General features: G+C 64.9%; 43 protein-coding genes and 1 pseudogene (1 of these 44 only partly in view). 31 read left to right on the forward strand and 13 right to left on the reverse strand.

Features of this window, described 5'->3' with window-relative positions:
- From mnmE to rpmH, 4 genes are all read right to left on the reverse strand, one after another.
- Positions 1-871 carry the 5' portion of a tRNA uridine-5-carboxymethylaminomethyl(34) synthesis GTPase MnmE gene (mnmE, locus tag RZA67_RS00225; protein WP_317210514.1) on the reverse strand. Its footprint begins 476 nt before the window's first position, so 871 of the gene's 1,347 nt are visible here — the first part of the coding sequence; it begins with the start codon at positions 869-871; the stop codon falls past the left edge of the window.
- Positions 872-962: 91 nt separating this feature from the next.
- Complete coding sequence (yidC, locus tag RZA67_RS00230; RefSeq protein WP_317210515.1) at positions 963-2,672, reverse strand: membrane protein insertase YidC; 1,710 nt, start codon at positions 2,670-2,672, stop codon at positions 963-965.
- Positions 2,672-3,166 carry a ribonuclease P protein component gene (gene rnpA / locus RZA67_RS00235; protein ID WP_317210516.1) on the reverse strand — a complete coding sequence of 165 codons (495 nt, stop codon included), beginning with the start codon at positions 3,164-3,166 and terminating at the stop codon, positions 2,672-2,674. Before rnpA ends, yidC begins: the two co-directional genes overlap by 1 nt.
- A 5-nt stretch (positions 3,167-3,171) precedes the next feature.
- Positions 3,172-3,312: a 50S ribosomal protein L34 gene (rpmH, locus tag RZA67_RS00240; protein WP_006404565.1), complete on the reverse strand. Its 141-nt coding sequence runs from the start codon at positions 3,310-3,312 to the stop codon at positions 3,172-3,174.
- A 254-nt stretch (positions 3,313-3,566) separates the two neighbouring features.
- On the opposite strand from rpmH, the gene dnaA reads away from it, so the two are divergent.
- From dnaA to RZA67_RS00335, 19 genes are all read left to right on the forward strand, one after another.
- Entirely contained in the window at positions 3,567-4,898 is a 1,332-nt protein-coding gene (dnaA, locus tag RZA67_RS00245) for a chromosomal replication initiator protein DnaA (RefSeq protein WP_317210517.1), read from the forward strand.
- A gap of 275 nt (positions 4,899-5,173) precedes the next feature.
- The gene (gene dnaN / locus RZA67_RS00250; protein ID WP_317210518.1) at positions 5,174-6,274 is read left to right on the forward strand and encodes a DNA polymerase III subunit beta; all 1,101 of its coding nucleotides are present in this window, start codon (positions 5,174-5,176) and stop codon (positions 6,272-6,274) included.
- A gap of 829 nt (positions 6,275-7,103) precedes the next feature.
- Positions 7,104-8,198 (forward strand): DNA replication/repair protein RecF, encoded by a 1,095-nt coding sequence (recF, locus tag RZA67_RS00255; protein ID WP_317210519.1) that lies wholly within the window; start codon positions 7,104-7,106, stop codon positions 8,196-8,198.
- A 105-nt stretch (positions 8,199-8,303) separates the two neighbouring features.
- Positions 8,304-10,763, forward strand: a complete 2,460-nt coding sequence (gene gyrB, locus RZA67_RS00260) for a DNA topoisomerase (ATP-hydrolyzing) subunit B (RefSeq protein WP_317210520.1) — start codon at positions 8,304-8,306, stop codon at positions 10,761-10,763.
- A gap of 65 nt (positions 10,764-10,828) precedes the next feature.
- Positions 10,829-11,671, forward strand: coding sequence for a type II CAAX endopeptidase family protein (locus tag RZA67_RS00265; protein ID WP_317210521.1), 843 nt, complete (start codon positions 10,829-10,831; stop codon positions 11,669-11,671).
- An 81-nt stretch (positions 11,672-11,752) separates the two neighbouring features.
- A complete protein-coding gene (locus tag RZA67_RS00270) occupies positions 11,753-12,559 on the forward strand; it encodes a M48 family metallopeptidase (protein ID WP_317210522.1) in 807 nt (268 codons plus the stop codon).
- 132 nt (positions 12,560-12,691) lie between these two features.
- On the forward strand, positions 12,692-13,897 hold the full coding sequence (locus RZA67_RS00275) for a tetratricopeptide repeat protein (protein WP_317210523.1): 1,206 nt from the start codon (positions 12,692-12,694) through the stop codon (positions 13,895-13,897).
- Positions 13,898-14,041: 144 nt separating this feature from the next.
- On the forward strand, positions 14,042-14,710 hold the full coding sequence (locus RZA67_RS00280; RefSeq protein ID WP_317210524.1) for an energy transducer TonB: 669 nt from the start codon (positions 14,042-14,044) through the stop codon (positions 14,708-14,710).
- A 90-nt stretch (positions 14,711-14,800) separates the two neighbouring features.
- Positions 14,801-15,559: a TonB-system energizer ExbB gene (exbB, locus tag RZA67_RS00285; RefSeq protein ID WP_317210525.1), complete on the forward strand. Its 759-nt coding sequence runs from the start codon at positions 14,801-14,803 to the stop codon at positions 15,557-15,559.
- Positions 15,560-15,616: 57 nt separating this feature from the next.
- A complete protein-coding gene (locus RZA67_RS00290) occupies positions 15,617-16,042 on the forward strand; it encodes a biopolymer transporter ExbD (RefSeq protein ID WP_317210526.1) in 426 nt (141 codons plus the stop codon).
- 3 nt (positions 16,043-16,045) lie between these two features.
- Positions 16,046-16,459, forward strand: a complete 414-nt coding sequence (locus tag RZA67_RS00295; RefSeq protein ID WP_317210527.1) for a biopolymer transporter ExbD — start codon at positions 16,046-16,048, stop codon at positions 16,457-16,459.
- Positions 16,460-16,731: 272 nt separating this feature from the next.
- Entirely contained in the window at positions 16,732-22,092 is a 5,361-nt protein-coding gene (locus RZA67_RS00300; RefSeq protein WP_317210528.1) for an IPT/TIG domain-containing protein, read from the forward strand.
- 99 nt (positions 22,093-22,191) lie between these two features.
- The gene (gene cls, locus RZA67_RS00305) at positions 22,192-23,652 is read left to right on the forward strand and encodes a cardiolipin synthase (RefSeq protein WP_317210529.1); all 1,461 of its coding nucleotides are present in this window, start codon (positions 22,192-22,194) and stop codon (positions 23,650-23,652) included.
- A gap of 44 nt (positions 23,653-23,696) precedes the next feature.
- A complete protein-coding gene (locus RZA67_RS00310; RefSeq protein WP_317210530.1) occupies positions 23,697-24,464 on the forward strand; it encodes a pyridoxine 5'-phosphate synthase in 768 nt (255 codons plus the stop codon).
- 81 nt (positions 24,465-24,545) lie between these two features.
- Entirely contained in the window at positions 24,546-24,758 is a 213-nt protein-coding gene (locus RZA67_RS00315; RefSeq protein ID WP_317210531.1) for a ParD-like family protein, read from the forward strand.
- Between the two features lie 10 nt (positions 24,759-24,768).
- Complete coding sequence (gene map / locus RZA67_RS00320) at positions 24,769-25,557, forward strand: type I methionyl aminopeptidase (RefSeq protein ID WP_317210532.1); 789 nt, start codon at positions 24,769-24,771, stop codon at positions 25,555-25,557.
- A gap of 161 nt (positions 25,558-25,718) precedes the next feature.
- Positions 25,719-26,810, forward strand: a complete 1,092-nt coding sequence (locus tag RZA67_RS00325) for a PA0069 family radical SAM protein (protein WP_317210533.1) — start codon at positions 25,719-25,721, stop codon at positions 26,808-26,810.
- A 458-nt stretch (positions 26,811-27,268) separates the two neighbouring features.
- Positions 27,269-27,622, forward strand: a complete 354-nt coding sequence (locus RZA67_RS00330; RefSeq protein ID WP_317210534.1) for a hypothetical protein — start codon at positions 27,269-27,271, stop codon at positions 27,620-27,622.
- A gap of 168 nt (positions 27,623-27,790) precedes the next feature.
- A complete protein-coding gene (locus RZA67_RS00335; protein ID WP_317210535.1) occupies positions 27,791-28,156 on the forward strand; it encodes a hypothetical protein in 366 nt (121 codons plus the stop codon).
- Between the two features lie 70 nt (positions 28,157-28,226).
- Here RZA67_RS00335 and RZA67_RS00340 read toward each other — a convergent pair whose 3' ends face one another.
- The 3 genes from RZA67_RS00340 to RZA67_RS00350 all read right to left on the reverse strand — a co-directional run bounded on the left by RZA67_RS00340 (position 28,227) and on the right by RZA67_RS00350 (position 31,393).
- A complete protein-coding gene (locus tag RZA67_RS00340; RefSeq protein ID WP_317210536.1) occupies positions 28,227-28,934 on the reverse strand; it encodes a 2OG-Fe(II) oxygenase in 708 nt (235 codons plus the stop codon).
- Positions 28,935-29,011: 77 nt separating this feature from the next.
- On the reverse strand, positions 29,012-30,028 hold the full coding sequence (locus RZA67_RS00345; RefSeq protein ID WP_317210537.1) for a class 1 fructose-bisphosphatase: 1,017 nt from the start codon (positions 30,026-30,028) through the stop codon (positions 29,012-29,014).
- A 162-nt stretch (positions 30,029-30,190) separates the two neighbouring features.
- Complete coding sequence (locus RZA67_RS00350; protein ID WP_317210538.1) at positions 30,191-31,393, reverse strand: amino acid aminotransferase; 1,203 nt, start codon at positions 31,391-31,393, stop codon at positions 30,191-30,193.
- Positions 31,394-31,563: 170 nt separating this feature from the next.
- On the opposite strand from RZA67_RS00350, the gene RZA67_RS00355 reads away from it, so the two are divergent.
- The 4 genes from RZA67_RS00355 to RZA67_RS00370 all read left to right on the forward strand — a co-directional run bounded on the left by RZA67_RS00355 (position 31,564) and on the right by RZA67_RS00370 (position 38,348).
- Positions 31,564-33,678 carry a TonB-dependent receptor gene (locus tag RZA67_RS00355; RefSeq protein WP_317210539.1) on the forward strand — a complete coding sequence of 705 codons (2,115 nt, stop codon included), beginning with the start codon at positions 31,564-31,566 and terminating at the stop codon, positions 33,676-33,678.
- A gap of 167 nt (positions 33,679-33,845) precedes the next feature.
- Entirely contained in the window at positions 33,846-36,146 is a 2,301-nt protein-coding gene (locus RZA67_RS00360) for a TonB-dependent siderophore receptor (RefSeq protein WP_317210540.1), read from the forward strand.
- Positions 36,147-36,226: 80 nt separating this feature from the next.
- Complete coding sequence (locus RZA67_RS00365; protein WP_317210541.1) at positions 36,227-36,970, forward strand: response regulator transcription factor; 744 nt, start codon at positions 36,227-36,229, stop codon at positions 36,968-36,970.
- Positions 36,963-38,348 carry an ATP-binding protein gene (locus RZA67_RS00370; RefSeq protein ID WP_317210542.1) on the forward strand — a complete coding sequence of 462 codons (1,386 nt, stop codon included), beginning with the start codon at positions 36,963-36,965 and terminating at the stop codon, positions 38,346-38,348. Before RZA67_RS00365 ends, RZA67_RS00370 begins: the two co-directional genes overlap by 8 nt.
- A 71-nt stretch (positions 38,349-38,419) precedes the next feature.
- Here RZA67_RS00370 and RZA67_RS00375 read toward each other — a convergent pair whose 3' ends face one another.
- Complete coding sequence (locus RZA67_RS00375; protein WP_317210543.1) at positions 38,420-38,749, reverse strand: hypothetical protein; 330 nt, start codon at positions 38,747-38,749, stop codon at positions 38,420-38,422.
- Positions 38,750-38,969: 220 nt separating this feature from the next.
- Between RZA67_RS00375 and RZA67_RS00380 the strand changes: the two genes are divergently transcribed.
- Entirely contained in the window at positions 38,970-39,686 is a 717-nt protein-coding gene (locus RZA67_RS00380) for a hypothetical protein (RefSeq protein ID WP_317210544.1), read from the forward strand.
- Positions 39,683-40,489 carry a hypothetical protein gene (locus tag RZA67_RS00385; RefSeq protein ID WP_317210545.1) on the forward strand — a complete coding sequence of 269 codons (807 nt, stop codon included), beginning with the start codon at positions 39,683-39,685 and terminating at the stop codon, positions 40,487-40,489. The genes RZA67_RS00380 and RZA67_RS00385 overlap by 4 nt, the downstream gene beginning before the upstream one ends.
- 665 nt (positions 40,490-41,154) lie before the next feature.
- Here the strand turns inward: RZA67_RS00385 and RZA67_RS00390 are convergent.
- On the reverse strand, positions 41,155-41,538 hold the full coding sequence (locus tag RZA67_RS00390) for a hypothetical protein (RefSeq protein WP_317210546.1): 384 nt from the start codon (positions 41,536-41,538) through the stop codon (positions 41,155-41,157).
- 471 nt (positions 41,539-42,009) lie between these two features.
- On the opposite strand from RZA67_RS00390, the gene RZA67_RS00395 reads away from it, so the two are divergent.
- The 5 genes and pseudogenes from RZA67_RS00395 to RZA67_RS00415 all read left to right on the forward strand — a co-directional run bounded on the left by RZA67_RS00395 (position 42,010) and on the right by RZA67_RS00415 (position 49,847).
- The gene (locus RZA67_RS00395; protein WP_317210547.1) at positions 42,010-46,506 is read left to right on the forward strand and encodes an RHS repeat-associated core domain-containing protein; all 4,497 of its coding nucleotides are present in this window, start codon (positions 42,010-42,012) and stop codon (positions 46,504-46,506) included.
- A gap of 407 nt (positions 46,507-46,913) precedes the next feature.
- Positions 46,914-47,327 (forward strand): hypothetical protein, encoded by a 414-nt coding sequence (locus RZA67_RS00400; RefSeq protein WP_317210548.1) that lies wholly within the window; start codon positions 46,914-46,916, stop codon positions 47,325-47,327.
- 63 nt (positions 47,328-47,390) lie between these two features.
- Positions 47,391-48,728 (forward strand): annotated as a pseudogene (locus RZA67_RS00405) (RHS repeat-associated core domain-containing protein); the annotation flags it as partial.
- Positions 48,713-49,144, forward strand: a complete 432-nt coding sequence (locus RZA67_RS00410) for a hypothetical protein (protein ID WP_317210549.1) — start codon at positions 48,713-48,715, stop codon at positions 49,142-49,144. The pseudogene RZA67_RS00405 and the gene RZA67_RS00410, both read left to right, overlap by 16 nt.
- Positions 49,145-49,214: 70 nt before the next feature.
- On the forward strand, positions 49,215-49,847 hold the full coding sequence (locus RZA67_RS00415; RefSeq protein ID WP_317210550.1) for an RHS repeat-associated core domain-containing protein: 633 nt from the start codon (positions 49,215-49,217) through the stop codon (positions 49,845-49,847).
- 1,025 nt (positions 49,848-50,872) lie between these two features.
- On the opposite strand, the gene adhP is transcribed toward RZA67_RS00415, so the two are convergent.
- From adhP to RZA67_RS00435, 4 genes are all read right to left on the reverse strand, one after another.
- Positions 50,873-51,901 carry an alcohol dehydrogenase AdhP gene (adhP, locus tag RZA67_RS00420; protein WP_317210551.1) on the reverse strand — a complete coding sequence of 343 codons (1,029 nt, stop codon included), beginning with the start codon at positions 51,899-51,901 and terminating at the stop codon, positions 50,873-50,875.
- A gap of 316 nt (positions 51,902-52,217) precedes the next feature.
- Positions 52,218-52,706, reverse strand: a complete 489-nt coding sequence (locus tag RZA67_RS00425; RefSeq protein WP_317210552.1) for a DUF4437 domain-containing protein — start codon at positions 52,704-52,706, stop codon at positions 52,218-52,220.
- A gap of 128 nt (positions 52,707-52,834) precedes the next feature.
- Positions 52,835-53,473: a bifunctional 4-hydroxy-2-oxoglutarate aldolase/2-dehydro-3-deoxy-phosphogluconate aldolase gene (gene eda, locus RZA67_RS00430; protein ID WP_317210553.1), complete on the reverse strand. Its 639-nt coding sequence runs from the start codon at positions 53,471-53,473 to the stop codon at positions 52,835-52,837.
- Positions 53,460-54,479: a sugar kinase gene (locus tag RZA67_RS00435; RefSeq protein ID WP_317210554.1), complete on the reverse strand. Its 1,020-nt coding sequence runs from the start codon at positions 54,477-54,479 to the stop codon at positions 53,460-53,462. The genes eda and RZA67_RS00435 overlap by 14 nt, the downstream gene beginning before the upstream one ends.
- Positions 54,480-54,764: 285 nt before the next feature.
- Here RZA67_RS00435 and RZA67_RS00440 point away from each other — a divergent pair, with 285 nt between their 5' ends.
- A complete protein-coding gene (locus RZA67_RS00440) occupies positions 54,765-57,542 on the forward strand; it encodes a TonB-dependent receptor (RefSeq protein WP_317210555.1) in 2,778 nt (925 codons plus the stop codon).
- Positions 57,543-57,671: the final 129 nt, after the last annotated feature.

Genomic DNA, 57,671 nt, shown 5'->3' on the forward strand with positions numbered 1-57,671 from the left:
GCGCTCGGCGCATGCCTTCGCGTTCGATGGCATCGCCGCCATCGCGCAGCCCGGCGGTATCGACCAGGGTCAGCTCCAGCCCGTCGATGCGGATGGTTTCGCGCAGGGTGTCGCGGGTGGTGCCGGCGATGTCGGTGACGATCGCGCGCTCGCTGCCAGCCAGTGCATTGAGCAGGGAGCTCTTGCCCGCGTTCGGTGGGCCGATCAGCACGGCATGCAGGCCGTCGCGCAGCCGACGCCCGCGCTCGGCATCGCGGCGCAGCAGGTCGAGGTTGCCACGCGCCTGCTGCAGACCAAGACGCACCTGCTCGCCGCCGAGCGTGTCCAGCGGCTCGTCGGCAAAGTCGATGGCCGCTTCCACGTGCACGCGCAGCAGCACCAGCTGCTCGATGATCTCCTCGATGCGGCGTGAGAACACGCCGTCCAGCGAACGGCGGGCGGCACGCGCGGCGCGGTTGTCACCGGCAGCGATCAGGTCGGCGATGGCTTCGGCCTGGGCCAGGTCGAGCTTGCCGTTGAGGAAGGCGCGCTCGCTGAACTCGCCGGGCCGCGCCTGACGCGCACCGAGTGCAATGCAGCGCGCCACCAGCTGCTGCAGCACCACCGGGCTGCCGTGCCCCTGCAGTTCCACCACCTCTTCGCCGGTGAAGCTGTTGGGCGCCGGGAACCACAGCACGATGCCGTCGTCGATCACTTCATCATGGGCGTCGCGCAGACGGGCGTAATGCGCGTGGCGCGGACGCAGCACCGGTGCGCCCAGCAGGTGGGCAATGGCGGCGGCACGCGGGCCGGACAGGCGCAGCATGCCCACGCCGCCCGCGCCGGCGGCGGTAGCGATGGCAACGATGGTGTCGGTGGCAGTGGTATCCATGGCGGGCATTGTGCGGGCGACGGCCAGAACGAACAAACCCGCCATCAGGCGGGTCTGTTCGCAAACGCGCGACGCGGGGGCGCGGCGTCGGTTACTTCTTCGCGGCGGGGGTGGCCACGACCGGCTCACCGCCGTGACGCTTGGTCATCCACCACTGCTGCAGCAGACCCAGACCACCGTTGACCACCCAGTACAGCACCAGGCCGGACGGCATGAAGGCCATCATGACGCCGAACACCAGGGGCATCAGCTGCATCATCTTCTGCTGCATCGGGTCCATGCCCGGCGCCGGGGTCAGCTTCTGCGTGGCCCACATCACGGCGACGTTGATCACCGGCAGAATGAAGTACGGGTCACGCGCGGTCAGGTCCTGGATCCAGCCCAGCCACGGCGCCTGGCGCAGTTCCACCGACTCCACCAGCACCCAGTACAGGGCGAAGAAGATCGGCATCTGGATCAGGATCGGCAGGCAGCCGCCCATCGGGTTGATCTTTTCCTTCTTGTACAGCTCCATCATCGCGGTCTGGAACTTCTGGCGGTCATCGCCATAGCGTTCCTTCAACTGCGCGATGCGCGGCTGGAAGCGGCGCATCTTGGCGCCACTCTTGTACTGCACGGCCGACAGCGGGTACAGCACCAGCTTCAGCAGCACCACCAGGCCGACAATGGCCCAGCCCCAGTTGTTGACGACCTTGTGGACCTGGTTGAGCACCCAGAACAGGCCCTGGCCGATGATGGCCATGATCGAGAAGCGGCTGTAGTCGACCACACGGTCCAGACCCTTCACGTCTTCCTTGGCGATCTGGTTGACCAGCTTCGGGCCGACCCACAGGCGGGCTTCGCTGCTGACCGACTGGCCGGGTGCCACGTTGAAGGCCGGGCCGCGGGCCTCGATCTTGTCACGGCCGCTTTCCTGCGAAAGCACGTAGTGCGCGACCTGGTCGGCCTGCGGAATCCAGGCGGTGAAGAAGTGGTGCTGCAGCATCGCCAGCCAGCCGCCGGTGATGTTTCGGTTCAGCGCGCCATCGTCCAGGTAATCGGCGAACGCGCGGCGCTCATAGCCGTTTTCCGGGCTGAACCAGGTGGCGCCGTTGAAGCTGAAGGAATCCGGATTGGTCATGCTGCGCGACAGGATCGTCGGATGACGGTCCAGGGTGCGGTACACATAGCCGTTCCAGGCCGCAGCGCCGTTGTTGCGTACCACGTCCTGCACGCGGATGGCGTACTGGTTGCGCGAGAGCACCAGGGTGCGTTCGATCACCACGCCGTTGGGACCATTCCACACGAACGGGATCTTCAGCTCGTTCTGGCCGTCGGCCAGTTCGAACTGGCGCTGGTCACCGACCAGCTTGAAGCCATCGGCACCCGGCACCGGCACCGCCTTGTCTTCGCTGGCCCAGCCGCTGATGGCGCTGTACGGCGCCGCCGGATCTTCAGTCAGCAGACGCACCGGCGGGCTGCCGTCGTCCTTGGTCTGCGGGAACTGCAGCAGTTCGGCGTCGAGCACTCGGCCACCGTCGAGCACCAGACGCAGCACGTCGGTGGTCACGGTGACGCGCTGGGCGGCCGGGGTGGCGCTGGCCTGTACGGTGGCGGCGGCCGGGTCGACGGCCGCGCCCGGCACCGGGGCGCCGGGGACGCCACCCGGGGTGCTGCCCGGAACACTCTGCTGGGCTGCCGGAGCCGAGCTGGCGGTGGCGGCAGCCGGGGCGGCAGGCGCCTTTTCACGGCCCCACTCCATCCACAGCAATACGGCCACCATCAGCCAGGCAAAAATCAAAAATACGCGGGTCTGGTTCATCAGCAGGCAGGCTCAGCGGGGCCGGCAGGTGATGCCGGCTCGGTCAAAGTGGGAGTTGCGATGGCAACAGGCGGCGGCATTGTGCCGTCCGCAGCGGGCGCGGGCAATGCGCGCAGGCGCCGCAGCAGGCGCAGGAAGGCCTGGCGGACATCATCGTTGCTGGCCTGACGGGCAGCACTACGGACCACGACGACATAGTCGCCTGGTACAAGGTCGGCGCGGCAGTGACGCAGGGCATCGCGCAGCACGCGCTTGATCCGGTTACGCCCGACGGCGTGCGGATCGACCTTGCGGGAGACGGCCAGACCAAGCCTGGCCGGCCGTTCAACGGCCAGCCAGTGCAAGGTCATCAGCGGTTCGGACACACGGCGGGCGCCGTTGAAGACCGTAGAATATTCGGCACGCGTGCGAACCCGCGCAGAGCGAGGAAATCGCTTGCGCGGGTCGGCAGTACTCACTGTCAGATGGATTGCGTCTGCCGCGGGAAGCGGCATGGCAATCAGGCGCTCAGGACTTTGCGGCCCTTGGCGCGGCGACGCGACAGGATCTTGCGGCCGTCTGCGGTCTTCATACGGGCACGGAAGCCGTGGTCGCGCTTACGCTTGAGGTTGCTGGGCTGGAAGGTGCGCTTGGTGGCCATGTTGGGCCTCTCGTATGAGGTGGACGGAAAGAACCGGAAATTCTAGAGAGGTTGCCCCCCTCCCGTCAAGCCCTGCCTGCTACGCGATTTCATTCGGCTGTGCAACAGCTGTGGATGATTTTGTGAATAACTCCGGGACAAGCATTCCTCAGACCGCCGCTCGGTGGTAGTCTGAGCCATCCTTTTTCTCCCTTCCGGCCTGTCGGGACGGCGCTTGGCTGCGCCTGCCGCCGGGTCCAGGACATATTTTGCCGATGGATGCTTGGTCCCGTTGTCTTGAACGCCTTGAGGCGGAGTTCCCGCCCGAAGATGTTCACACCTGGTTGAAGCCACTGCAGGCCGATCTGCGCGCCGATGCGCTGATCCTGTATGCCCCGAATGCCTTCATTGTCGACCAGGTGCGCTCCCTGTACCTGCCGCGGATCCGCGAGCTGCTGACCCACTTCGCCGGTTTCGGCGACGTTTTTCTTGAAATCGGCTCGCGCCCGCGCCCGGTGGAGGCGCAGATCGCGCCACTTCTGCCGCCCGTCGCCACTGTGGCCGCAGAGCCACTGGTGCCGTTTGCCGGCAATCTGGACAACCACTACACCTTCGCCAACTTCGTTGAAGGCCGCAGCAACCAGCTGGGTCTGGCGGCCGCGTTCCAGGCGGCGCAGAAACCCGGTGACCGCGCGCACAACCCGCTGCTGCTGTACGGAGGCACCGGCCTGGGCAAGACCCACCTGATGTTCGCTGCCGGTAATGCGATGCGTCAGGCCAATCCGGCGGCGAAAGTGCTCTACCTGCGGTCGGAACAGTTCTTCAGTGCCATGATCCGGGCCCTGCAGGAAAAGACCATGGACCAGTTCAAGCGTCAGTTCCAGCAGGTGGATGCGCTGCTGATCGACGACATCCAGTTCTTTGCCGGCAAGGACCGTACCCAGGAAGAGTTCTTCCACACCTTCAACGCGCTGTTCGACGGCAAGCAGCAGATCATCCTGACCTGCGACCGGTACCCCCGCGAAGTGGAAGGCCTGGAAGCCCGGCTCAAGTCGCGTCTGGCCTGGGGCCTGTCGGTGGCGATCGAGCCGCCGGACTTCGAGACGCGCGCCGCGATCGTGCTGGCCAAGGCACGCGAACGGGGTGCCGAGATTCCTGATGATGTTGCGTTCCTGATCGCCAAGAAGATGCGCTCCAATGTGCGCGACCTCGAGGGCGCGCTGAATACCTTGACCGCCCGCGCCAACTTCACCGGCCGCGCGATCACCACCGAGTTCGCGCAGGAAACCCTGCGTGACCTGCTGCGCGCCCAGCAGCAGGCGATCAGCATTCCCAACATCCAGAAAACCGTGGCCGACTACTACGGGCTGCAGATCAAGGATCTGCTGTCCAAGCGCCGGACCCGTTCCCTGGCCCGCCCGCGCCAGGTCGCGATGGCCCTCACCAAGGAACTGACCGAACACAGCCTGCCGGAAATCGGCGATGCGTTCGCCGGCCGTGACCACACCACCGTGCTGCATGCCTGCCGTCAGATCCGGACGCTGATGGAAACCGACGGCAAGTTGCGGGAAGACTGGGACAAGCTCATCCGCAAGTTGAGCGAATGATGCACGCACGCCGTTGAGGCGTCATCGTATAAAACGGTGCAGAATCCTGGGGCAAGCGCGGGATTCTCTGTGGATAAAAATTCCATCTGCCTCGCAGAGAAATTTATCCACAGGTTTCCCCACCTGCTGAAGGGTAGTAACCCAGAGGGTTTCGATGGTAATAACCCTATTTATTTCAATAAGTTAGGGTTGTTTTCCAGCGATTCTGCCGCTACCAGCACCACCAAGCTTTTGATTTATTCCACATCTTTTAAAGCATAGGGGCACGAAACCAGATGCGTTTCACACTGCAGCGCGAAGCCTTTCTCAAACCCTTGGCACAAGTCGTCAATGTGGTCGAACGCCGCCAGACCCTGCCGGTTCTGGCCAACTTCCTCGTCCAGGTGCAGAACGGCCAGCTTTCGCTGACCGGTACCGACCTGGAAGTGGAAATGGTGTCGCGGATCGCAGTCGAAGATGCCCAGGATGGCGAAACCACGATCCCGGCACGCAAGCTGTTCGAGATCATCCGTGCCCTGCCGGACGGCAGCCGCATCACCGTTTCGCAGACCGGCGAGAAGATCACGGTGCAGGCTGGGCGCAGTCGTTTCACGCTGGCTACCCTGCCCGCCAATGACTTCCCGTCGGTCGACGAAGTCGAAGCCACCGAGCGCGTGGTCATCGGCGAAGCCACGCTGAAGGAGCTGATCGAACGCACAGCGTTCGCGATGGCCCAGCAGGACGTGCGCTATTACCTCAACGGTCTGCTGTTTGACCTTCGTGGCGATGCCCTGCGTACCGTGGCAACCGACGGCCATCGGCTTGGCCTGTGCGAGACCGAGCTGGAGAAGCCGAGCGGTTCCAAGCGCCAGATCATCGTGCCCCGTAAGGGCGTGACCGAGCTGCAGCGCCTGCTGGAGAGCGGCGATCGCGAGATCGAGCTGGAAGTTGGCCGCAGCCACGTGCGGGTCAAGCGCGATGATGTGACCTTCACTTCCAAGTTGATCGATGGCCGTTTCCCCGATTACGAAGCGGTGATTCCGATTGGTGCCGATCGCGAGGTGAAGGTGGATCGCGAGGCGCTGCGCGCGTCCCTGCAGCGCGCAGCCATCCTGTCCAACGAGAAGTACCGCGGCATCCGCGTGGAAGTCTCGCCGGGCAACCTGAAGATCAGCGCCCACAATCCTGAGCAGGAAGAAGCGCAGGAAGAAATCGAAGCGGACACCGAGGTCAACGACCTGGCCATCGGCTTCAACGTGAACTATCTGCTTGATGCACTCTCGGCGCTGCGCGATGAGCACGTCATCATCCAGCTGCGTGATTCGAACTCTTCGGCCCTGGTACGCGAAGCCAGCAACGAGAAGTCGCGCCACGTAGTGATGCCGCTGCGTCTGTGACATCAGGTTCCACGTGGAACAGAAAAACGCCCGGATGCCCGGGCGTTTTTTTTTGTTTGTTCCACGTGGAGCACGCATCGACGGGAAGCGAAGTCGCCGGGGTACACCCGACGTACGTTGCAGGCGTCCGGATGCTTGAGGGTTGCGCGCGTATATCCAGGCCGGAGGACGTGAGTCGTCTGCGGTATCGCGTGATTTCTGCCGGTAGAGGTACCTGCGGTTTGACGACTATCCACATGTCTTCCGCGCGACGTTTTGAAGGCTTCCAAGCTTTTAAATCTGTATATAAATCTAAAGCTTGGTGGTGATGGTAGAGCCAGATTTCGTGGAAAACGGGATCAAGTCATTGAAATGTATAGGGTTTATAGCCTCGAAACCCCCTTCGTAAGTGGGCCTCAGCTTGGGGGGAATCCTGTGGATAGAATTCCATCTGCAAAAAACGATGAAATTTATCCACAGATTGCCCAGTGCTTGTGTATAAGTAATACAGTCGATCTGTGCATAGATGCACCCGCGCTTGCGAATTCCTTTAAATCTGAAAGCACGCCAAGTGCACGGCTCGCCAGATTGGAAGGAAATGCAGCCTATCGCCCGCTCTTTTACGGGCAGCAGCGTGTGAGGGGCGAGGAGGTTCCACGTTTTTTTGTGGATTCTGCTGGCTGTATGGTGTGGCTGCGCACCAGATTTGAAGAAAAACGCTGCCTTTTGCCGGCGCATGGAACCGAGGCCACCTCGCCAAGTTGTCGACCGCGACGAGATCCTGCAGAGGGAGTTGATCAATGCGCTAAGCTGATCGGCTCTGTCCCCTGCTCGACCAGGCTTCTACCGCATGCAGATCTGCCGACTCACGCTTCACCAGTTGCGTCGCTTCGATGCGGTCGAACTGTTGCCGCAGGCCGGCGTGAATCTGTTGACGGGTGACAACGGCGCGGGCAAGACCACCGTGCTGGAAGCGCTGCACGTCATGGCCTACGGGCGCAGCTTTCGCGGACGCGTTCGCGATGGGCTGATCCGGCAAGGCCAGGAAGCGCTGGAGATCTTTGTCGAATGGGACCAGAAGCGCGAGGGGCTGGATGACCAGCGGCGTCGCGCCGGCCTGCGCCACTCGGGTCAGGCGTGGAACGGCCGTCTCGACGGTGAAGATGTCACCCAGCTGGGTAACCTGTGCGCTGCACTGGCGGTGGTGACATTCGAGCCGGGCAGCCATGCCCTGGTCAGCGGCGGTGGCGAACCACGTCGACGCTTTCTGGATTGGGGATTGTTCCACGTGGAACCCGACTTCCTCGGTCTGTGGCGGCGCTACTCACGCGCGCTGAAGCAGCGCAACGCCCTGCTCAAACAGGGGGGACCGCCGCGGATGCTCGATACCTGGGACCACGAACTGGCAGAATCGGGCGAACCGCTGACACGGCGCCGGATGGCATACCTCGAACGCCTGCAGGAGCGGACCATCACGCTCGCGGCAGAACTGGCACCTCAGTTGGGCATCCACAGCATGGTGCTTTCGCCCGGTTGGCGTAGGCACGATGTTTCACTGGCGGACGCGCTGCTGCTGGCGCGCGAGCGTGATCGGCAGGCCGGCTACACCTCGGTGGGCCCGCACCGTGCGGACTGGAGCGTTGGCTTTGATGCCATTCCGGGTCGAGAGGCGCTCTCCCGCGGCCAAGCCAAGCTCACTGCGCTGGCCTGCCTGCTCGCCCAGGCCGAGGACTATGCAATGCAACGGCAGCAATGGCCCGTCATTGCCTTGGACGACCTGTCCTCCGAGCTGGACCGCACTCACCAGGCGCGGGTGCTTGAACGCCTTCTCGCAGGCCCGGCACAGATTTTCATCACCGCTACCGAAACGCCGGCAGCGTTGGCGGGCCGCACCGATATCAACCGGTTCCACGTGGAACATGCACAGGTCGTGGCTGTGCCATAGTGCTGACGAGGGCCCAGCGGTCCCGGCTGGTATAATTCAGTCTGCAACCCCTTTTACTCGGCGCACCCACGTGGTGCCCGACCTGCGGAGCCTACGGCAAGCGCAATGACCGACGAACTGAACACCCCGGCAAACAACGGCAACTACGACGCCAACAGCATTACGGCACTGGAAGGCCTGGAGGCGGTCCGCAAGCGCCCCGGTATGTACATCGGCGACGTCCACGACGGCACCGGTCTGCACCACATGGTGTTCGAGGTGGTCGACAACTCGATCGACGAGGCTCTCGCCGGTCACGCGGACAAGGTCACCGTGACGATCCACGCTGACGGCTCGGTGTCGGTCTCCGATAACGGTCGTGGCATCCCGGTGGGCAAGCACGCGCAGATGAGCGCGAAGCTGGGCCGCGAGGTATCCGCTGCCGAAGTGGTCATGACGGTGCTGCATGCCGGTGGCAAGTTCGACGACAACAGCTACAAGGTGTCCGGCGGCCTGCATGGCGTGGGTGTCAGCGTGGTCAACGCGCTCTCCGGCAAGCTGCTGCTGGATATCTACCAGGGCGGTTTCCACTATCAGCAGGAGTACGGCGACGGTGCGGCCAAGGGCCCGCTGGCGCAGCTGGGCGAATCCAGCAAGCGCGGCACCACACTGCGCTTCTGGCCTTCGGAAACGGCGTTCCACGGAAACGTCGAGTTCCACTACGACATCCTTGCCCGTCGCCTGCGTGAGCTTTCCTTCCTCAACTCCGGCGTCAACATCACGCTGGCCGACGAGCGTGGCGAAGGCCGACGTGACGATTTCCATTACGAAGGCGGAATCCGCAGCTTCGTCGAGCACCTGGCGCAGCTGAAGACCCCGCTGCACCCCAACGTCATCGCGGTGACCGGTGAGCACAACGGCATTACCGTGGAAGTGGCCCTGCAGTGGACCGATTCCTACCAGGAAACGATGTACTGCTTCACCAACAACATCCCGCAGAAGGACGGCGGCACCCACCTTGCCGGCTTCCGCGGTGCACTGACCCGTGTGCTCAACAACTACATCGAGCAGAACGGCATCGCCAAGCAGGCCAAGATCAACCTGACCGGCGATGACATGCGCGAAGGCATGATTGCCGTGCTGTCGGTGAAGGTGCCCGACCCGAGCTTCTCCAGCCAGACCAAGGAGAAGCTGGTCAGCTCCGACGTGCGACCAGCCGTGGAAAACGCCTTTGGCGCCCGTCTGGAAGAGTTCCTCCAGGAAAACCCCAACGAAGCGAAGGCCATCGCCGGCAAGATCGTCGATGCCGCGCGGGCCCGTGAAGCGGCCCGCAAGGCCCGCGATCTGACCCGCCGCAAGGGCGCGCTGGACATTGCGGGCCTGCCCGGCAAGCTGGCTGACTGCCAGGAAAAGGACCCGGCGCTGTCCGAGCTGTTCATCGTCGAGGGTGACTCCGCGGGTGGCTCGGCCAAGCAGGGCCGCAACCGCAAGAACCAGGCCGTGCTGCCGCTGCGCGGCAAGATTCTCAACGTGGAACGTGCACGCTTCGACCGCATGCTGTCCTCCGACCAGGTTGGTACCCTCATCACCGCGCTGGGCACCGGCATCGGTCGCGACGAGTACAACCCGGACAAGCTGCGCTACCACCGCATCATCATCATGACCGACGCCGACGTTGACGGCGCGCACATCCGTACCCTGCTGCTGACCTTCTTCTACCGGCAGATGCCGGAGCTGATCGAGCGCGGCTACGTGTATATCGGCCTGCCGCCGCTGTACAAGATCAAGCAGGGCAAGCAGGAGCTCTACCTCAAGGACGACCCGGCCTTGAACGCCTACCTGGCGAGCAGCGCCGTGGAAAATGCGTCGCTGGTGCCGGCCGAAGGAGAGCCGGGCATCGAAGGCGTGGCGCTGGAAAAGCTGCTGCTGGCCTACGCCAGCGCGCAGGATGCCATCGCCCGCAACGCGCACCGCTACGACCGTGGCCTGCTCGAGGCATTGGTCGACTACGTGCCGATGAACCTGGAGAACCTGCGCAGTGCCAGTGAGGGCGAAGGTCTGGAGGCGCTGGCCAAGCGCTTGAACCAGGGCAGCCTGGGGTCGCCCCGCTTCAGCCTGACCCTGCAGGAGCCGAACGACGAGCGTCCGGCGGCGCTGCTGGTCACCCGCCGCCACATGGGCGAGGAGTTGATCCAGGTGCTGCCGCTGTCTGCTTTCGAGGGCGGCGAACTGCGTGCGGTGTACCAGGCCTCCGAACTGCTGCACGGCCTGATCCGCGACGGCGCCCGCATCGCACGCGGCGCCAAGTCGGTGGATGTCACCTCGTTCGCCCAGGCACAGAACTGGTTGCTTGAGGAAGCCAAGAAGGGCCGCCAGATCCAGCGCTTCAAGGGCCTGGGTGAAATGAACCCGGAACAGCTGTGGGATACCACGGTGAACCCGGACACGCGCCGCCTGCTGCAGGTGCGCATCGAAGATGCGGTGGCCGCCGACCAGATCTTCAGCACGCTGATGGGCGACGTGGTGGAACCGCGTCGCGACTTCATCGAAGACAACGCGCTGAAGGTGTCCAACCTGGATATCTGACACAATCGGGAAGGTCGGTGTGCGTCATGCGCACATCGACCTCCTTTCCCGATCCAAGGTCACCGATGTCCGCACCCGCGCAGGTCCCGCCGTTGCCGTCTGCCCCACCTCCTGCCGCGCGTCGCGCTGGCTCCCCGGTAGCGGGTTTTCTGATCGACTTCGGCCTGGCCGCGCTGCTGCTGGCCATTCTCAGCCTGGTGACCGGCCTGGCCTGGGGACTCTACCGCGGGCTGGTTGTCGGCGCCGAGGCCGCCGCCGCAGGTACGCCGGCACCCGATGCCGCCGCCCTGCCCACCCTGCTCGGCACGCCCGGGCCACTGGCGCAGATCCTGATGGCGCTGGTCTCCACCGGTGGTGTGGCGCTGATCCTGTACTTCTGGCGCCGTCGCGCTGACCGCAGCGAACGTCAGGCTTCGCTTCATGCAGCTGCCAAAGCATCCACCTGGCTGTGGACGCTGCTGGTGGCCGCGCTGGTGGTCGCTGGCTCGAACGCCATTGCCTTCGGCGCCGAGCAGCTGGGTATCAAACCGGTACCCACCAATCTGGACCTGATGACCCGCGCGGTGGACCAGTTCCCGCTCTTCCTGCTGCTGTTTGCCGTGGTGCTCGCGCCTGCCTACGAAGAACTCCTGTTCCGCCGCGTGCTGTTTGGCCGCCTGTGGAAGGCGGGTCGACCGTGGCTGGGCATGCTGCTGAGCAGTCTGGCCTTCGCCCTGGTCCACGAGCTTCCCGGCACCAGCGCCAACGGTCCTGCGGAGATCGCCCAGCTATGGCTGGTCTATGGCGGCATGGGCGCAGCGTTCTGCTGGCTGTACCAGCGAACCGGAACGCTGTGGGCCCCGATTGCCGCACACGCGTTGAACAACGCCGTGGCACTGGGCGCTTTGGTGTTTCTGGGCTATAGCTGAGTGAAACAGAGGCGAATTCCGCTTGACGAAACGTTAAGCCACGCCGTTGGACACTGCTTGTATGAACACGGGGATCCAAGCATGAAACGACTACTGCTGACACTGGCCATCACCACCCTGCTCACCGCGTGTGCGACCACGACGTCACCGACCGGGCGAAAGCAGATGGTCGGAGGCGTGAGCCAGGCCCAGCTCGACCAGCTGGGCGCGCAGGCCTTCGCTGAAACCAAGTCCAAAGGCAAGCTGAGCAACGACAGCCGGCAGAACGCGTACGTTCAGTGTGTGGTCAATGCATTGGTCGCACAGTTGCCGCAACAGTACCGTAGCGTACGGTGGGAAACGGCGTTGATGCAGGATGCCGAGCCCAATGCGTTCGCCTTGCCCGGCGGCAAGGTGGGCGTGAACACCGGCATCTTCACCGTGGCCAAGAACCAGGACCAGCTTGCGGCGGTGATCGGCCATGAAATCGGCCACGTCATCGCTCGCCATCATGAAGAGCGCATCACCCGCCAGATGGGCGCACAGACCCTGCTCTCGGTGGGCGGTGCGCTGGCCGGCGCGGCCTACGGCAACGACGCTGCGGCCGTGGTCAACCAGCTCGGCGGTGCCGGTGCGCAGGCGGCGTTCCTGCTGCCGGGCTCACGCACCCAGGAAAGCGAGGCCGATGTGGTCGGCCAGCGGCTGATGGCCGAAGCGGGCTTCGACCCGGCACAGGCGGTCAACCTGTGGCAGAACATGATGGCCGCCAGTGGTGGCCGCAGCCCGCAATGGCTCTCCACCCATCCCGATCCGGCCAACCGCATCCGTGAACTGCAGCGCGATGTGCCCGCCCTGCAAGGTGTGTACCAACAGGCGCAGGCCTCCGGTCGAAAGCCGCGCTGTAACTGAGATGGCGTGAAAATGCTGTGATGCACAACAAGAAACGATTCCTGATGTCGTTTCTTTCTGTTACGTTTGGCGGCTCAGATTTTTCTGACCGTCCGACTTTGCTGCCGCCCAGCGGTTCGATCGAGGTGAAAGATGATTTTGCGTAACCACAACAAGGCTTTGCTCACCGTCCTCATCGCGACCGCCGTGAGTGGCGCCGTGGTCACCGATGCCTTTGCCCAGTCCCGTTCGGCCGAACGCGGCGAGCGGGGCAACCGCGGGGGCAAGACCCAGGCTGCCGAGAAGCAGTACCCCAACGCGACCCGCGAAGAACCCAGCGTCAAGGCCTCGCCGAAGCTGCAGCGTCAGCTCTCGAAGATGATTGACGCCTACAACGATCAGAAGTTCCCCGAAACGCTGACCGAAGCCAACGCCGTGCTGGCCAACAGCGCTGCCAATACCTACGACAAGTCGCTGGCCGCCCAGCTGGCCTCGCAGGCGGCGTACAACGAAGACCAGATCGCCGACGCCGAGCGTTACCTGAAGCAGGTACTGGAGTTCAACGGCCTGGACAACAACGGCCACTACCAGTCAATGCTGATGCTGGCCCAGCTGCAGGTCCAGGAAGACAAGCTCGCCGAAGGTCTGGCGACGATGGACAAGTATTTTGCCGAGAGCGGGTCCAAGAAGCCGGAAGAGCTGATCCTCAAGGGCCAGACCCTGTACCAGATGGATCGTTATGCAGACGCCATTCCGGTGCTGCGTGAAGCCATCGCCGGTGCCAGCGAGCCGAAGGACAACTGGAACCAGCTGTTGATGGCTGCCCTGTCCGCCGGTGGTCAGACCGGTGATGCGGTGAAGGAAGCCGAAGCGATCGCCGCGCGCAGCCCGAATGACAAGAAGGCGCAGTTGAACCTGGCCAACATGTACATGCAGGCCGATGACATGGCCAAGGCCGCCGAGATCATGGGGCGTCTGCGTGCCAGCGGCCAGCTGACCGAGGAGCGCGAATACAAGCAGCTCTACTCGATCTATGCGAACACCGAGAACAAGGAAGCCGACGTCATCGCGGTGATCAACGAAGGTCTGCAGAAGGGCATCCTCAAGCCGGACTACCAGGTTTACCTGGCGCTGGCCCAGTCCTACTACTATTCCGAACCGTCGCAGGTCGAACCGGCCATCGAGGCGTGGCAGAAAGCGGCACCGCTGTCGCCCAACGGTGAAACCTACCTCAACCTGGCACGCGTCCTGCATCAGGAAGGACGCATCCCCCAGGCGAAGGAAGCAGCGCGTCAGGCCAAGGCCAAGGGTGGTCTGAAGAACCCGGCTGATGCAGATAAAATCATCAACCTGAAGTAAGTAGGAATAACGCCTGAACGCCTGTCAGATTGCTGCGCAGGCGCTCAGGATTGGTATAAGCTTGGAGGTTCCTGCGGTGTCATGCCCCGCTGATCAGGGATCCCGCTCCCCGGTATCCCGGCCCCACAATTGAGCTCTTGGCGCATGACCGAACAACTAATCGTTCACCGGTACGAACAAGTCGAAGATAAGGGCATTAGCTGGCCCCGCGTCGTCGGCATCGCGTTTGTTATCGCCCTGCATCTTGCTGCCCTGATGCTGCTTCTGATTCCCGCCGTGGCCCCCAAAGCCGCCCAGGAAAAGGAACGCAACGTCATGGTAACCATCGTCGACGCGCCGCCGCCGCCTCCGCCGCCGCCGCCGCCGCCGCCGCCGGATGACACCCCGCCGCCGCCGGTGAAGAACCTGTCGCCGCCCAAGCCGTCGCCGGTTCCGCCGCCGCCGCAGGCGCCGGTGGTCGATATTCCGGACCCGCGCCCGACCGACATCGTGACCCCGCCGTCGCCGCCGTCGCCGCCGCAGCCGCCGGCGTCGATCGAAGCCAGCGTGGACATCTCGTCCAAGGCAATGAATCCCCCGCGTTATCCGCCGGCTGCATTCCGTGCAGGTATCCAGGGTGAAGTGATCCTGATCATCGATGTCGATGCCAACGGCAACGTCACCAATGTCACGGTCGAAAAATCCAGCCGTAACCGCGATCTGGATCGCGCCGCGATGGAAGCTGCCCGCAAGTGGCGTTTCAACGCTGCAGAGTCGGGCGGAAAGAAAGCCGCAGGTCGCGTCCGCGTCCCGGTCAACTTTGCGCTGAGCTGATAGCGTAAGGGTGGCCCTGGGCCACCCCCGCCACCGGTTCGTTTTGCCCAGCAACACCCTTCAACACCACACACAACAAAGGTAAGCGTCATGCTGCAGGAACTCTTCATCGCCGCTGCTGCCGGGGGCAACAACAACGCCCTGTCGCAGATGGGCTTCGAGCATCTGATCCACGAAATGACCACCCAGCCGGGTGACTTCGCTGTCTCCTGGATCGTGCTGTTGACCCTGGTCATCATGTCGGCCATGTCCTGGTACTGGACCGTCATCAACATCTTCCGTGCTACCCGCCTGAAGAGCGCAAGCGACCGCGTGACCTCGCTGTTCTGGGACACCCCGAACGCACAGGACGCCATCCGTGCCATGGAAGAGCAGCCGGCTTCGGAGCCGTTCTCCAAGATCGCTCTGGACGCAGCCCAGGCTGCTGCCCACCACCAGCGCGCTGAAGGCGGCAACGCCACCGGTCTGGGTGAAAACCTGAGCCGTTCGGAGTTCGTCGACCGCGCTCTGCGCCAGGCCGTCACCCGCGAAAGCAACAACCTGCAGTCGGGCATGACCCTGCTGGCCACCGTCGGCGCGACCGCTCCGTTCGTGGGTCTGCTGGGTACCGTGTGGGGCATCTACGGCGCGCTGATCAAGATCGGTGCTACCGGTTCCGCCTCGATCGACGCCGTTGCAGGCCCGGTGGGTGAAGCACTGATCATGACCGCCATCGGTCTGTTCGTGGCTATCCCGGCCGTGTTCGCCTTCAACTTCTTCAGCAAGATCAACAGCGCAACCATCAGCAAGTTCGATACGTTCGCTCACGACCTGCACGACTTCTTCGCCACCGGTTCGCGCGTCCGTTAATTCGGCGCGCGTCACCCGGCAACGTACGTAGTCACTTCGATTTAGACGGAGCCCGTTATGGCTTTCAGTAGTGGTAACAGCGGCGGCCCCATGGCCGACATCAACGTTACGCCCCTCGTGGACGTGATGCTGGTGCTGCTGATCATCTTCATCATCACGGCGCCTCTGATGTCCCACAAGGTCAAGGTCGAGCTGCCGGAGGCCAACCTGGTTCAGAACCCGGAAGACGCCGAAAAGCGTTCGAGCCCGATCACCTTGGCAGTCAAGGAAGACGGCTCGGTTTACTGGAACGACGAGGAAATCGATCGTGGGACCCTGGAGTCCCGCCTCGCTACCGCCGCCCAGCAGACTCCGCAGCCGCCGCTGAACCTGCGTGGTGATCGCACCACCAAGATGCGCATCATCAACGACCTGACCAAGGTCGCGCAGGAGCAGGGCATGTTGGACGTCGGCTTCGTCGCGACCAAAGAAAAGGGGCAGTGAGCCATGGCATTCAGTAGTGGTGGTGGCAAAGGCCCCATGGCCGACATCAACGTCACGCCCCTCGTGGACGTGATGCTGGTTCTGCTGATCATCTTCATCGTGACCGCGCCGATCATGACGTACCCGATCGCCGTGGATCTGCCGCAGCGGGTTCTGAACCCACCGCCGGTGACGGTCGAACCGCCGCCGCCGATCGAACTGCGCGTGGATGCGAGCAACCAGGTGAGCTGGAACAACTCGCCGGTGCCGGTGAGCGAACTGCAGCAGCGGATGGAACAGGAGGTCCAGCGTGACCCGACCAACCAGCCGGAACTGCGTATCGACGCCAGCCCCGACTCCGAGTACGACGTGATGGCCAAGATTCTGGCTGCCGCGAAGAATGCTCAGATGAAGAAGATCGGCTTCGTCCAGCAGTAAGCAATACGCACGACAAAGTCATGACGCGACTTGAAAACGCCCCTGGAAACAGGGGCGTTTTTTTATGTGCGCTAAAGAACGGCGCTGGCTGGCCGCTACAGCTCACGTCGCGCTCACGCGTGATCTGCAGCACACCAAACGGCGTTCTTCGCCGCCGCCACTGCAGGGGGAACGACCGGAAGCAGTCTTCGGCGCATCGACCTTCGATGGGCCGCGTTGCCATGGCCCGCTGATAACCGCAACGCCTCAAGGATCACCGCATGGAAGCGCACATGCCCGTCACCTCACCCACCGACAGCGCCACCCATGCTGCGCGGCGTGCTGCACCACGTCCAAGGCGCTGGTGGGGAGTGCTCGCCCTGCTGTGCTGCATGGCGGTGTTCAACACGGCCGCTGCCCCGTTCCACGAAGGTTTCCTGACCCAGCCTGCCGGCCTGCCGCCGGTAAGCGGGCCTGGCACATCTGTCTTCACCATGCAGCTGGGCGGCGTGCCCTTCGTCGTGACCTCCAGCGCACCTGCACTGTCATGGGAACCGGGTGCGCTCGATATCAATGCGCCTACAGGCAACATCTTCATCCGCCGTGCGGATGGTCGCCCCTTTACCGTCGGGACGATCGTGGTGGGTTCCTACACGCCCAGCGGCCAGCCGGCACAGATCCGTCTGTCGCGCAGTGGTGCACTGGTCGTCCCGATCCAGCCCTTCACGATTGACGCGACATCGGTGCACAGCTTTCCCGACCTTGAAGTGGACGAACTGCGGTTTGCTGCCCCCTCGCTCATGGGGCTGTCCATCCGGCAGATCATCGGCAACAGCGACGTCGCGCCCAAGCTGCCCACGGTCACCTCCATTTCGCCGGCCAGCGGAACGACCACCGGCGGCACGCCGGTGATCATCACCGGCACCAACTTCGTCGATGTCATCGGTGTGGAGATCGGGCAGGCCGCCAGCCTCTATACCCTTGTGAGCAGCACCGAAATCCATCTGCAAACGCCGCCCAGTGTTCCCGGTGCTGCCGATGTGCGCGTCATCACGGCCGCCGGAAGCTCCAGCGCCTCCGGTCCCCCCGTGTCCTACACCTACGTCGGCGTGCCGACGATCACCAACGTCTCGCCCGCCGCCGGTCCGCTCGCTGGCGGCAACATGGTCACCCTCACCGGCACCAACCTCGGGTCGGTCAACACCGTGCAGTTCGGCGGCACCGATTCCAATCAGATCTACCTGGTCAGTGATACCCAGCTGAGGGCCATCGCGCCGCCGGACAGCGCGGGCACGGTGAACATCCAGGTGGGCAGTGTCGCCGGCACCAGTGCACCGAGCGCGGCCTCCAGCTACAACTACGTCGCCGCGCCCGTCGCCAGCAATGATCACCTCGGCAACTGGGCCGTCTACAATCACGGGCAGAATCCGCAGCTCAGCACCAACCTGGGCCCGAAGGTCGGCAATGTGGCCACCAGCTACGCGGTTGTCTCGCCGACCGCGCTCGGCGGCACGGTGACGGTGGACAGTAACGGCATGCTGGTCTACATCACGCCGTTGGGCGTGCGCTCGCAGACCGACAGCATCCAATACACCGCCAGTAATGAAGGCGGTACCTCCAATGTCGGCACCTTGACGGTTGGCATCCGCACGCCGTTCTTCGTTGCCGAGCTGAGCGGCCCAGCCCAGCGCGGCACCCCGTTGCAAGGCGTCAACGTCGCCGTGTCCAACGGTCGCGCGCCGTATACCTGTGCGGTCACGCCGGCCTCCGGTGCCTTGCCCGCCGGCGTGCAGATCGGCGCGGATTGCACGTTGACCGGCACGCCCACGCAGAGCGGCACCTTCCCGTTCGCTGTCAGCATCACCGACAGTTCGGATACGCCTTTCACGATGAACAGCGCCACGCTGAATCTGGTCGTGGCGCCGCCGCCGGCGTCGCTGACCTCGCTGCTGCCGGCCAGCGGTCCGGCCAGTGGCGGCAGCAACGTGATGCTCACCGGCCAGCTCGCTGATGCCACCGCCGTGATGTTCGGCAACCAGCCGGCCACCTCGTTCACCCAGCTCGATCCCACCCGCATCATCGCGGTAACCCCCGCGGGCACGGCCGGCGAGGTTGATGTCACTGTCGTCACCGGCAACGGCACCACGCCGGTTACCCCGGCAGGCCGGTACACGCGTATTGCACAGCCGCTCATCACCCAGCTGTTGCCGGCGGCAGGTCCGGCTGCGGGGGGCACCACGGTCACCGTGTCCGGCACCGGTCTGGCCAGCGTCTACGAGGTCACCGTGGGGGGCCGCCCCGCAACAGCGGTCGTCGCCCACAGCGACGCCACGGTCACCTTCATCGCACCGGCCGGTCCGGTGGGCACGCACGATGTGCAGCTGATCGGCAACGGCGGAGCAAGCGCAATCAACGCGGCAAGTCTTTACACCCAGGCGATCGCACCTGTTGCGGCAGACGTCCTCGTACCCAGCGTGCCCTACAACGATGGCAGCAACACGCCGCTGGTCTTCAGCCTGGCCGCGCAGGCAAGCAACACGCCGATCGGCTTCAAGACGGGCGCCGCCACCACTGCGCTCGGCGGCAGCGTCAGCGTCGACACCAACGGCGAGGTGACCTACATCGCGCCGGTCGGTGTGCGTGCCAGCATCGACAGCTTCCAGTTCACCGCGCGCAACGCGGGTGGCACCTCCAACCCGGCCACAGTGAGCCTGGCCCTGGGCGAGCCCACCCTGCAGGCCGTGCTCGTGGGCAGTGGGCAGCATGGCACTGCAGTGGCGGGCGCCCGCATCACCCTCAGCGGAGGACGGGCGCCGTATCAGTGCGCCTCCGCGCCCAGCGCCGGCGCGTTGCCGGCCGGCGTGCAGCTCAATGCAGACTGCACGCTGAGTGGCATGCCGACCCAGAGCGGAACCTTCAGCTTTGCCGCCGAGGTCACCGACAGCTCGACCAGCGCGTACACCACCCGTACCGGCACGCTCGTTTTCACGGTGGGCGCCAAGGTGCCGGATGCACCGCTGATCGGCACCGTGACCACGGGCGCACCCGGCACGGTCGAGGTCAGGTTCACCGCGCCCGCCACCGACGGTGGCTCGCCGATCATCGGCTACACGGTGACCGCTCAGCCAGGTGGCGCGAGCGTATCCGGTACGACAGCACCGCTGACGGTGACCGGCCTCACCGTCGGCACCGCCTATACCTTCACCGTGATCGCCCGCAATGCGGCAGGCAACAGCGTGCCGTCCGCACCGTCCAGCGCGGTAACGCCGCATGCGCCTCCGAGTGTCCGCCCGGTCAACGCCGAGGTAGGCTACGGCGCTACCGCCGCGCCGATCACCTTGGCCATTGAAGGCGCCGCCAGCACCGTGGAGATCGTCGAGGCACCATCGCACGGCAGCGCCGTGGTCGACGGCCTGGCCGTCTTCTACACGCCTGCGACAGGCCATGCCGGCGAGGACAGTTTCAGTTACCGGGTCCGCGATGCGTTCAGTACCTCGGCCGCCGCCCGGGTGAGCATCACCGTGGCCGCACCGCAGGTGCGTCTGGCGACCACCACGCTCGGCCAGGCCACGACCGAGCTGGATTTCAGCCAGGCACTGCGCAGCGAGGGCGGCCTGGCACCCTACCGCTATGCCGTCACCGCCGGTGCCCTGCCGACCGGTGTGACCCTTGCGGAAGACGGTCGCTTCACCGGCCGGCCCACGGCTGATGGCAGCTTCGCCTTCACCGTCACCGTGACCGACAGCAGCACCGGCAGTGGACCGTTCAAGGTGAGCCAGGCCTACGCGCTGCAGGTGGCCGCGCCGCAGGTGGCGCTGGACATCACCCCGCTGGCAGATGCCGTGGGTGCCGCTGCCTACACCCAGCGGCTCAGCGCCAGCGGTGGCACCACGCCGTACCGCTTCGCACTGCGCACGGGGCGACTGCCGGCTGGCTTGACGCTGCTCGACAGCGGGGAAATCAGCGGTGAGCCGACCGAGGCGGGCGACTTCAACTTCACCGTCGAGGTCACCGATGCCAATGGCTACACGGGCACGGCCGCGCACGCGCTCAGCGTGCAGGCCGCAGAACAGCGGATAGGACAGATGGTGGTCAACCCGGAAGCGCCGGTGTACACCCCCGGCGGCGTCTTCAGCGTGGCAGCGCCGGGCGGTGCTTCTGGCCAGCCGGTGCAGTTCCGCAGTGCGACACCGGCAATCTGCACCGTGCAGGGCGCGAGCGTGCTGATGCTCGGTGCAGGCACCTGCGTGCTCACCGCCGACCAGTCCGGCAACAGCCTGTACGCCGCAGCGGCCCAGTCACGCCTGGAGGTAGCCATCGGTGCCGCCAGGCCGGTGCTCACCTGGGCAGCTGCGCTGAGCAAGGTTTACGGCGAGGACGACTTCGAGCTGCCGCTGCCGCAGAGCACCAGCCCGGCCGGTTTCAGCTTCATCAGTTCCAACCCCGCCGTGGCCACCCTTACCGGTCGGACCGTCACCCTGCATGGCGAAGGCAGCACCCTCATCACCGCAACGCAGGCGGCCAGCGGCCCCTATGCTGCTGCCAGCGTGCAGGTGCAGCTGGTGGTGGCAGGCCGCCCCGACCCGACCCGCGACGCGCAGTTGAGCAACAGCCTGCAGGCGCAGGTGGATGCCAGCGTGCGCTTTGCCCAAGCGCAGCAGGCCAACATCCGTGGTCGCCTGCGCCAGGTGCGCAGCGGCGACAATGCCTCAAGCATGGACGTGTCGCTGGCGTATGCGGGCAGCACCCCCGGCCAGGGCCTGTCGCTACCACTGAACAGCGCCGCATTCGATGCGCCTGCCCTGCCGCAGGGCTGGGGAACCTGGGCGGCGGGCACACTGAGCTATGGCAGTTCCGGCCATGGCCGCACCAGCACCGACTTCAGCACCGGCGGCATTACCGTCGGCGCCGACCGCGCGCTGGGCGCGAACCTGCTGCTGGGCGTGGCCGGCAGCTGGGGACGCCAGGACACCGGGTTCGCGGGCAGTCCGTCGCGTACCGATGCCGAGCAGCGCTCGTTGGCGGTGTACGGGCTGTGGCGCACCGGCGAGCATCTGTTCGTCGATGCAGTGCTGGCCAGCGGCAGGCTCGATTTCACCTTGGACCGCTGGAGCGAGCAGGCCGCCGCGACGGCCCACAGTACCCGCGCGGGCAGGCAGCTCTTCGGTGCGCTGACCTTCGGTTACGAGCACCACGCTGGCAACGGCACCACGCTCACCACCTATGGCCGCGTTGATGGCCACAAGGCCGAGCTGGACCCGTACCGCGAGCATGGCCTGGGCGTGTACGACCTGCGCTATGGCCGCCAGGAGGTACGTACCAGCGCGCTGGCATTGGGGCTGGAAGGCAGCCATCCGTTCCAGCGCGACCGTGTGGGCTGGCGCCCTTACTGGAGCGTGGAATACCGTACCGCGCTGGATGACCGCAGCGACGTGTCGCTGAACTACGCGCAGCGACCGGACAGCCGCGACTACCTGCTGGCGATGCGCAGCTACAACGACGACACGCTGTCCCTCGGGGCCGGTATCGACCTGCAGCTGGACACCGGCTGGATGTTCTCGCTGCTGCTCGGCCACGACCAGGGCCGCAACACGCTGCGCAGCAGCAGCGTCGGGCTGCAGGTACGCTTCGGCGGCAACGCCGGCCCGCGCTGACCGGCATCGCCATCGGCGGGTGACGGCGGCCGGCCGTCACCCACTGCTGCACCTGCGGGCAGCGGCACGTTCTTCACCCTGCCCGGCTATGATCGCGCGATGCTCGCCTTCTTCGAACCCGTACGCCATTGGCTTGATGGCATGCCCCACATGGCCACCCTGCTGGCGGTGGCCTATGTGATCTACCTGCTCGGGCTTTCGGGCATGATCATGCTGCAGAAGCGCGAGCCGGTGGCCACGCTGAGCTGGATCCTCTCGCTGGCCGCACTGCCCTACCTCGGCTTGATCATCTACTACCTGCTCGGGCCACAGCGGGTAAAACGCCAGCGGCTGCGCCGCGGCCGTTCGCGCTCCGGCATGGAGCACTATCGTGCGGTCTGCCCGCCCGACGCGGACTGTACCGAGCTGTCCGCCATCGGCCAGTCCACCACCGGGCTGGCGCCGAGCAGCGCCACCGATGTGCGTTGGCTGGTGGACGGCGCGGCCACCTATGCCGCGCTGATCGAAGGAATCGCCCAGGCGCGCGACCACATACATCTGGAGTACTACATCTACGAACCCGACCACACCGGCACCCAGGTGCGCGACGCGCTGGTGGCTGCCGCAGCCCGTGGTGTGCAGGTCCGCCTGCTGCTCGATGCGGTGGGGGCAGGCAAGGTGCGCAGACGCTTCCTGCAGCCCTTGCTGGATGCCGGTGGCGAGGTCGCCTGGTTCCATCCCCGGCAGCTGCTCAAGCCCTTCCAGCGGCCCTGGTTGAACCTGCGCACGCACCGCAAGCTGGTGGTCATCGACGGCCTGCTGGCCTTCACCGGCGGCATCAACATCACCGACGATGAAAATGATGCGGTCGACCCCAAGGCTTACCGTGACCTGCACATGCGCCTGCGCGGCCACGTAGTGCGCAGCCTGCAGCTGGTGTTCGTGGAAGACTGGCTCTACGCCAGCGGCCAGCAGGCCGGCCAGCTCGAGCTCAACCGGCTCTGGCCACGTGAAACGCCCAGCCGCGAGGACGGCAGCATCAACGCCCAGGTGCTGGTCTCCGGTCCGGATTCGGGCTGGGAGCCGATCCATCGCCTGCAGGTGGCCGCCATCTACGAGGCGCGCAAGCGCGTGTGGCTGGTGACGCCCTACTTTGTGCCGGGCGAAGCGGCTCGCATGGCGCTGACCTCCGCCGCACTGGGCGGGTTGGACGTGCGACTGCTGGTGCCCAAGATGAGCGACTCGTGGTTCGTCACCCAGGCCGCGCGTTCCTACTTCGACGAACTGCTGCAGGCCGGCGTCAGGATTCACGAGTACGGCCCGCGCATGCTGCATACCAAGGCCTTCATCGCTGATGATGACCTGTGCATTGTCGGCACGGCCAACTTCGACCACCGCAGCTTCCGCCTCAACTTCGAGCTGTCGATGATGCTGCGTGACCGCGACAAGACGGCTGAGCTGGAGCAGATTCTGGAGGCCGAGTTCGCCAGCGCGCCACGCGTGCACAACGCCCGCGACCGCGCGCTGTGGCGGCACCGTCTGCCGGAAGCCTTCGCCCGGCTGGCCTCGCCGCTGCTGTAGGCGCGGCGCTACACTGCCGGCCTGTCTTTCTGCCATGCCGTGCCATGACCTGCCTGAGCGTCAACGTCAACAAGATCGCCGTGCTGCGCAACTCGCGCGGAGGCCACGAACCAGATGTCCTGCATGCCGCGCGCACCTGTCTGGACGCCGGCGCGCATGGCATCACCGTGCACCCGCGGCCCGACCGGCGGCACATCACCACTGAAGACGTGCTCGCGCTGTCCACACTCACGCAGCAGCGCGGCGTGGAGTTCAACATCGAAGGCAATCCGTTCGCGCCGCCACGCGAGGGCTACCCCGGCCTGCTGCCGCTGTGCGCGCAGACCCGCCCGGCACAGGCCACCCTGGTGCCCGACGGCGACGGACAGATCACCTCCGACCACGGGTTTGATTTTGCGCGCGACGGCGAACGCCTGCGTCCGCTGATCGCCGACCTCAAGGCCATGGGCTGCCGGGTGAGCCTGTTCGTGGACGCCGGTAATCCGTTGCTGGAGCAGGCCGCTGTCATCGGCGCCGACCGCATCGAGCTGTACACCGGCCCCTATGCCGAAGCGTATGCCAGCGGCGACGCACAGGCCGAACTCGCGCTGTTCGCCGCGGCTGCGCGTCGCGCGCAGGCGGTGGGTCTGGGCGTCAATGCCGGCCATGACCTCTCCCAGGACAATCTCGCCGCCTTCCTCGCCGCCGTGCCGGACGTGCTGGAGGTGTCCATCGGTCACGCGCTGATCAGCGAGGCCCTGTACGCAGGCATGACGCCCACGGTGCAGGCCTATCTGGCGATCACCCACAGCAGCACACGGGCTATCGGCTAGCGCCGGCTTGCCAGGCGAGCCATTCGACCTCTTTATATGGATCATATATGATCCGTATACAACGTCAGAACCGGACTCCCCATGGGCATCGTGAACATCGACGACGCACTGCATGACCAGCTGCGTCGTGCCTGCACCGTCAGCCATCGCTCCATCAATGCCCAGGCCAACTTCTGGATCAAGGTCGGCATGCTCTGCGAGATGAACCCGGACCTCAGCTTCCAGGACATCGTGGCCAGCGAACTGCGTGCTGCCGGGGTACAACCCGGCGCGGCCGGACCTCGCATCAGCTGAGGTGCCTGCGATGATCAAGCGCCCCGACGAACTGGCCCTGATGGCCGAATCCGGTCGCCTGCTGGCGCAGGTGTTCGCCCATATCGACCGGCTGCCGCTGGAGGGCATGAACACCCTGCAGATCAACGATGAGGTTGAACGCCTGATCGTCGACACGCTGCACGCGCGCCCGGCCAGCAAAGGCCAGTACGGCTTTGCGTACGTACTCAACGCCAGCATCGATGATGTCGTCTGCCACGGCGTGCCCTCGGCCAGGGACGTGCTGCGCAGCGGCCAGATCGTCAACCTCGACATCACCCTGGAAAAGAACGGCTATATCGCTGACTCGAGCACGACCTATCTGATCGGTGAGGTGGCCTACCCTGCCCGACGACTCGTGCAGGCCACCTACCAGGCAATGTGGAAAGGCATCGCTGCCGTGCGCCCCGGCGCCCACCTGGGCGACATCGGCAGCGCCATCGCGCGGCACGCGCGCGCGCACGGCTACAGCGTGGTCAAGGAGTTCTGCGGTCATGGCATCGGCCGTGATATGCATGAAGAGCCGCAGATCCTGCACTACGGTCATGCCGGCACCGGCCTGCAGCTGCAGGAAGGCATGGTGTTCACCATCGAGCCGATGATCAACCAGGGCAAGGCCGCGATCATCCACCACCCGGATCAGTGGCCGGTGCATACGCGCGATGGCAAGCTCTCGGCGCAGTTTGAACACACCGTCGCGGTGACCGCCACCGGCGTGCGCGTTCTCACGTTGCGTCCAGATGAAACGCCGTTGTGCGCTGTAGATTCCGGGACGCCCTAGGCTGGGAACGCGCCCTCCGGCTCGTCCAGCCGCGGCTTCCGGTGTCGCCAGAGCGATAGATGCGTGCCTGCCGCACCCGGTGGACGCTCGGCCGCTGAATACTTCAGGCGCTGACACGCGGCGTCTCAGCGATTGAGACGGCGTGGTCCTATCGTTGCAGGATGGGAATTGCCATCAAAGGCCGCGGCGCCACCAGCCACCTCGCCGGACGTTTCGAAAGCACGGTCAGCGAAGCCGTGGACGATGGCTGGGGCCTGGACGAAAGTGACGAGTTTGCCGCCGGCCGCCTGCGCACCGAAGTGCGCGCCGAGACCGCGCGCAGCATCATCAGCCGCAATTCCTCGCCGGATATAGGCTTCAGCCAGTCGGTGAACCCCTACCGCGGCTGCGAGCACGGCTGCTCGTACTGCTTTGCGAGGCCTTCGCATGCCTATCTCAACCTGTCGCCCGGGCTGGATTTCGAAACCAAGTTGTTCGCCAAGACCAATGCGCCGCAGCTGCTGCGCAAGGAGTTCTCGCGCCCCGGCTACGTGCCGCAGCCGATCGCGCTGGGCATCAACACCGATGCGTACCAGCCGATCGAGCGCAAGTTCAAGCTGACCCGGCAGCTCATCGAGGTGATGGCCGAGACCCGGCATCCGTTCTCGCTGATCACCAAGAACGCGCTGGTTGAGCGCGATATCGACCTTCTCGCGCCGCTGGCTGCACAGAAGCTGGTGAGCGTGCACTTTTCGGTGACCTCGCTGGACCCGCATCTTTCGGCCAGACTCGAGCCGCGCGCTTCGGCACCGCACGCACGGCTGCGTGCGATGAAGCGGGTCTCCGATGCCGGCATACCTGTAGGTGTGATGGTCGCCCCGGTGATCCCCTGGATCAACGACAGCGAGCTGGAAGCAGTGCTGGAAGCCGCACACGACGCCGGTGCCCGCACGGCCGGTTACGTGCTGCTGCGCCTGCCACTGGAGGTTGCGCCGTTGTTCCGCGACTGGCTTGACGCCCACCACCCCGACCGCGCCGCGCATGTGATGAGCACGATCAACCAGCTGCGCGGTGGCAAAGACTACGACAGCCAGTTCGGCACCCGCATGCGCGGCCAGGGCGTGTATGCCGACCTGCTGGCCAACCGCTTCAAGCTGGCACGCAGGCGCATCGGATTTGATGTCCAGAACAGCCACTGGCCGAAGCTGGACTGCAGCCTGTTCCAGAAGCCGCTGCCGCCGAAGGTCGACTCACCGCAGGGCAGCCTGTTCTAGCGGCACGGCGTGCACGGGACACGGTAGGTGACGACTGTTAGTCGTCACGCTTCCATCTTCGACCGGAATGTTGGATTGGCCGGCTCGCGCGCGCAGCGCGGCAGGTTCCGCGTCGTCTGACCGGACAGCAGCCAACCATGGGGGCGGCTCTACGGGAGCGGTTCGCGTGTTGCGTTGCTTGCAACCGCACCGTGGCGTTCTGTAGCTTAGCCTCGCCCCCGCATGAAACGGGGGTCGGGTTTGACAGCTCGATGTATGACGCACCAGCGCCTGTTTCCAGAGCGCAGCAGATTTCTGTTGCTGCTGAGGGAAACGGGACAGCTTGCCATGTCCATGGCGGGCGGTGCGCGGAGGCCGAAAGGTCTGCCGGTGTCATGCACGGTCTGTCAACCGCGTGCCGTCCGCCACCTCTGTTTGACAGCAGCGGTGGCGGTCTTCATTCGCATGAGGATTTGACCATGGCTGCCGATGCCAACGTTGTTGTTGCACCCCCGGACACTCCGACCTTTTCCCCTTCCCCACTCGATGCGCTCGAACAGGTCGGCATCGCGCTGCGCGCCTTGGCGGCGCTGCTCAGGCCTGATGATGATCTGCGCGCGGTCGAGCGCGGTGACCTGGCGATGCTGCTGACGGTGCTGGACGCGCGCGCTGAAGCCCCCGGGTCGATGGCGAGCCGTGCGCGGACGGCGGTGGTGGATCTGATCGGCAGCGGACGCCGGCTGGAGTGCCTGACCCGGGAGGATCTGCATGCGCTGGTGGAGGTGCTGGCGCTGATGCAGGCGCAGGCGGTGGAGCGGCTGGTCGCGCGGTGAGGGTTTGGCTGGGTCGAGGCCAGGAGCGTGACGACCAACAGTCGTCACCTACCCGTCGTCACCTGCCGATCCCACCCACCCTGTGACGTCTTCGGCTGGACAGCGGGGCATCGGGAGGCGAACAATCGGGGCCTGGCGCCGGGGGGCGCACCTTCTGGAGGTTCGGGCATGGCCAGCAACAGTGGTGCGACGGCGGCAATCATTGCGTCTACAACGGCGATCAACGCGGCGGCGGCTGCCAAGCAGCGCGAGGCACTGCTGGCGGCGTTCCGCGAGCGTGGCGCGCTCAGGCCGGCTCAGGCGATCGAGGGCGCGGTGCTGGACCCGGCGCTGAAGACGGTGCTGGCCTGGTACCAGGCCGAGAAGGTCATCCGCACCTCCGACGACGGCAAGCTCTACCTGGATGAGAACGCGCTGCAGGCCCAGCAGGCGCTGAGCCGGGGCAATACGCTGAAGGCGCTGTGGATTCTGCTGGTGATCCTGGTGGCGGTGGTGGCGCTGGTTGTTGCGGTGGTGGCGATCAATTCGCCTTGAGGGTGGGCGGTGCCCGGCGACAGGCAGAGCGTGACGACCAGCGGTCGTCACCTGGCATAAGCCCGGGCGGTCAGCCGCCAAACAGCTTCTGCGCCTGCTGGAACAGGATCCAGCTGGTGGCGATGAACTTGTCGCCGCCCTGGGGACGGTTGCCGCGGTGGGTGTGGGTGAAGGCGGTCGGCGCGAACAGCAGGCTGCCGGTGCGCGGTGCGATCCGGCGCTGCTGGAACAGAAACTCGGTTTCGCCCTGCTCAAAACCGTCGTTGAGGTAGAGCGTCCACAACAGGTGGCGGTGCAGCGTCTCGGCCTGGGCATCGCGCGGATACAGCTCGCAGTGCCAGTACGGGTAACCGCCTTCGCCAGCGGCATACCACTGCAGGTTGATCGCTCCAGGCCGCAGGCAGGTACGGGCGAGATCCGCCAGAGCGGCGGTCTGCATTGCGGGAAAATCCTCGGCGGTCAGGCGCTTGGGCTGCCCTGCGCTGTCCTGCACCTGCAGCATCAGCGGGGCGATCAGAGCCTGTGGATAACGCCGTAGATAACCCAGCAGCCCGTTGAACACTGCCTCCTGCACCAGATTCTCGACGTCGCGCCACTCAGCCTGGCCGCTGATGCGAAGATCCTTGCTGTGCTTGAGTTCCGGGTAGACACCACTGCCCACCGCACCGGGGTGCAGACCCTGGCTGGCCTGCATCCGGGCCACAATCGCGGCACACGCATCGGCGGGTACCGCGTTGTGGATCACTTCAATGAAATCGACCGGGTCGTGCACCTGCATGGGAGACATCCTTCGCCAGCTGACCCGTGATGGTGCCCACTGGCGAAGGCGATGTCACGCCGCGGTGACGTGCCCGCTCAGGCCTGCGCGGCGTCGTGCTCGCGGTGGTAGCGCACGGCCTGTTCCACTTCGTCGCGTGAGCCGAGGAACACCGGCACGCGCTGGTGCAGCTGGTCCGGCTCGATGTCCAGGATGCGCTCGCGGCCGGTCCAGGCGGCGCCGCCGGCCTGTTCCACCAGCATCCCCATCGGGTTGGCTTCGTACATCAGGCGCAGCTTGCCGGCCTTGCCCGGGTCCTTCTTGTCCCACGGGTAGATGAAGATGCCGCCGCGGGTCAGGATGCGGTGCACGTCGGCCACCATGCTGGCGATCCAGCGCATGTTGAAGTTCTTGCCGCGCGGACCTTCCTTGCCCGCCAGCAGGTCGCTCACATAGCCCTGCATCGGTGCTTCCCAATGGCGCTGGTTGGACATGTTGATCGCGAACTCCTGCGTCGACGCGGGAATCTGCATGTCCGGCGTGGTCAGCACGAACTCGCCGGTTTCGCGGTCCAGGGTGAACGCGTGCGTGCCGTGGCCCACGCTCAGCACCAGCTGGGTGCTGGGCCCGTAGATGCAGTAGCCGGCCGCGATCTGGCTCGTGCCCGGCTGGAGGAACGCATCGTCGCTCGGGCACTCGACGTTCTGCGGGCAGCGCAGCACCGAGAAGATGGTGCCCACCGATACGTTGACGTCGATGTTCGAGCTGCCGTCGAGGGGATCGAACAGCAGCAGGAAATCACCGCGCGGGTAGATGTCGGCCACCGGCTGGCAGTGGTCCATCTCTTCGGAAGCGCAGGCGGCCAGGTGACCCCCCCAGGCATTGGCCTCGAGCAGGATCTCGTTGCTGATGACATCCAGCTTCTTCTGCGCTTCGCCCTGCACGTTGCCGGTGCCGGCATCACCGAGCACACCGCCCAGCGCGCCCTTGCTCACGGCGATGGAAATGCTGGTGCAGGCGCGGGCCACCACGGCGATCAGCTGGCGCAGGTCGGCATTGATGCGACCGGCGTGCTGCTCCTGGATCAGGTAACGGGTCAACGAGGTACGGGACATGGACGGGCAGGTCTCGGCAACGGGAAACCGCTATTGTCGCCCGTGTCGGTCGTGCGTGGGCGATGGCGCAGGGAAGTAAACCGTTTCCAGCGGCATTTCGGCCTGCCGGCATGACAAAGGCGCCGTGCGGCGCCTTTGTCGGTGCTGCATGTGGCAGTGGAATCAGCCCCTGGCGACGGTCGCCACGGCCTGCGCCACGTAGTCCAGGTTGCCCTGGCTGAGCGCGGCCACGCAGATGCGGCCGGTGCCCACCGCGTAGATGCCGAACTCATCGCGCAGACGGTCCACCTGCGGCCGGCTCAGGCCGGAATACGAGAACATGCCCGCCTGGTCGTTGATGAAGCCGAACTGCGGTGCGCCGGCAGCCGCCAGCTTTTCCACCAGGCCACCGCGCAGGGCGTGGATGCGCTCGCGCATCTCGGTCAGCTCCTGCTCCCACATCGCACGCAGTTCCGGGCTGTTGAGCACACCGGCCACCAGGGCCGCGCCGTGGGTGGAGGGACTGGAATAGATGGTGCGGATGATGCGCTTGACCTGCGACTGCACGGCCTTGGCGTCGGCCGCGTTCGGTGCCACCACCGACAGCGCACCCACGCGTTCGCCGTACAGCGAGAACGACTTGGAGTACGAGTTGGCGACGATGAAGCTGTCGATGCCGGCCTCGGCGACGATACGCACGGCAGCGCCGTCCTGCTCGATGCCCTTGTCGAAGCCCTGGTAGGCCATGTCGATGAACGGGAACAGCTGCCGTTCCTTCATCAGCGCGGCCACTTCCTGCCACTGCGCCACGGTCAGGTCGGCGCCGGTCGGGTTGTGGCAGCACGCGTGCAGCAGCACCACGGTGCCCGGCAGCAGAGTGTTGAGGTCGGCCAGCATGGCGGGGAAGTTCACGCCATGGGTGCTGCTGTCGAAATAGCTGTATTCCACCACTTCAAAGCCCGCCGCACCGAACACCGCGCGGTGGTTTTCCCAGCTCGGGTTGCTGATGGCGATGGTGGCGTGCGGCAGCAGCTTCTTCAGCAGGTCTGCGCCCACGCGCAGCGCACCGCTGCCGCCGACCGTCTGGGTGGTGGAGACGCGACCGGCGGCCAGCAGGTCCGAGTCCTTGCCGAACACCAGCTCGCGGGTGGCCTGGGTATACGCGGGCAGGCCGTCGATCGGCAGATAGCCGCGCGGTTTGGCCTCATTGGCGAGCTGCTGCTCGATCTGCTTGACGGCGCGAAGCAGCGGAATACGGCCGCTTTCGTCGTAATAGATGCCCACGCCCAGGTTGACCTTGGTCTGGCGACCGTCGGCGTTGTACGCCTCGGTCAGGCCCAGAATCGGGTCGCCCGGGACCAGTTCCACATTTGCAAAGAAGGACACGGCGGTACTCATTCGTTGTGTGAGGGGGATGCGTCGAGCACTCGTCACGCCAGCCTCATGCCGACGAAACCCGGCCATCGTAACAAAGCGGGCAGGTGGCGCGGTGCCGCTCGTCACGCCGTGCGGCCTAAACTGCGACGTCGTTTTCCTGCCGTGGTTGAAGCTGAATGATGAACTGCCCGCTCGCACGACGCCTGCCCCTGCTGTGTGCCCTGCTGCCCCTGCCCGCACTGGCTGCGCCGGGCAACGCGACGCAGGCGCTGCCAGCGGTGGAGGTGCAGGCCGCGCGGGTGCAGCGGGTCGACCCCTTCGCGCTGCCGGCCAGTTCCACCACGGTGTGGGTGGGCGAGGACCGTGCCGGTGCCGGCATGCAGCTCGCCGAGGCACTGGGCGGGGTACCTGGGCTGCTGGCGCGCGAACGCCAGAACTACGCCCAGGACACGCAGCTGTCGGTCCGCGGCTTCGGCGCACGTTCCACCTTCGGCGTGCGCGGCGTGCGCGTGCTGGTCGACGGGGTGCCGGCCACCATGCCCGACGGCCAGGGCCAGCTTTCCCATGCCAGCCTGCTTGGTGCCGAGCGCATCGAGGTCCTGCGCGGGCCGTTCTCGGCGTTGTACGGAAACTCATCGGGCGGCGTGCTGCAGGTGTGGAGCGCGCCGGGACGCGCGGGTGACCCGTGGCGGCTGCGGGTGAACGCAGGCGCCGACAACACCCTCAGTGTGGGGGCGCAGCTGCGCGGGGCGCAGGGGGCGCTGGACTACAACATCGCCGCCAACCATTTCCGCACCGACGGCTGGCGTGAACACAGCCGCGCGCGCCGTGACTCCCTCTCCGCGCGCATCGGCGGCGAGCTGGGCGATGGCCGGCTGGACCTGCTGCTCAACTTTTTCGACGCGCCTGATGCACAGGACCCGCTGGGCCTGACCCGTGCCCAGGCCACGGCCAACCCGCGCCAGGCCACGGCGGTGGCGGGCCAGTACAACACGCGCAAATCGGCCCGCCAGCAGCAGGCAGGCCTGCGCTGGAGCCGGGAGCAGGGCGCGCAGCGCTGGCAGCTGATGGGCTACGCCGGCCAGCGTGAGGTAACCCAGTTCCTGGCCATCCCGCCGGGCCCGCAGGCCAACCCCCTGCATGCCGGTGGCGTCATCGATCTGGATGCCGCTTATGGCGGGCTCGACGCGCGCTGGGGCTGGCAGGGCGAGCTGGCCGGACGACCGCTGGACCTGCTGCTGGGAGCCAACGCCGACCGCCAGCGGCAGGCGCGCACCGGCCATGAGAACTTCATTGGCGACACCCTGGGTGTACGCGGGCGCCTGCGCCGCGACCAGCGCGACACCGTGCAGAACCTGGACCAGTTCGTGCAGGCCTGGTGGCAATGGAGCGAGCGCTGGTCGGTGCTGGCCGGGGCCCGCCACAGTACGGTGCGCTTCCGCTCCGAGGACCGCTATGTGACCGGCGCCAATCCCGATGACAGCGGCCATCGCCGCTACCAGGCGACCACGCCGGTGGCCGGGCTCAGCGTTGCGCTCACCCCGCAGTGGCGCCTGCACGCGGCGTTCGGGCGTGGCTTTGAGACCCCCACGTTCAACGAACTGGGCTACCGGGCCGACGGCCGGGCCGGGCTGGCGCTGGGGCTGGCGGCCGCACGCAGCCGCAACCTTGAGGTCGGCAGCAAGTGGCATGCCCAGGATGGCCGCCAGCTTGAGCTGAGCCTGTTCCGGGCCGAGACCCGTGATGAGCTGGCGGTGGCCAGCAACACCAACGGTCGCAGCACCTACCGCACCATCGGCCGCACCCGTCGGCAGGGGGCCGAGCTGGAATACCGGCAGCCGCTGGGCCAGGACCTGCAGCTGCAGCTGGCCTGGACCTGGCTGCAGGCGCAGGTGCGCTCGCCCTACCTCACCTGTGCCGGCAGCGGCTGCAGCGTTCCCGACACCGTGGTGCCCGCAGGCAGCCGCCTGCCCGGCGTACCGCGGCAGCAGGCCTTCGCGCGCCTGCAATGGTCGCCGGGGGCATGGCAGTGGGCGCTCGAGGCGGCGGCCAGCAGCGATACCGTGGTCAACGACCTGGCCACCGAACGCGCCGCCGGCTACGCGCTGGTGCATCTGGAAGGTGGCTACCAGTGGGCGCTGCACAGTGGCGCGTTGCGTGCGTTTGCGCGCGTGGACAACCTGCTGGACCAGCGCTACATCGGCTCGGTGATCGTCAACGATGGCAACGGGCGCTATTACGAACCCGGTCCCGACCGCCGCGCCAGCGTCGGCCTGCAATGGTCGTGGCGCTGAACCCTTGCCTCGTGCAGGAACGGGTCGGGCAGCGTACCGCAGCTCAATTGGGCGCATGCATCGCGCCATTACAAACCATTACAAACTTAAGCGTCGACACCTCCTGACAGCCTTTAGAATGATGCGAATGGGAACCGATCCCATTTACATCCACGAAGGACCCCACTGTGATTGCCGATGCTCTCTGCCGCGCGGGTCAGCCGCGCGCTGCGTTGCCGTGCCCGCGCCTGCTCGCGCTGGCCATCTGCCTGGCCCTGCCCGCCGTTGCCCTGGCTGACACGGTCAGCGAGGCCCAGCCGACCACGCTCGATGCGCTGGAAGTCACCGCGCGCCGCATCAGCCAGGCCGACAGTTACACGCTGCCGGCCAGCAGCGCGGCCACCGGGCTGGACCTGAGCCTGCGGCAGACCCCGCAGTCGGTAACCACCGTTACCCGGCAGCAGATGGACGACCTGCAGATCGAATCAATCAACGACGTGCTGACCAGCACCACCGGCATCACCACCTATTCGCTGGACAATGCCGGCCGCACCACGTTCCGGGCGCGCGGCTTCGACATCGGCAACTTCAAGGTCGACGGCATGCTGGTCAACGGGCAGACCAGCTTCAGTGGCGGCGGCGCCGCGCTGAACATGGACCTGTATGACCATGTGCAGGTGGTACGCGGTGCCAATGGCCTGCTCGGCGGCACCGGTGATCCGTCGGCGACGGTCTACCTGGAGCGCAAGCGACCGACCCGCGAGTTCGGCGGTGCCGCCGCGCTCACCGTGGGCAGCCATGACAAGCGCCGGCTGATGGGCGACATCAACCTGCCGCTGAGCGCCGACGGCCGGGTGCGCAGCCGCGTGGTGATCAGCGCCGAGGATTCGGAAACCTTCCGCCAGCGCGAGGACATCCAGCGACTGGCGGGGCTGGCCAGCCTGGAAGCCGACCTGGGTGCCAGCACCGTGGTCAACCTCGGCGTGCAGTACGAAAAGACCCGCAACGGGGGCGCCTCGTGGGGCAGCAATGTGCCGATCTGGTGGGCCGACGGCAGCCGCGCGCAGCTGCCGCGAAGCACCAATCCGGCGGCCAACTGGAGCCTGGCCAAGCGTGACAGCACCACGGTGTTCGGCAGTGTCGAACAGCTGCTCGGCGCTGGCTGGAAGCTGCGCGTGGCCGCCAGCCATGACAGCGGCGAGAGCTACACCAACTACGGCGTGGCCAAGGTCAACAACGCCGCGCGCGGCCAAGGCTTTGCAGGTTTCTGGAACCCCGACGGCAGTGGCGCCTTCCTCAATGCCATCCACAGCGAGGCGGAAACCGGTCGCGACAATCTGGATATCAGCGTCAGCGGTCCGCTGCAGCTGTTCGGCCGCGAACATCAGCTGATGGCCGGTTTCAACGGCTACCGCAGCGAAACCACCGACTACACCTTCAGCGCCGCGCTGGGCAACTGCACCATCGCGGGCGTCACGCCGTGGAGTGGCTGCCAGTACCGTGCCGTGGGCCTGCCCATCGCCAACTGGCGCACCTGGGATGGCAGCTACGCAGGGTTTGAGACCTTCCGCACCGCGGCGCGCAACAAGACCATCACCGAGAACCTGGGTGGCTACCTGGCCGGACGCTTCAGTCTGGTTGATGACCTTGCGCTGGTGGCGGGTACCCGCATCAGCAACTACAAGACCTACGTGCAGGCCTACACCCGCGACAACGCGCGCACGCGTGGCCCCGGCAGTGGCGAGCAGCAGGTGGTCAACCCATACGCAGGCCTGGTGTGGGACTTCGCCCCGAACTACTCGGCGTACGTGAGCTACACCGATGTGTTCAGCCCGCAGGGCAATGTGCGCGATGCCAACGACAGCCTGCTCGACCCGGTCACCGGCAAGAGCCACGAAGCGGGCATCAAGGGCGAATGGCTCGACGGAGGACTCAATGCCGCGCTGGCGGTGTTCCGCAATGCACAGAACAACGTGGCCGAAAACACCGGCGAGGTCCACCCGGAAACGGGCCTGGCGATCTACCGTGCGGTGGACGGAGTGAAGTCGAAGGGCGCGGACCTGGAGATTTCCGGCCGCCTCGCGCAGGGCCTGAACGTCTACGCGGGCTACACCTGGCTGCAGGTCGACGGGCTGTCCTACCAGCAGGACCCGCGCCATCTGCTGCGCTTGAACGTGGCCTGGACCCTGCCGGGTGCCTGGTCCAGGCTGACCGTCGGCGGTGGTCTTTCGGCACAGAGCGGCACGGTGATGTCGACCAACCCCGGTCGTCCGCTGGGCAACGGGCAGTACGACGCCAGCAACCTGCCGATGGGCGGCTACACGCTGACCAACCTGATGGCCCGCTATGAGCTCAGCGAGCATGTGCAGCTGGCGCTGAACATCAACAACCTCACCGACAAGATCTACTACACCCAGTATGGCTTCTACGATGGGCTGATCTTCGGTGAGCCGCGCTCGACCACCTTCACGATCCGGGCCCGGTTCTGACCGGTCCCGTCGCCAGCGGTGCGCGCAGCGGCCCTGCAGGTCTGCCTGCAGGGTTGCCGCGCATCTGGGAAGATGGGCAGATGAGCCGTTCCGCCGCGCCGCGCCCACCCGTCAGCACCGAAGGTGCCTCGATCCTGATCGTCGACGACGACCCGGAGATCGGTGCACTGCTGGCCGAGTACCTCGGGCAGGCCGGCCTGCGCGCCGACGCGGCCGGCGATGGCAGCGCCATGTGGCAGGCGTTGGCCGCACGTCACTTCGATGCCGTGGTACTCGACCTGATGCTGCCCGGTGACGATGGCCTGACGCTGTGCCGGCAGCTGCGCGACCGCAGCAACCTGCCGGTGATCATGCTGACTGCACGCGGGCGGGCGACCGACCGCATCGTTGGCCTGGAAACCGGCGCCGACGACTACATCGCCAAGCCGTTCGACCCGCGCGAACTGCTGGCCCGGCTGCGCGCCGTACTGCGCCGCACCGGCATCAACGCCGATCCGCTGCCAGCCCGGCTGCGGTTTGCCGGCTTCACGCTGGACACGCGCATGCGCCAGCTCACAGATGCACAGGGGTCGCCGCTGCCGCTGGGCGGTTCCGATTACAGCCTGCTGCTGTTGCTGGCGCGTCATCCCGACCAGGTGCTGGACCGCGACCATCTGGCCGAACAGGTGTATGGCCGTGACCGCCTGCCCGGCGACCGCGCCATCGACGTCTGCGTGAGCCGCCTGCGCCAGGTGCTGGAAACCGACAGCCGCACGCCGCAGTTGATCCGCACCGTGCGCCACCGCGGTTATACGCTGGCCGGCCCGGTGCAGCGCGATGGCTGAGCGGCGCCTGGGCTGGCCGCGCACCCTGTACGGTCGCCTGGTGCTGGTGCTGGTGGCCGGCATGCTGCTGGCGCAGCTGCTCACCGGCACGGTGTGGCGCGAGGCGCGCTATGAAAAGGTGGCTGAGATTCCTGCACGCCTGGCGGCCGCCCATGTGGCGCAGACGCTGCAGCTGCTGGAGCGGCCTGCCTCGCCGCTGGTGGATGCCGACCCGGCGCTGCTGAGCACGGCCGACTTCAAGGTGCGCCAGGTGCAGACGCCGAGCCGGCCGCCGCTGAGCCGCCGTGACCGCCCGGTGGAGCGGCTGCTGCGCCAGGCGCTGGCAGCGGAGCTGGGCAGCGAACGGCCGTTGTACCTGCAGCAGCTGCGGCTGTATGACGTCGACGGGCGCCGCGACGAGGCGGTTCTGTCCGCACGACATGTGCGCGGGGAGTTCGCACTGCAGGTGCAGAGCCGGCACGGCCAGTGGCTGCAGTTCGATGTGAGCGAGGGGCAGGCCGGGCTGGAGCTCAAACCCCGACACGCGTTGGTGGACTACCTGCTTCGCATCTACGGGCTGCGCACGCTGTTGATCGTGCTGCTGGCGTTGGTGGTGGTGCGTTGGCTGACGCAGCCGCTGACCCGTCTGGCCAAAGCGGCGCAGGATCTTGGGCAGGACCTGCACGCGCCACCACTGCCGACCGAGGGGCCACAGGAGGTGCGCCAGGCGGCACAGGCCTTCAACCAGATGCAGGCGCAGCTGCAGCAGAGCGCGCATGCGCGCGAAGAACTGCTCGCTGCGGTATCGCACGATCTGCGTTCGCCGTTGACACGATTACGTCTGCGTACCGAAATGCTGCCCGACGCAACGGCGCGCGCGCGCTGGCGCGCTGACCTGGACGACATGCAGGAGCTGGTCGACTCCATCCTGGATTACAGCAGTGCCAATCAACTGCGCGGGGCACGTGAGCCGCTGGATCTGCATGCCCTGCTGCAGACGGTGGCCGACGATGCCGTTGAGGCAGGTCACCCTGTTACCTTCAGCGGGCCGCTGCTGGCACCGTACCCGGGCTATGCGCGCAGCCTCAAGCGCGCGCTGGCCAATGTGGTCGACAATGCGGTGCGCTACGGCGGCAGCGCCTGCATTACCCTGGCTGAAAACGAAGGCCTGGTGGAAATCAGTGTCATCGATGCCGGCCCTGGCATTCCGCCTGACCAGCGCGAACGCATGCTCCAACCCTTCCAGCGGCTCGAAGCTTCGCGCAGCGCACGCCATGGCGGAACCGGACTCGGCCTGAGCATTGCCGTGGCCATCGTACAGGCCCATGGTGGCCAACTAAGCCTGGACGATGGCCCTGCCGGCCACGGCCTGCGCGTACGCATCACGCTGCCGCGATAGCGCCAAGCGCAGCTCGGCCACCGCGACTCGTCCGCAGAGCAGCCGACCATGGGTCGGCTTCACAACAGCGCTCAGTCCGGTGCTTTGGCCGGCACGAATGGCGATGTCGGATCGCTGGCCGGGAAGGTTTCCTCCAGCGCCTCATCCTGGTTGTCGCTGGCCTTCTGTTTGCGCTCGCGCTTCTGCAGAGGACTTTCCTGACCGCCGCGGTGCCGGTCGCCACAGTCTTTACGGTCCTGTGCCGCCTGCTCCGCCTTCACCGCAACGGGAAGGTGGTCTTCAGCAGGCACGTTCACGCCCTGCCCCCGGTACTCCGCTTCGGCAAGGTCATGTTTGGCACGCAGCTCGCCGGGTTCCGGCGTATGAGCTTCGCGCATAGGGTCGCGGCTGTCGCGGTTCATGGAGGATTCTCGGCGTGAGGGATGTGCCCCCACTACAGCGCGTCGCAGGTAAAGCCCTTGCGAACTCCGTGTCATCAACATCTTGACCCGGGACAGGAAACTGTCTGCCTGGGACCGATGTCGGCCCTCACTCTACCGCCGCATGCTGACAGGGAGAGACACTGCTGCAGCCCGCTCGGTGTCATGGAGGTGCCCTGTCATGAGAACGCCCACCGCTTGCATGATCGTGCTGCAGTTAGCTTTCATCCAGCATGCCACAGGGGCGATCAAGGCACCCGTGGCATCTGACAGTACAGACAGGATCGAGCTGACCGCGCCCGCTTACGGCAAGCACCTGTATGTGCCTGCACATGGCACACGAGAGTTCCGTCTCCATCATGTCCATCCTGGCAGCGAGTTCTTCTTCATCGAATCCACCGACGGAACCGCGTTGCAAGGCAGACTGGAACTCATCGAGATCCAAAGGCCTGAGAACATCCAGACGTGGGAAATGAAGGGGCAGGCCAGAACCGCAGGAATTTTCGCAGTTCGGGGAGAGACCGATACCGCCGAAAGCGGGAAGGACCTGCGTCTTACAGCGGGCGACAGACCACTCAACTTCAACTTCGAGTACATGCTGAATCCGCCGTCGGGCTATACAGGGGCGGAACTGAAGAACGGCGAGCTGCAGTCGATGAACTACGCAAGCAGCCGTTCCACCTGGCTTGACGTCGATGCGCCGGCCGGGGCCCGCGTCACCTTCAAACTGTGGGATGGAAAACCGTTCGCAATGCGTGTCTACGACACACAGGCCGCTGACGGCGGCTGGCATCGCCTGACGCAGTGCGACGGTCCGCTTGAGCCCAGCAATACCTGCACCTTCACCTCGCCCTCGGGAAAAGCCCGTGTGTATGTGTACGGCGTGGACCGCAGCGCGCACATCTCGGCAACGTGGTGACTCAGCTGCTGGCGCGCGGCCGCGTGCCGGCGTTCAACGGTTGTAGAACGGAGAACCTTGTCATGCGACTGCTGATGCTCAGTGCCCTCCCGCTGGTGATCCCCTTGAACGCACTCGCTGGGCTGCCGGTGCGCGCCGCCGATACCCCTCCGGTGATCTCCGTCATGGCGCCCGACGAAGCAGACAACCTGCATGTGCCTGCTTACAGCCGCCAGGAAGTGCACCTGCATGTACCACTCGAAACGTTCCCGTTCCTCTACATCGCATCCACAGACAACCGGCCACTGAAAGGCACCATCCGCGCACGCCACTCCACAGCGTCGACCTACAGTGAAAACTGGGAGCTCGATGGAAAAAAACACCGCGCCGGATACCAGCTGAGCAGTCTGACCACGACCGCCCTCTACGGGGATGATCTGGTATTCCTCATCGAGACCGGCGATACACCGATGAACGTAGCCATGTCGTTCATGGCGGTAACCCCGGAGATCTTCAATGGAAACCTGACGCTGGCCAACGGTGAGCCCGTCGCCCTCAAATATCTGATCGGCTCCCGGCCACGCCTGCGCGCCACCGTTCCCAAGTGGACCAATGTGACCCTGACCACCTCAGGCAGCGACCCGCTGGATCTGAAGGTCTGGTACTACGCAGGCCAGAGAAAGAGAAAACTGGGCTGTACTGGTACGCTCCAGCCTGGTATCCCCTGCACGTTCTCGGCGCCTGGCACTGCAAGCCGTGACCAGATCCATCTCAGCGTCGAGCAGAACCCGGATGCCGGCGCGACGTTGACCGCCAGCTGGTAACACAGGACGGGCGGGGGCAACGCCCCCACCCGTCATCGCGTTCAGAAGTCCGCGCGGATGCCCAGGCATCGCGTCGCAGGCATGGATGGTGTCCAGCGTGTTGCGGCTGGACGCCGAGTAGGCTGCCGCATCGTACTCGTCCTCGTGGGTGTGGTAGCCGCCGAACAGGGCATCGAAGCACAGCGAGAAGCCATCGCCGGGCTTGAACTGCACCGACGCCGTCGCGCCCCAATGGTCCTGCCCGTTGAGGTAGATGCGGTCACTCACCTTGTCCTGGAACACGATGCGGCTGGTCTTATCCTTGTTCATGCGGTTGTTGATGACGATGCCGGCATCACGGGCCAGCACTGCGGCCACCTGCGAACCATGCGTGCCGGATGCATCCAGGAAACGGCCCATCGGGCGGAAGTTGATGCCCGAGTTCGCGTTGCTGCGATTGCTGTGCCTGGGCTTGGAGCAGGACACCAGGGCGCCCCAGTCGCCCCGGAAGAGAGTGCGCATCAGATGTGATTCCGTTGGACCTGTGGAGGGAACACCGCACGCCAAGGCGCAGTTACGCCCTCGACCCCCGTGCGGCAGTGCCGGTCACCCCAGCGATCAACGAGCCTGGTCGGCACTGATCAAATGCGTGTTGCGGCGCGTCCGATGGTCGGCAAACGGAGAACTCAGCGGCTACGCGCGCTGCGACGGCCCAGATACAGCCCCGCCAGCAGTTGCACCGGCAGCGAAAGCAGCAGTGCCAGCACGAACCAGCGCGGCAGGTCGTACTGTGGACTCAGACAGGCCCACAGCGCGGCAGCGGCGATCAACAGCCACAGTGCACCGCCATGGCTGCGCGGCCAGCGCGGGGCGTGACGGGTGGTAAAGCCCACCGCCACGATGCCGCCGAGCACGGTGAACACCAGGTCCCAGATCAACTGCGCCACGCTGTCAGGCTGCAGACGCAGCAACGGCGGAAGCCAGCTGGCCACCGTCGTCACCAGTGCGAGCGCGATGAAGCCGCCAAGCAGGGCCAGCAGCGAGAACAGCAGGTTTTTCAGCATCGCCATCATGGCCACATTGTAAGCCGGGTCAGGCGGCCACGTCGTCGAGGATGCCGCAGTGTCCGCAGGGTGCCGGTGCGTTCCTGCGCCATCGGGAGCAGGTTTTCTTCTATCGAAATCAAAAAGCTCTTCGAAAGAAACGATTAAGTAAAACCCTTGTTGACGGCTTGAGCACTCAACGCGCGTAAACGCGCATGTCACTCTTTTCTGCATGGACGTCAGCGTCCTGCGCAGTGCACGACAACGGACTTCCAGCGCAACGGATCTGCTGTGCACTGCCGCTGAGCACCCCAAGAAACCAACGCCGCAGGAACGGGCATCGCAACGCCGATGACGTTCGTGCTGGCTTCGTGCGCCCGTGATCGGGCGCCGCACGACTGGAGAACAAGGATGGCAAACGGATTGACCAGGCTCCCGCACCTCGCAGTGGCGATGATCTGCACCTGTATCGTGCCAGCGGCTGCACAGGAAAGCCGCGTGACCTGGCACATCACCCAACCCGCGGGCAATGCCACTGCCTACGCAACCCAGCAGGATGCCGTGCGCGCACTGGCATCGTTGCCGGCGCCGGCCCCGTTTCCGCCTGCCCTGCAGTTTGGCTGGAAATCGGTGAACACGATCAAGTCGAAAACGGTGGGGCTGGATGGCACGCTGTCGATCACCTACTGGATGGGAAAATCCGCGCCGCTGGACCCCGACTGGTCGTACATGAGCACGGCGATATTCACCAGCGAAGAGGCCATGGTGGCCGCCATGCTCGCCAACCTCGAGGCCAGCAACCCGTACTGCCCGGGCGCAGCAGTGACACCGACCGATGAATGGCACGTCGTGGGCCCCGGTTACGAGGGCGTGTCGGAGACCCGGACGTTCCGCATGACCCACATGACGGGCGACAACACGCCGATGTCGCCGTGTGAGGCGCATGAGTCGAACCAGCCCTTCCTCCGCTACCGGCGCCTGCAGTGTCCGGTGCCGCTGACGCGCTGGTCCAATACCCACGGCGCCTGCGTCAACGAAGAGTTCGTGGCCACCATCAGCACACGTGCACAACGCTGCGACAAGGACGGTGCAAGTGCGAACTGCCCTTCAGACGAGAAGGACGGCCAGTCGACCTGCGATGGCACCGTGGGCAACCCCTGCAACGTAAAAACCGGTGAGAAGTATGAGATCGCGCAGGATCTCGACCTGGGATGGGTGGAGCTGACACGGTTCTATCACTCCGGCGTATCCACCTCCAATGGCGGCTTCGGCCATGGCTGGACCCATTCGTTGGGGATGGCCCTGTTGCCTGACGGTCCCGACAGCGTGGGCATCATTGAAGGCAGTGGCTTCCAACGTGCATTCAAGAAAGACGCGCACGGCTACGAAGCCGATGACGCGAGTGGCGATCGTCTGGTACAGGACGGCAACTGGACGCTTTACTCGGCCGCTGGCACATCGGTCTTCGCTGCCGACGGCAGGCTGATCGAAAAACAGTCTGCCGATGGCAGCACGCAGACCTTCGTTTACGACGAACATGACCGGCTTGCTGGCGTGGTTCACAGCAGTGGTCGCACCCTGGAGTTTGTCTATCAGTCAAACGACCACGATGCGCTGATCAGTGCCGTCCTGGTCGAAGGCGTTGCACTTGCGCGCTATACCTACACCGGCCAGCAGCAGGTGGCCACGGTGACGTTCGCCGATGGCGGTGTGCGGACCTACCACTATGAGGATGCTCGATTCCCGCAGCACCTGACCGGCATCACCGCCGAGGACGGTCGGCGGTACAGCAGCTTCGCCTATGACGCGCTGGGGCGCGTCGTCTCCAGCCAGCACGCCGGTGGCGCCGATGGCGTGACACTGGCCTACGGCCCCCACGGCGGCGCCCTGGTGACCGACGCACTGGGACGGCAGACCGACTACCGGCTTACCCCCGGTGGCGACGATGCACCGCCGCGCAAGGTCACCACCGTGACCGATTCCCAGGGCACGATCCGTCGGACGTACTACGACAGCAGTGTCGATTTCCGGCGCCGTCTGGACACCTACACCGACAGGCGCGGTGTCCAGACCAAGCATCACTACGCGCAGGGTGTTGATGCTGCAACCGGGCGGCCGACGCGGCTCCACACCGTGACAGAAGCGCTCGGCCTGCCCGAGCAGCGCAGCACCACCACCGTCTACGACCTGGAAAAGAATGTGCTGCTGACCGCGACGACAGGCCAGCGCGAAACCCGGGTGGCCTACAATGCGCGACGTCAGCCGGTGGCGGTGACGATCACCGATGCCGAGACCGGCCAGGCACGCAGTACCCGCTACACGTACTGTGATGAAGCGCCGACCGACGAGTGCCCGTCGCCGGGACTGCTGCGACGCGTGGACGGCCCGCGTACCGACGTGGCTGACAGCACCGTTCACGCCTACTACCCGGCCGACGACACAGGGTGCGCCGATGGCGGGCAATGCCAGTTCCGCCGTGGCGATCTGCGTCGTATCACCAACGCGTTGGGGCAGACCACAGACTATCTCGCCTATGATCGCTTTGGGCGGGTGCAGTCGGTAAAGGATGCAAATGGTGTCGTCACCGACTACAGCTATCATCCCCGTGGCTGGCCGCAATCGATCACCGTACGCGGCCGCACACCCGAGGAAGATCGCAGCCTGCAGTTCAGCTACTGGCCGGGCGGGCAGGTCATGCAGACCATCGACCCGGATGGCTATCGGGTTACCTATGTATACGATGCTGCGCAACGGCTGACCGATATCGAGGACAGCAGCGGCGGCAGCATCCACTATGTCCTGGATGCGGCAGGCAACCGTCTGCGCGAAGACGTTGTGGATGCCGGCGGGGCGCTGCAGCGCACCTTGTCACGCACCTACAACGCGCTGGGCCAGCTGGCTCAGCTACGCGACGCCCGTCAGTACGCCACGGGGTTCACCTACGACGCCAATGGCAATCTGCAGACCATCACCGATGCGCTGCAGCGGGTGAAGCGGCAGCACCACGATGCGCTCAATCGCGTGCAGCGTGTTGTGCAGGACGAGGGCGGTATCGCGGCCGTCACCGCGATGACCTACAACGCGCTGGACCAGGTGATGCAGGTGACCGATCCCAAGGGCCTGTTCACCACCTACGCGTACAACGGCCTGGGCGATCGCATCGGGCAGACCAGCCCGGACAGCGGTACGCAGCGCTTTGACGTGGATGCCGCAGGAAACCCAACCCAGGTGACCGACGCGCGCGGCGTGACGGCCCGCTACCGCTACGACGCGCTCGACCGCCTGACCGGGATCCTCTATCCCGATCCAAACCAGGATGTGGGCTTTGCCTATGACGTGGCGCCGACGGTCTGTGCAGCGCACGAGCGCTTCTCCAGCGGACGCCTCGCTGAGGTGCAGCACGCCGGAGGGCGCACGCTCTACTGCCATGACCCGGTGGGCAACGTGACCCGCAAGGTGCAGATCACCGGCACAGCCCGCAGTGCGCTGCATTACGCCTACACCAAGGCCGGCCGGCTGAGCGCGCTGACCTATCCCGACGGCAGCGTTGCCGACTACGTGCGCGATGCGCAGGGCCGCATCCGCCAGATCGGTCTGAGCCGCCCCGGCCAGCCCCGGCAGATCGTAGTGGACGACGTGACCTACGCCGCGTTCGGCCCTGCTACCGGGTGGACGTATGGAAACGGCCGTCGACTGCAGCGCCCGTTGGACAAAGACCATCGCCCACTGGCCATCCACGATCCCGCTGCCGGCGGCTTATCCGTAGGCTTCAGCTATGACGCGGTGGGCGCGATCAGCGCGCTGACGCACGGCACGAGCCCGACACGCCTCGCCGGCTTCAGCTACGACGCGCTCGGGCGCCTGACCGGTACCCGTGATGCCAAGGATGCGCCCCTGGTCACCTACGCCTACGACGCTACCGGCAACCGTACGGCGCTGACCACCGCGGCGGGCACCGCGCACTACGCCTATCCCCACACCAGCCATCGGCTGAGCGCGGTTGACGGCGTGGCACGCGAGCACGATGCAGCGGGCAACACCACCCGCATCGGCGGCAATGTCTTCGACTACAACAGCGCCAACCGCCTGGCGACGGTGATGCATGGCAGTACGGCGGTCGAGCGCTATGTCTACAACCACCGTGGCGAGCGCATCGTGCGTATGCCGGTGGCAGGCGCCGCGCAGGTCACGTTGTACGACGAGGCCGGGCGATGGATCGGCAACTACAGTGCGACGGGTGAACCGCAGCAGCAGGCGATCTGGCTGGATGACCACCCGGTGGCGCTGATGACCGCACCCGCGCCTGGCGTGCCGGCACTGGCCTATGTCCAGCCTGACCATCTGGGTACGCCACGGGTGGTGATCGACAGCGAGCGCGACGTGGCGATATGGCGCTGGCCGCTGGAGGGCGAGGCCTTTGGCGCGGATGCGCCGGAAGAGGATCCTGATGGTGACGGTTTGCGATATGAGCTGAATCTGCGCTTCCCGGGACAGCAGTACACCGCGGCGACAGGGCTGTACTACAACTATCAGCGTGATCTGGATGCGGCCAGCGGGCGGTATGTGCAGAGTGACCCGATTGGGTTGGCCGGTGGGATCAGCACGTATGGGTATGTGTACGGAAACCCATACGCACTCTGGGACCGCTTCGGATTGGCTCCAGATCCGCTACAAGGCTACAACCCGGCACTGGGCCAGATAATTGAGAAGACCCCAACTACTCCAATTCACTGGAGCGAACGAATTATTATTTCAGCGCTCACTAAAAAGTTGTCTCTAGGGACTGTTTCAGTGGGCAGGCTTGGAGGGTTTAGGCCCGCCGTACAGACACTCACCAGCCGCTACGTGTTCGGCATCGGCGCATTCCTTGAGCCTACAGAGATGGCTTGCGCAGAGCTTGACTGTGACAAGAATGGGATCATCGACTTCATGGAAAGGGATCCGAATAGCTGCTTGGCACCAGGTGCAGGTCTTGTAGGTATGAGAACTGATTAAATCGTGTGAGGAGCGCTTTCATGGTAGGCAGGGTATCCACGATGAAGAACATACTTTTTTGTGCATTCTATTTGTCTGGATTAGCAGTATTGTGGAGTATTGACTTCATAAAGAACTATCTATCAATAATCGCTTACTTCGCCTGGTTCCTATTAAGTAGATGGATATTTCAAGCTGTTGTAGATGTGCTTGGATCCAAAAAATAATTACTTGAAACGCTGCGTTGTAAAGCTGAAGTCTAGTATTAGGTGGAGGCTCATAAACTCTCGAACCTATGACTATAAAGGCTGTTAGGGATGCTTTATGGAAGGAGTTGCGGTCGCCGTCAGCGCTTGGGCTTGCTACTTTTTTTGCGACATACTCGGCTCCGCTTGGTGCTAGCGAGCAGCAAACTATTGACATTCGGAATGAAGATGGAGGGCTCTGATTTCAATGACGCGGAGGCGCGCATGGCTGCCGATTTATCTGATCTGGATGATTCGATGAGGACGTGCTTGTTTTGTTTTGAAGATGCAATTCGAGACGTGGCGAACTCATTCGACGTGCTCTTCAATGAGTACGGCGGGCATCTAGGCGTTTCATGGGAGGTTCGCCAGGAAATACTTATTGGGAAGTCATTGCTCGAATGGCGTGGCGTGTCTCCTGAAAGGCGGGATAAGATCAGAGATATTGCAAAGTTTGCGGAGAAGATGCCAAGCGACGCGTATGCGTGCGCAGGAATAAATGATTTTTCCCATCCTGCATGGGAAGGTATCCAGCAACTCGCGCGTGAGTTTGTCGCCATGCCTCGTACCTTGCCGCCGGAGACCAGGGATAGCTGACACATGGCAGTGCTTTGGTCCGAACGTACAGCAAGGGCTATCGTCGACAGATCGTCACAATCTCCGCAGGCCATCCACGATCCCGCTGCCGGCGGCTTGTCAGTGGGCTTCAGCTATGACGCGGTGGGCGCGATCAGCGCGCTGACGCACGGCACGAGCCCGACACGCCTCGCCGGTTTCAGCTATGACGCGCTCGGGCGCCTGACCGGTACCCGTGATGCCAAGGATGCGCCCCTGGTCACCTACGCCTACGACGCCACCGGCAACCGTACGGCGCTGACCACCGCGGCGGGCACCGCGCACTACGCGTATCCGCACACCAATCATCGGCTGAGCGCTATTGACGGCGTGGCACGCGAGCACGATGCAGCGGGCAACACCACCCGCATCGGCGGCAATGTCTTCGACTACAACAGCGCCAACCGCCTGGCGGCGGTGATGCATGGCAGTACGGCGGTCGAGCGCTATGTCTACAACCACCGTGGCGAGCGCATCGTGCGTATGCCGGTGGCAGGCGCCGCGCAGGTCACGTTGTACGACGAGGCCGGGCGATGGATCGGCAACTACAGCGCGAAGGGCGAACTGCAGCAGCAGGCGATCTGGCTGGATGACCACCCGGTGGCGCTGATGACCGCACCTGCCCCTGGCGTGCCGGCACTGGCTTACGTACAACCTGACCATCTGGGTACGCCACGGGTGGTGATCGACAGCGAGCGCGACGTGGCGATATGGCGCTGGCCGCTGGAGGGCGAGGCCTTTGGCGCGGATGCGCCGGAGGAGGATCCCGACGGCGATGGCGTGCGGTATGAGCTGAATCTGCGCTTCCCGGGCCAGCAGTACACCGCCGCCACGGGGCTGTACTACAACTATCAGCGTGATCTGGATGCGGCCAGCGGGCGGTATGTGCAGAGTGATCCGATTGGATTGGCGGGTGGGATCAGTACGTATGGGTATGTGGGGGGAGCGCCACTACTGCGTGTTGACGCTGACGGATTAAAGACCACGTTAATCACGACCTATGATTTTGGCGTCGGTAGCCATTCGGCGATCCACGTGTTGCGTCCGGGACATCCAGATTTTCTCTATGATCCAAGCGGGTCATATTCACCAGGAGGTCGGCGAGGCACCGGAGGTCTTTTTGAAGGTAGTGACGCTGACCTGGGCGCGTACAAGCGATATCAAGAAGGAACCGGAAGTCGGGTCAAGCTCACCGGGCTCGCGCTCTCTGCCGCTCAAGAATCGTCACTGATAGAAAATGCCGAGGATATTGGCGATCCACGATTCTTCTACTGCGCATCATCCGTTTCGAGCGCATTGAATGGGATGTGCGGGATCAGGCAAACAGTGTTTCCTGGTGTACTCAATCAGCGCGTGGAGCAAGCAAAATGTCCCATCAAATGAAGCGATGCTTCTATGCAACGTTCCTGTGCTTGATAATCGCCTTATCGATCGAAGTGTTGGCATGGCGCTGGATATCCGCTTTTGTAAGAATTGAAGCGGGTAGATTGACTTATGTCATTGTGTTTCCTGTTCTGCTCGCATCATCATTCTTCGTGGTAGCCAGGAAGCAGTGGAAATTTGGATTGCCTGCGGTCGCGCTCGTAGGCATTTTCTCTGGTCTCGTCTGCGGCACAGTTGCGTTGACGCTATCCAACTTCGCGCTTTCCAACGCGATGTTCAGATTGTGGAAGAGCTTCGAGCGCGACGGCTGGCTCGCGATATTCTTTGACCTGCCTTTCGCTGCGTTGCTTGGGACATGGTTGATCGGCGGTCTCGCTTTTGTTGGCTCATGGCCGTTGGTCAAAGCCGTCCGATGAAGTCTGTTCGGTTCATCGGTCTGGCGCATGATTGCTCGGCTGAGCGCTGGTTACGGCGTGGCATGAGAGCATGATACAGCGGGCAACACCATCCGCATTGGCGGCATCGTCTTCAGGGTCTTACTACAACTATCAGCGTGATCTGGATGCGGCGAGCGGGCGGTATGTGCAGAGTGATCCGATCGGCCTGGTGGGTGGGATCAGTACGTATGGGTATGTGGGGGGGACGCCGTTGACGGTGATCGATCCGCAGGGCCTTGAAGGTGTAGGACCCTGGACGTTCCCGGCGGGCCCGGTGAGGCAGGCTTACGGACAACCTCCTATCCAAGCGCGCGCACCGGATTTTCTCCGGGTGCAATTCTCGCTCTATACCATCAGCTTCTCAAGGACCTTTTCAACGAGCGGCAAAATGTACTTTGGCAGAGGTCTTGTAAGACAGTATCCGTCGTATAGTCCTAGAGCGCAGGCATCATTCAGTTTCGGATGGTTAAACCAATGCTCCTCCCCCACCGAGGCCGACGTTGATAATCACCTGAAGGGCTATAGCATGGCTGGCGCAGCTTGTTATCTCGGGCTTGGGGGTTCCTTCGGCTGGTCGCCTTCAAATGGGTCTACCTCTACCGAGCTTGGGCTTGGTTTCGGGGGTGGTTTCTCGCCTGGTGAGTACGCTTCCCAAAATGGCAGATGGAGGGGAGAAGAATGAGATCACGTCTTGCCGTCGCTGCTGTCCTAGTTCTTTTAGCCATCACATTGGCTCAAGATGTTAAGCGGGTGGATTCAAATGCGTGGTTCGCCAGGCCACCAATCGGGTACGTCGAGACACTGAATGAAGAACTCCCGGTCATGGAGGGGAGCAGAAAACTGTCTCAGTCGTCAAAACCCGATGTCTTATTTGTATCCGCAACGAAGAGCTATATTGTTGACGCGACAAGCGCCGAGGTAATTGACTTCTGCCGGAATGTTGGTGCTCGACGCGGATGGTTACTATTGTCAGTGCGCAGCGACGATCTATCGGGTGTATTGAATATGTGCGGAGGAGACTACTCGTATCAGGTCAACACCGTACCGGTCTCGATGTCGACCAGGGTGGTGGTGCGCACAAAGTGGACAATGGATAAGTGGAGCTCGGAATACTGTCGTTCTCAGGACAATTCTACAGCTCTGCGGACGGTTTCCATTCTGAAGCGCCCAGCCTGAGGCAATGCAGTCGCGATAGGACCCATCTTGTAGTCGGCTGAGGCCTGGGCGGGTGCATTTCACCTCATGGCATTGGTCAGAAGCACAGCAACCCATTGGGAGCCGAATGGTGATCCAGCGTAGAGCTTGTCCGTGACAAGAGCGGAGTCATGGACTTCATGCAAAGGGAATGGATTCGAGGGCGAACGACAGCGCCACGATCCGCAAGATTGCGAACGCAGCTATGAGCGAAGCACCGATGTCTGGGAGAGTACCGCTCGTAGTGGAATCGCCGGCCTTGGGACTACTACTGTAGTCAGGCGTGGAGGAGACGCTTCGTGAGAAAGAAGCAGCGGGCGACCGTCCGCCTCAGCAGGCGTCGACAGGGCGACGCGGGACGAAGCACCGCAGCGACGACTCAGTCCACGATCAGCCGGTCAGCCGATCCCCCTGCAGCGTCGGGCGCTGCCATGAAGTCGTCAGGATCAGACAGCCACCCGGCCGCCGCGCCTGCCGGAGAGGAGGAACAGGGCGGCGACCGGGTGCATGCGCTCAGGTAGCGAAATCAAGCACCACGCGGCCTTCGATGCTGCCTGCATGCATGCGCTTGAACACCTCATTGATGTTCTCCAGCCGGTCGGTGCTGACCGTCGCGGCGACCTTGCCCTCGGCGGCGAACATCAGCGACTCCTGCAGGTCCAGGCGGGTACCGACGATCGAACCCCGCACGGTGATCCCGTTGAGCACCATGCCAAAGATATCCAGCGGGAAGTCGCCCGGCGGCAGGCCATTGAGCGAGACCGTGCCACCGCGACGGACCATGCCCAACGCCTGCTCGAATGCCTTGGGCGATACGGCGGTGACAAGCGCGCCATGCGCGCCGCCAATCTCCTTCTTCAGGAACGCGGCCGGGTCGGTGGTACGCGCATTGACGGTAACCGTGGCACCCAGCCGTTCGGCCAGGCGCAGCTTGCTTTCGTCGACGTCGACGGCGGCCACGTTGAGGCCCATTGCACGCGCGTACTGCACCGCCATGTGGCCCAGACCACCGATGCCGGATATGACGACCCAGTCACCGGGCTTGGTGTCGGTGACCTTCAGGCCCTTGTAGACCGTAACGCCGGCACACAGGATCGGCGCGATCTCGACAAAGCCCACTGCCTTGGGCAGCAGGCCAACATAGTTGGCATCGGCCAGTGCGTACTCGGCGAAGCCGCCGTTGACCGAGTAACCGGTGTTCTGCTGCGTCTCACACAGCGTCTCCCAGCCACCCAGGCAATGTTCGCAATGGCCACACGCCGAGTAGAGCCAGGGGATGCCGACCCTGTCGCCTTCCTTGACATGACCGACCCCCGCACCCACGGCCACGATGTGCCCCACACCTTCGTGGCCGGGGATGAACGGGGGGTTCGGCTTCACCGGCCAGTCGCCCTCGGCGGCGTGCAGGTCGGTATGGCAGACACCGCAGGCCTCGATCTTCACCAGTACCTGGCCCGCCCCCGGGCGTGGCACCGTGACTTCCTCGATGACCAACGGCTTGCCGAACTCACGCACAACGGCGGCCTTCATGGTGGAGTGCATGCTGGGTGCTCCGTCGTGTGCCTGGCGGAGAGCATGGGGCGGGCGGTGGGCCGACGCCTTGATCAGGATCAAGCCGCAACGGCCCGGGGTCCGTGAGGGCCGGATCTGCTTTGGCTGGCCGTTGCCTGGACTATGAAGAATCCTCCATCCAGCATCAGCAGCTGTGTGCAGCCAATACGAAAGATCAGGCGCACTCAGCAAACCAGCGCAGGTCACTGGCTTGGACGCGCTTATCGCCGACGAAACCGCCCACCACACTTCATTCGGGCAAGCCGCACCCGCAGGCGCCGGCAGCGCCGGCACCTGCCTGGTAACCTCAGCCCTTGACCGGGTTCAGGTCGAAGTTGTTCGGCTGGTACTGGAACAGCAGGCAGTCTTCGCCGGCCTTGCAGCCGCTTTCATGCACCAGGTTCGCCGGCAGGTTGTAGAACGAACCTGCGGGGAACAAGGTCTCCTTGCCGTCGATGATGGCGTAGAAGGTGCCGCTCAGCACCACGGTCGGCAGGGTCTGGCTGTGCGTGTGCAGGCCATTGTCGGTGCCGGCCTTGAAGCGCACGAAGGCCGAGTAGAACCCTTCACCGTGGCTGAGAATGTTGCCTTGGGTGTTGGCGTAGCTGACCGCGCCGTTGGTGCCGGGCACGTCCTGCCAGTGCAGGTCCGAGGCGGGCAGCGAGACCAGCGTGTCGTCCAGCTGCACCGTGGGATGTGCGGGCGCCGCGACGGCTGCGGGGCCTGCAGCAGGGCCCGCGCAGGCGGTGGTGGCTGCGGCGAGCAGTGAAACAACCAACAGGGTGCGGATCTTCATGTGATGTGCCTGGAGTGAATGTGCGCACAGCCTAGGCGCGCACAGACACCGGAACATCCACCGCGCGCCCACAGCAGCGGTGCGCGGCGTGCACAGATCCTCCGCGCAGCCGGGCTGCGCGGAAATGTTCAACCAGCCAGCACCGCGGCGGCGCGCGCCAGTTCTTCAACCGCCGCCCAGTCGCGCGACTGCATCAGGGCCGGGGTCGTCAGCCACGAGCCGCCCACACACAGCACGTTGGGCAGGTGCAGGAACTGCTGCGCGGTCTGCGCGCTGATGCCGCCGGTCGGGCAGAAGCGCACGTCGCCGAACGGGCCGTTCCATGCCGAAAGCAGCGGTGCACCACCGGCCTGCACCGCAGGGAAGAACTTGAAGGTGTCCAGGCCCTGCTCCAGGCCCTGCATCAGCTCGGAGGAAGTCGCAATGCCCGGCAGGAACGGCAGGTCCACATCGCGCGCAGCGGCATACAGGCGCTCGGTGGCGCCGGGCGAGACCGCAAAGCGCCCGCCCACATCCTTCACCGCCTGCATCTGCGCGGCGGTCAGCACCGTGCCCGCACCGATCACGGCATCGGGAACGGCCTCCACCATGGCCTTGATCGCCTCCAGCGCACGCGGCGTGCGCAGGGTGACCTCGATGACCGGCAGGCCACCGCGGAACAGGGCATGGGCGACCTGCACGGCATCGTCAACATCATCGGGAGTGAACACCGGAATCACCGGTGCCAGTTTCAGTACCGCACGAACGCGCGGATCAGCGCCGGACATCGAAACGCTCCTCGCCCACCAGGGCCACTACGTCAGCTTCGCTGACAGGATTGAAATCGCCGGGGATCGAGTGCTTCAGCGCACCGGCCGCAAGGCCGAAGCGCACCGTGGCCTCGGCGTCGAAGCCGCGCATGATGCCATGCAGGATGCCGGCCGCGAAGGCGTCGCCGCCACCGATGCGGTCGACGATGCCCTGCAGCTGGCGCACCGGCGCCTGTGCGCGGGTGCCATCGCGGCCCAGCAGCAGGGCGCCGAGTGCATGATGGTCCACGCTCAGGGCCTGGCGCTGGGTGCAGGCCATCCACTGCAGCTGCCCGAAGGCCTCGAACGCGGCGGCGGCGGCTGCCTCGACACGGGCGACCACGTCATCCTGCGTGAAGCGATGGCCAAGCACGACTTCGATGTCGCGGTAGTCGGCGAACACAATGTCGGCCTGGGCAAACAACTCGCGCAGGATGGTCGGGGCATCGCCGCCCCAGCGCTGCCACAGCTTGGGACGGAAATTACCGTCGAAGGAAACCTTCACCCCGCGTGCGCGGGCAGCGCGTGCAGCGGCCAGTGTGGCTTCGGCCACCTCGGCACCCAGCGCCGGGCTCACGCCGGACAGGTGCAGCCAGTCCGCGCCCTGCAGCAGCGTCGGCCAGTCGTAGTCGGCGGCGGTGCTGCGCGCGAAGGCGGAGTCAGCACGGTCATAGACCACCTCGCTGGCGCGCTGCACGGCACCGGTGGTGAGGAAATACAGCCCCATCCGCCCGTCCGGATCGCGCCGCACCTGGCGCGCGTCCACGCCATGCCGGCCAAGTTCGCCGAGCACATAGTGGCCCAGTGCGTTGTCGGCCACCGTACTGGCGATGGACACGTCATGGCCGAAGCGGGCCAGCGACACGCCCACATTGGCTTCGGCGCCCCCTGCATGCACCTCCAGCTGCGGCGTCTGCAGCAGCAGCTGGCGGCCTGGAGCCCCCATCCGCAGCAGCAGCTCGCCAAAACAAACGACTCGACTCATTACCCGTCCCTCGCTGTGTCCTGGTCGACCATCGGCTGGCCGATACGCGCCAGACACGCACCCCGCGTGCCCGTTGGCTATCGGTGTCATTCTAGCCCCGATGGACGTTCCGTCTACCCCTGCATCGCGATGAAGGCATTGTCCTGCAAGCGTCTCCGGGACATTACAAATCTGTTGCGGTGCAAGATGCTACGGCGTTCGCGTGCTGTTAACGTCCGCTCTGACCAGCGGTGTCATCGTGCAGACGCCGCCCACGTACCAGACCTTTGGGAGAGGGGAAAGGCCATGCAAGTCCGTAACAGCAGCAAAAAGACACCGGTTACCATGCTCGCGCTGTCGATCGGTCTGGCGCTAAGCGCCGCCGCCAACGCGCAGGATGCCAGCGGCCAGAGCGCCACTGACCTGGACACCATTACCGTCACCGGCTACCGCGCCAGCGTGGAGAAGGCGCTGGACATCAAGCGCGGCGAGGCCGGCGTGGTCGATGCCATCGTGGCCGAGGACGTGGGCAAGTTCCCCGACCTCAACCTGGCCGAATCGCTGCAGCGCATTCCTGGCGTGGTGATCACCCGTGAAGCGGGCGAAGGCCGCAACATCTCGGTGCGTGGTCTGGGTGCCGACTTCACCCGCGTGCGCATCAACGGCATGGAAGCGCTGACCACCGTCGGTGCCGGCGACCAGAGCGGCGGCACCAACCGCGGCCGTGGCTTCGACTTCAACGTGTTCGCTTCGGACCTGTTCTCGCAGATGCTGGTGCGCAAGACTGCTTCGGCCGACGTGGAAGAAGGTTCGCTGGGCGCCACGGTCGACCTGCGCACCGCGCGTCCGTTCGACTACGACGGCTTCACCTTCGCCGCCAGCGGCCAGGCCAGCTACAACGACATGGCCGAGAAGGCCGATCCGCGCATGTCTGCGCTGATCTCCAACACCTTTGCCGACGGCCGCTTCGGTGCGCTGCTGTCGGCTGCCTATTCCGAGCGCCAGGCGCTGGAAGAAGGCTCCAATACCGGCCGCTGGGCCGGCGGCACCAGCAACGGTGGCTTTGCTGCCAGCCCGGCCTTCCCGGATGCACGCCGCGCTGATGTCTACCACCCGCGCTTCCCGCGCTATGTGCAGATGGAACACGAGCAGAAGCGCCTGGGCGTGACCGGCTCGCTGCAGTGGAAGCCGACCGACAGCACCGAAATCTCGCTGGACGCGCTGTACTCGAAGATCGACGCGACCCGTGATGAAAACTACATCGAGGCGATCTCCTTCAGCCGCAACCGTGACTCGGGCACCGGCGCGAACCGCCGCCCGGAGCGTGACGGCAAGCCGGCCACCGTGGTCACCGCTGGCGAGATCCGCAACAACGCGCTGGTCTATGGCCAGTTCGACAACGTCGACATCCGTTCGGAAAGCCGCCACGACGAGTGGAACACCGAGTTCAAGCAGGTCGGCCTGAACTTCGACCATCGCTTCAATGATGCGTTCTCGGTCAATGCCAAGGTCGGTCTCTCGCGTTCGGCGCATGAGAACCCGGTGCAGACCACGCTCATCATGGACAAGTACGACGTCGACGGTTACAGCTACGACTACCGGGGCAACAGCCGCATGCCGGTGCTGAACTATGGCGTCGACCCGACCGACCCCAACGGCTGGGAGCTGGCTGAAATCCGCCTGCGTCCGCAGTACGTCGACAACGACTACGACACCGCCGAAGTCAACTTCAACTGGAACATCAGCCCCGGCTTCCGCCTGAAGGGCGGCGTGCAGAGCAAGGATTACACCTTCAGCACCCTGGAACTGCGTCGCAGCAGCGAAGGCGCCGTGCCGCTGCTGCCCAACGGCACGCGCATCCTGCCCGGTGATCTGACCACCGGTGCCGGCCTGAAGGGAATCGCCGGGTCGCCGTCGAACTGGGTGGTGCCCGACCTCAACGCCATCGCCGATCTGCTGGACATCTACAACAACACCGGCACCTTCGCCGTTGCGCCGCGCTCGAACAACAGCCGTGGCGTGGAAGAGAAGGGGCGCGGTGGCTGGTTGATGGGTGAGTTCTCCACCGACCTGGGTTCCATTCCGCTGTCGGGTAACTTCGGCGTGCGTTATGTCGAAACCAAGCAGCGTTCCACCGGCTTTGCCACCGTCGCCGGTGCGCTGGTGCCGGCGGTCAGCAACCGCAAGTACGACGACACCCTGCCCTCGTTCAACCTGGTCGCCGAGATCACGCCGGACTTCCTGGTGCGCCTGGGCGCAGCCAAGGTGATGAGCCGCCCGGGCTTGGGCAACCTGACCCCCGGCGTTACCGTGGCCGTGGCCGGTGGCGCACGTACGGTCTCCGGCGGCAACCCGGCACTGGACCCGTACCGCGCAACCAACGTCGACATGAGCTTCGAGTGGTACTTCGCCGAAGGCGCCATGGCCGGCATCGGCCTGTTCTACAAGGACATCGACTCGTTCGTGCAGACCGCGCGTGAGACCCGCCCGTATTCCAGCAGCGGCCTGCCGGCCAGCCTGCTCGACGGCACCGGTGCCACGGTCAACGACGACTTCACCTTCAGCGCACCGCTCAACACCCCCGGTGGCGAGCTGTACGGCGTGGAAGCCAACTACACCCAGCCGTTCACCTTCCTGCCGGGCAAGTGGTCCAACCTCGGCATGCAGTTGAACTACACCTGGGTTGATACCAGCATCCAGTACGTCAACTCGTCCGGTGTGGCGACGATGAAGAACCAGCTCACCGGTACCTCGAAGAACGCCTGGAACGCCACGCTGTTCTACGAAGGTGAAACCTGGTCCGGCCGCGTCTCGGCGACCAACCGCAGCGACTACCTCACCGTGGTCACTGGCCAGGAAGCCGGCTTCAACACCGACGGCTACCACGGCATGACCGGCACCACCGTTATCGACGCGTCGCTGCGCTACCGCATCAGCGACCAGCTGGAGCTGACGCTGGAAGGCATCAACCTGAGCAACGAAGGCTCCGATGAGTGGGTCTACTCGCCCGCCACCGGTCAGCTGCCGCTGCAGTACACCGAAACCGGCCGCCAGTTCATGCTCGGCGCCCGCTACAAGTTCTGATCCACCCAAGCGGCGGCGTGCACAAGCCACGCCGCCGCCCGGTGCAACGCCAACGATCCCGCATGAGCGTGGCCCGCTGCTGCGGCGCAAGATGATGCGCCGTGGAGGCTTTGCTACGTTCACGTGACC

The organism is Stenotrophomonas sp. C3(2023), from assembly GCF_032911385.1.
Classification (GTDB): Bacteria; Pseudomonadota; Gammaproteobacteria; order Xanthomonadales; family Xanthomonadaceae; genus Stenotrophomonas.

Bases quoted from the DNA above. Each gene is read 5' to 3' on its own strand.
- recF (WP_317210519.1), top strand. From the start codon at position 7,104: ATGCAGATCTGCCGACTCACGCTTCACCAGTTGCGTCGCTTCGATGCG.
- RZA67_RS00370 (WP_317210542.1), top strand. From the start codon at position 36,963: ATGGCTGAGCGGCGCCTGGGCTGGCCGCGCACCCTGTACGGTCGCCTG.
- RZA67_RS00390 (WP_317210546.1), bottom strand. From the start codon at position 41,538: ATGGCGATGCTGAAAAACCTGCTGTTCTCGCTGCTGGCCCTGCTTGGC.
- dnaN (WP_317210518.1), top strand. From the start codon at position 5,174: ATGCGTTTCACACTGCAGCGCGAAGCCTTTCTCAAACCCTTGGCACAA.
- RZA67_RS00280 (WP_317210524.1), top strand. From the start codon at position 14,042: ATGACCGAACAACTAATCGTTCACCGGTACGAACAAGTCGAAGATAAG.
- yidC (WP_317210515.1), bottom strand. From the start codon at position 2,672: ATGAACCAGACCCGCGTATTTTTGATTTTTGCCTGGCTGATGGTGGCC.
- RZA67_RS00375 (WP_317210543.1), bottom strand. From the start codon at position 38,749: ATGAACCGCGACAGCCGCGACCCTATGCGCGAAGCTCATACGCCGGAA.
- RZA67_RS00270 (WP_317210522.1), top strand. From the start codon at position 11,753: ATGAAACGACTACTGCTGACACTGGCCATCACCACCCTGCTCACCGCG.
- RZA67_RS00425 (WP_317210552.1), bottom strand. From the start codon at position 52,706: ATGAAGATCCGCACCCTGTTGGTTGTTTCACTGCTCGCCGCAGCCACC.
- RZA67_RS00340 (WP_317210536.1), bottom strand. From the start codon at position 28,934: ATGCAGGTGCACGACCCGGTCGATTTCATTGAAGTGATCCACAACGCG.
- RZA67_RS00330 (WP_317210534.1), top strand. From the start codon at position 27,269: ATGGCTGCCGATGCCAACGTTGTTGTTGCACCCCCGGACACTCCGACC.
- adhP (WP_317210551.1), bottom strand. From the start codon at position 51,901: ATGCACTCCACCATGAAGGCCGCCGTTGTGCGTGAGTTCGGCAAGCCG.
- RZA67_RS00335 (WP_317210535.1), top strand. From the start codon at position 27,791: ATGGCCAGCAACAGTGGTGCGACGGCGGCAATCATTGCGTCTACAACG.
- RZA67_RS00440 (WP_317210555.1), top strand. From the start codon at position 54,765: ATGCAAGTCCGTAACAGCAGCAAAAAGACACCGGTTACCATGCTCGCG.
- eda (WP_317210553.1), bottom strand. From the start codon at position 53,473: ATGTCCGGCGCTGATCCGCGCGTTCGTGCGGTACTGAAACTGGCACCG.
- map (WP_317210532.1), top strand. From the start codon at position 24,769: ATGATCAAGCGCCCCGACGAACTGGCCCTGATGGCCGAATCCGGTCGC.
- RZA67_RS00365 (WP_317210541.1), top strand. From the start codon at position 36,227: ATGAGCCGTTCCGCCGCGCCGCGCCCACCCGTCAGCACCGAAGGTGCC.
- RZA67_RS00265 (WP_317210521.1), top strand. From the start codon at position 10,829: ATGTCCGCACCCGCGCAGGTCCCGCCGTTGCCGTCTGCCCCACCTCCT.
- gyrB (WP_317210520.1), top strand. From the start codon at position 8,304: ATGACCGACGAACTGAACACCCCGGCAAACAACGGCAACTACGACGCC.
- RZA67_RS00410 (WP_317210549.1), top strand. From the start codon at position 48,713: ATGTCCCATCAAATGAAGCGATGCTTCTATGCAACGTTCCTGTGCTTG.
- RZA67_RS00355 (WP_317210539.1), top strand. From the start codon at position 31,564: ATGAACTGCCCGCTCGCACGACGCCTGCCCCTGCTGTGTGCCCTGCTG.
- RZA67_RS00310 (WP_317210530.1), top strand. From the start codon at position 23,697: ATGACCTGCCTGAGCGTCAACGTCAACAAGATCGCCGTGCTGCGCAAC.
- RZA67_RS00290 (WP_317210526.1), top strand. From the start codon at position 15,617: ATGGCTTTCAGTAGTGGTAACAGCGGCGGCCCCATGGCCGACATCAAC.
- RZA67_RS00295 (WP_317210527.1), top strand. From the start codon at position 16,046: ATGGCATTCAGTAGTGGTGGTGGCAAAGGCCCCATGGCCGACATCAAC.
- RZA67_RS00325 (WP_317210533.1), top strand. From the start codon at position 25,719: ATGGGAATTGCCATCAAAGGCCGCGGCGCCACCAGCCACCTCGCCGGA.
- RZA67_RS00345 (WP_317210537.1), bottom strand. From the start codon at position 30,028: ATGTCCCGTACCTCGTTGACCCGTTACCTGATCCAGGAGCAGCACGCC.
- dnaA (WP_317210517.1), top strand. From the start codon at position 3,567: ATGGATGCTTGGTCCCGTTGTCTTGAACGCCTTGAGGCGGAGTTCCCG.
- RZA67_RS00315 (WP_317210531.1), top strand. From the start codon at position 24,546: ATGGGCATCGTGAACATCGACGACGCACTGCATGACCAGCTGCGTCGT.
- RZA67_RS00300 (WP_317210528.1), top strand. From the start codon at position 16,732: ATGCCCGTCACCTCACCCACCGACAGCGCCACCCATGCTGCGCGGCGT.
- RZA67_RS00275 (WP_317210523.1), top strand. From the start codon at position 12,692: ATGATTTTGCGTAACCACAACAAGGCTTTGCTCACCGTCCTCATCGCG.
- RZA67_RS00380 (WP_317210544.1), top strand. From the start codon at position 38,970: ATGATCGTGCTGCAGTTAGCTTTCATCCAGCATGCCACAGGGGCGATC.
- RZA67_RS00400 (WP_317210548.1), top strand. From the start codon at position 46,914: ATGAAGATGGAGGGCTCTGATTTCAATGACGCGGAGGCGCGCATGGCT.
- rpmH (WP_006404565.1), bottom strand. From the start codon at position 3,312: ATGGCCACCAAGCGCACCTTCCAGCCCAGCAACCTCAAGCGTAAGCGC.
- exbB (WP_317210525.1), top strand. From the start codon at position 14,801: ATGCTGCAGGAACTCTTCATCGCCGCTGCTGCCGGGGGCAACAACAAC.
- RZA67_RS00415 (WP_317210550.1), top strand. From the start codon at position 49,215: ATGATACAGCGGGCAACACCATCCGCATTGGCGGCATCGTCTTCAGGG.
- cls (WP_317210529.1), top strand. From the start codon at position 22,192: ATGCTCGCCTTCTTCGAACCCGTACGCCATTGGCTTGATGGCATGCCC.
- RZA67_RS00435 (WP_317210554.1), bottom strand. From the start codon at position 54,479: ATGAGTCGAGTCGTTTGTTTTGGCGAGCTGCTGCTGCGGATGGGGGCT.
- rnpA (WP_317210516.1), bottom strand. From the start codon at position 3,166: ATGCCGCTTCCCGCGGCAGACGCAATCCATCTGACAGTGAGTACTGCC.